56 protein-coding genes are annotated in these 55,631 nt (G+C 40.6%); 13 read left to right on the top strand and 43 right to left on the bottom strand.

Translation table 11 applies throughout. The annotated features are described in order from the left end of the window. Positions 1–137: 137 nt before the first annotated feature. Both D9603_RS00495 and D9603_RS00490 read right to left on the bottom strand, forming a co-directional pair. Complete coding sequence (locus tag D9603_RS00495) at positions 138–1,577, bottom strand: sigma-54-dependent Fis family transcriptional regulator (RefSeq protein ID WP_128729647.1); 1,440 nt, start codon at positions 1,575–1,577, stop codon at positions 138–140. A gap of 145 nt (positions 1,578–1,722) precedes the next feature. Beyond that, positions 1,723–2,508 carry a flagellin gene (locus D9603_RS00490; RefSeq protein WP_128729646.1) on the bottom strand — a complete coding sequence of 262 codons (786 nt, stop codon included), beginning with the start codon at positions 2,506–2,508 and terminating at the stop codon, positions 1,723–1,725. 222 nt (positions 2,509–2,730) lie between these two features. Here D9603_RS00490 and pseB point away from each other — a divergent pair, with 222 nt between their 5' ends. Then, entirely contained in the window at positions 2,731–3,732 is a 1,002-nt protein-coding gene (gene pseB, locus D9603_RS00485; RefSeq protein WP_125252025.1) for a UDP-N-acetylglucosamine 4,6-dehydratase (inverting), read from the top strand. Continuing rightward, positions 3,729–4,895 (top strand): UDP-4-amino-4,6-dideoxy-N-acetyl-beta-L-altrosamine transaminase, encoded by a 1,167-nt coding sequence (pseC, locus tag D9603_RS00480; protein WP_128729645.1) that lies wholly within the window; start codon positions 3,729–3,731, stop codon positions 4,893–4,895. The genes pseB and pseC overlap by 4 nt, the downstream gene beginning before the upstream one ends. A 1-nt stretch (position 4,896) precedes the next feature. Here the strand turns inward: pseC and D9603_RS00475 are convergent, their stop codons facing one another. From D9603_RS00475 to D9603_RS00435, 9 genes are read right to left on the bottom strand one after another with little or no spacing between them, the layout of a single operon-like run. After that, entirely contained in the window at positions 4,897–6,018 is a 1,122-nt protein-coding gene (locus D9603_RS00475; RefSeq protein WP_161972713.1) for an acyl-CoA reductase, read from the bottom strand. Beyond that, entirely contained in the window at positions 6,002–7,039 is a 1,038-nt protein-coding gene (locus tag D9603_RS00470) for an acyl-protein synthetase (protein ID WP_128729643.1), read from the bottom strand. Before D9603_RS00470 ends, D9603_RS00475 begins: the two co-directional genes overlap by 17 nt. After that, positions 7,026–8,339, bottom strand: a complete 1,314-nt coding sequence (locus tag D9603_RS00465) for an AMP-binding protein (RefSeq protein ID WP_128729642.1) — start codon at positions 8,337–8,339, stop codon at positions 7,026–7,028. Before D9603_RS00465 ends, D9603_RS00470 begins: the two co-directional genes overlap by 14 nt. Next, positions 8,336–9,091 carry an SDR family oxidoreductase gene (locus D9603_RS00460; protein WP_161972712.1) on the bottom strand — a complete coding sequence of 252 codons (756 nt, stop codon included), beginning with the start codon at positions 9,089–9,091 and terminating at the stop codon, positions 8,336–8,338. Before D9603_RS00460 ends, D9603_RS00465 begins: the two co-directional genes overlap by 4 nt. Further along, the gene (locus D9603_RS00455) at positions 9,091–9,321 is read right to left on the bottom strand and encodes a phosphopantetheine-binding protein (RefSeq protein ID WP_125252031.1); all 231 of its coding nucleotides are present in this window, start codon (positions 9,319–9,321) and stop codon (positions 9,091–9,093) included. Before D9603_RS00455 ends, D9603_RS00460 begins: the two co-directional genes overlap by 1 nt. Beyond that, positions 9,321–9,866 (bottom strand): GNAT family N-acetyltransferase, encoded by a 546-nt coding sequence (locus D9603_RS00450; RefSeq protein WP_128729640.1) that lies wholly within the window; start codon positions 9,864–9,866, stop codon positions 9,321–9,323. The genes D9603_RS00455 and D9603_RS00450 overlap by 1 nt, the downstream gene beginning before the upstream one ends. A gap of 2 nt (positions 9,867–9,868) precedes the next feature. Further along, complete coding sequence (locus D9603_RS00445) at positions 9,869–10,609, bottom strand: glycosyltransferase family protein (protein WP_128729639.1); 741 nt, start codon at positions 10,607–10,609, stop codon at positions 9,869–9,871. After that, positions 10,606–11,682, bottom strand: coding sequence for a pseudaminic acid synthase (gene pseI / locus D9603_RS00440; protein WP_194086943.1), 1,077 nt, complete (start codon positions 11,680–11,682; stop codon positions 10,606–10,608). Before pseI ends, D9603_RS00445 begins: the two co-directional genes overlap by 4 nt. Before the next feature lie 8 nt (positions 11,683–11,690). Then, positions 11,691–12,623: a hypothetical protein gene (locus D9603_RS00435; RefSeq protein WP_128729638.1), complete on the bottom strand. Its 933-nt coding sequence runs from the start codon at positions 12,621–12,623 to the stop codon at positions 11,691–11,693. A gap of 236 nt (positions 12,624–12,859) precedes the next feature. Between D9603_RS00435 and D9603_RS00430 the strand changes: the two genes are divergently transcribed. From D9603_RS00430 to D9603_RS00400, 7 genes are all read left to right on the top strand, one after another. Beyond that, the gene (locus D9603_RS00430; RefSeq protein WP_128729637.1) at positions 12,860–13,750 is read left to right on the top strand and encodes a LicD family protein; all 891 of its coding nucleotides are present in this window, start codon (positions 12,860–12,862) and stop codon (positions 13,748–13,750) included. 139 nt (positions 13,751–13,889) lie between these two features. Further along, entirely contained in the window at positions 13,890–14,381 is a 492-nt protein-coding gene (locus D9603_RS00425; protein ID WP_128729636.1) for a hypothetical protein, read from the top strand. Then, positions 14,371–15,120, top strand: coding sequence for a hypothetical protein (locus D9603_RS00420; protein ID WP_128729635.1), 750 nt, complete (start codon positions 14,371–14,373; stop codon positions 15,118–15,120). Before D9603_RS00425 ends, D9603_RS00420 begins: the two co-directional genes overlap by 11 nt. After that, positions 15,110–15,637: an adenylyl-sulfate kinase gene (locus tag D9603_RS00415; protein ID WP_161972711.1), complete on the top strand. Its 528-nt coding sequence runs from the start codon at positions 15,110–15,112 to the stop codon at positions 15,635–15,637. Before D9603_RS00420 ends, D9603_RS00415 begins: the two co-directional genes overlap by 11 nt. Next, positions 15,627–17,945 (top strand): PEP-utilizing enzyme, encoded by a 2,319-nt coding sequence (locus D9603_RS00410; RefSeq protein WP_128729633.1) that lies wholly within the window; start codon positions 15,627–15,629, stop codon positions 17,943–17,945. Before D9603_RS00415 ends, D9603_RS00410 begins: the two co-directional genes overlap by 11 nt. Continuing rightward, positions 17,942–18,544 carry a gamma-glutamyl-gamma-aminobutyrate hydrolase family protein gene (locus D9603_RS00405; RefSeq protein ID WP_128729632.1) on the top strand — a complete coding sequence of 201 codons (603 nt, stop codon included), beginning with the start codon at positions 17,942–17,944 and terminating at the stop codon, positions 18,542–18,544. Before D9603_RS00410 ends, D9603_RS00405 begins: the two co-directional genes overlap by 4 nt. Next, entirely contained in the window at positions 18,541–19,287 is a 747-nt protein-coding gene (locus D9603_RS00400; protein WP_128729631.1) for a phosphocholine cytidylyltransferase family protein, read from the top strand. Before D9603_RS00405 ends, D9603_RS00400 begins: the two co-directional genes overlap by 4 nt. Positions 19,288–19,403: 116 nt before the next feature. Here D9603_RS00400 and D9603_RS00395 read toward each other — a convergent pair whose 3' ends face one another. The 11 genes from D9603_RS00395 to D9603_RS00345 all read right to left on the bottom strand — a co-directional run bounded on the left by D9603_RS00395 (position 19,404) and on the right by D9603_RS00345 (position 29,895). Beyond that, positions 19,404–19,994: a hypothetical protein gene (locus tag D9603_RS00395; RefSeq protein ID WP_161972710.1), complete on the bottom strand. Its 591-nt coding sequence runs from the start codon at positions 19,992–19,994 to the stop codon at positions 19,404–19,406. Between the two features lie 77 nt (positions 19,995–20,071). Continuing rightward, complete coding sequence (locus D9603_RS00390; protein ID WP_128729629.1) at positions 20,072–20,854, bottom strand: cephalosporin hydroxylase family protein; 783 nt, start codon at positions 20,852–20,854, stop codon at positions 20,072–20,074. Next, a complete protein-coding gene (locus tag D9603_RS00385; RefSeq protein WP_128729628.1) occupies positions 20,847–21,578 on the bottom strand; it encodes a WbqC family protein in 732 nt (243 codons plus the stop codon). Before D9603_RS00385 ends, D9603_RS00390 begins: the two co-directional genes overlap by 8 nt. Further along, entirely contained in the window at positions 21,571–22,179 is a 609-nt protein-coding gene (locus D9603_RS00380; RefSeq protein WP_161972709.1) for a formyltransferase family protein, read from the bottom strand. The genes D9603_RS00385 and D9603_RS00380 overlap by 8 nt, the downstream gene beginning before the upstream one ends. Then, entirely contained in the window at positions 22,176–23,294 is a 1,119-nt protein-coding gene (locus D9603_RS00375; RefSeq protein WP_128729626.1) for a DegT/DnrJ/EryC1/StrS aminotransferase family protein, read from the bottom strand. Before D9603_RS00375 ends, D9603_RS00380 begins: the two co-directional genes overlap by 4 nt. Continuing rightward, positions 23,287–24,516 carry a class I SAM-dependent methyltransferase gene (locus D9603_RS00370; RefSeq protein ID WP_128729625.1) on the bottom strand — a complete coding sequence of 410 codons (1,230 nt, stop codon included), beginning with the start codon at positions 24,514–24,516 and terminating at the stop codon, positions 23,287–23,289. Before D9603_RS00370 ends, D9603_RS00375 begins: the two co-directional genes overlap by 8 nt. Continuing rightward, positions 24,513–25,067 (bottom strand): dTDP-4-dehydrorhamnose 3,5-epimerase family protein, encoded by a 555-nt coding sequence (locus D9603_RS00365; protein WP_125252048.1) that lies wholly within the window; start codon positions 25,065–25,067, stop codon positions 24,513–24,515. Before D9603_RS00365 ends, D9603_RS00370 begins: the two co-directional genes overlap by 4 nt. Continuing rightward, entirely contained in the window at positions 25,052–26,119 is a 1,068-nt protein-coding gene (gene rfbG / locus D9603_RS00360) for a CDP-glucose 4,6-dehydratase (protein WP_128729624.1), read from the bottom strand. The genes D9603_RS00365 and rfbG overlap by 16 nt, the downstream gene beginning before the upstream one ends. Before the next feature lie 3 nt (positions 26,120–26,122). Continuing rightward, positions 26,123–26,893: a glucose-1-phosphate cytidylyltransferase gene (gene rfbF, locus D9603_RS00355; RefSeq protein ID WP_128729623.1), complete on the bottom strand. Its 771-nt coding sequence runs from the start codon at positions 26,891–26,893 to the stop codon at positions 26,123–26,125. 22 nt (positions 26,894–26,915) lie between these two features. Further along, entirely contained in the window at positions 26,916–28,625 is a 1,710-nt protein-coding gene (locus D9603_RS00350) for a hypothetical protein (RefSeq protein ID WP_128729622.1), read from the bottom strand. Continuing rightward, positions 28,615–29,895: a glycosyltransferase gene (locus D9603_RS00345; RefSeq protein ID WP_128729621.1), complete on the bottom strand. Its 1,281-nt coding sequence runs from the start codon at positions 29,893–29,895 to the stop codon at positions 28,615–28,617. Before D9603_RS00345 ends, D9603_RS00350 begins: the two co-directional genes overlap by 11 nt. Positions 29,896–29,995: 100 nt before the next feature. On the opposite strand from D9603_RS00345, the gene D9603_RS00340 reads away from it, so the two are divergent. Beyond that, positions 29,996–31,336: a glycosyltransferase family A protein gene (locus tag D9603_RS00340; RefSeq protein ID WP_128729620.1), complete on the top strand. Its 1,341-nt coding sequence runs from the start codon at positions 29,996–29,998 to the stop codon at positions 31,334–31,336. 59 nt (positions 31,337–31,395) lie between these two features. On the opposite strand, the gene D9603_RS00335 is transcribed toward D9603_RS00340, so the two are convergent. The 21 genes from D9603_RS00335 to D9603_RS00235 form a co-directional block, all read right to left on the bottom strand. After that, positions 31,396–33,489 carry a 6-hydroxymethylpterin diphosphokinase MptE-like protein gene (locus D9603_RS00335; RefSeq protein WP_128729619.1) on the bottom strand — a complete coding sequence of 698 codons (2,094 nt, stop codon included), beginning with the start codon at positions 33,487–33,489 and terminating at the stop codon, positions 31,396–31,398. Position 33,490: 1 nt separating this feature from the next. Further along, on the bottom strand, positions 33,491–33,790 hold the full coding sequence (locus D9603_RS00330) for a hypothetical protein (protein WP_128729618.1): 300 nt from the start codon (positions 33,788–33,790) through the stop codon (positions 33,491–33,493). Next, on the bottom strand, positions 33,780–34,208 hold the full coding sequence (gene fliS / locus D9603_RS00325; protein ID WP_125252056.1) for a flagellar export chaperone FliS: 429 nt from the start codon (positions 34,206–34,208) through the stop codon (positions 33,780–33,782). The genes D9603_RS00330 and fliS overlap by 11 nt, the downstream gene beginning before the upstream one ends. A gap of 17 nt (positions 34,209–34,225) precedes the next feature. Beyond that, entirely contained in the window at positions 34,226–35,641 is a 1,416-nt protein-coding gene (fliD, locus tag D9603_RS00320) for a flagellar filament capping protein FliD (RefSeq protein WP_128729617.1), read from the bottom strand. A gap of 19 nt (positions 35,642–35,660) precedes the next feature. Further along, a complete protein-coding gene (locus D9603_RS00315) occupies positions 35,661–36,071 on the bottom strand; it encodes a flagellar protein FlaG (RefSeq protein ID WP_128729616.1) in 411 nt (136 codons plus the stop codon). A gap of 81 nt (positions 36,072–36,152) precedes the next feature. Beyond that, complete coding sequence (locus D9603_RS00310; RefSeq protein WP_128729615.1) at positions 36,153–37,115, bottom strand: flagellin; 963 nt, start codon at positions 37,113–37,115, stop codon at positions 36,153–36,155. A 157-nt stretch (positions 37,116–37,272) separates the two neighbouring features. Continuing rightward, positions 37,273–38,238, bottom strand: coding sequence for a flagellin (locus tag D9603_RS00305; RefSeq protein WP_128729614.1), 966 nt, complete (start codon positions 38,236–38,238; stop codon positions 37,273–37,275). A 906-nt stretch (positions 38,239–39,144) separates the two neighbouring features. Next, positions 39,145–40,107 carry a flagellin gene (locus D9603_RS00300; protein WP_125252061.1) on the bottom strand — a complete coding sequence of 321 codons (963 nt, stop codon included), beginning with the start codon at positions 40,105–40,107 and terminating at the stop codon, positions 39,145–39,147. A 315-nt stretch (positions 40,108–40,422) separates the two neighbouring features. Continuing rightward, positions 40,423–41,658 (bottom strand): flagellar hook-associated protein FlgL, encoded by a 1,236-nt coding sequence (gene flgL, locus D9603_RS00295; protein ID WP_125252062.1) that lies wholly within the window; start codon positions 41,656–41,658, stop codon positions 40,423–40,425. 2 nt (positions 41,659–41,660) lie between these two features. Beyond that, complete coding sequence (locus tag D9603_RS00290; protein ID WP_128729613.1) at positions 41,661–43,673, bottom strand: flagellar basal body rod C-terminal domain-containing protein; 2,013 nt, start codon at positions 43,671–43,673, stop codon at positions 41,661–41,663. Between the two features lies 1 nt (position 43,674). Then, positions 43,675–44,628: a flagellar assembly peptidoglycan hydrolase FlgJ gene (gene flgJ / locus D9603_RS00285; RefSeq protein ID WP_128729612.1), complete on the bottom strand. Its 954-nt coding sequence runs from the start codon at positions 44,626–44,628 to the stop codon at positions 43,675–43,677. Between the two features lie 104 nt (positions 44,629–44,732). Continuing rightward, on the bottom strand, positions 44,733–45,842 hold the full coding sequence (locus D9603_RS00280) for a flagellar basal body P-ring protein FlgI (protein WP_125252065.1): 1,110 nt from the start codon (positions 45,840–45,842) through the stop codon (positions 44,733–44,735). Between the two features lie 11 nt (positions 45,843–45,853). Beyond that, positions 45,854–46,537, bottom strand: a complete 684-nt coding sequence (gene flgH / locus D9603_RS00275; RefSeq protein WP_125252066.1) for a flagellar basal body L-ring protein FlgH — start codon at positions 46,535–46,537, stop codon at positions 45,854–45,856. A 16-nt stretch (positions 46,538–46,553) separates the two neighbouring features. Further along, the gene (flgG, locus tag D9603_RS00270; RefSeq protein ID WP_099640599.1) at positions 46,554–47,342 is read right to left on the bottom strand and encodes a flagellar basal-body rod protein FlgG; all 789 of its coding nucleotides are present in this window, start codon (positions 47,340–47,342) and stop codon (positions 46,554–46,556) included. 16 nt (positions 47,343–47,358) lie between these two features. Then, positions 47,359–48,123, bottom strand: coding sequence for a flagellar basal body rod protein FlgF (locus tag D9603_RS00265; protein WP_128729611.1), 765 nt, complete (start codon positions 48,121–48,123; stop codon positions 47,359–47,361). Between the two features lie 123 nt (positions 48,124–48,246). Further along, complete coding sequence (flgE, locus tag D9603_RS00260) at positions 48,247–49,647, bottom strand: flagellar hook protein FlgE (protein ID WP_128729610.1); 1,401 nt, start codon at positions 49,645–49,647, stop codon at positions 48,247–48,249. Positions 49,648–49,688: 41 nt separating this feature from the next. Further along, positions 49,689–50,369, bottom strand: a complete 681-nt coding sequence (locus D9603_RS00255; RefSeq protein ID WP_128729609.1) for a flagellar hook assembly protein FlgD — start codon at positions 50,367–50,369, stop codon at positions 49,689–49,691. A 16-nt stretch (positions 50,370–50,385) separates the two neighbouring features. Further along, entirely contained in the window at positions 50,386–50,817 is a 432-nt protein-coding gene (flgC, locus tag D9603_RS00250; protein ID WP_125252070.1) for a flagellar basal body rod protein FlgC, read from the bottom strand. 2 nt (positions 50,818–50,819) lie between these two features. After that, a complete protein-coding gene (flgB, locus tag D9603_RS00245) occupies positions 50,820–51,230 on the bottom strand; it encodes a flagellar basal body rod protein FlgB (RefSeq protein WP_128729608.1) in 411 nt (136 codons plus the stop codon). Positions 51,231–51,904: 674 nt separating this feature from the next. Beyond that, entirely contained in the window at positions 51,905–52,738 is an 834-nt protein-coding gene (locus D9603_RS00240) for a protein-glutamate O-methyltransferase CheR (RefSeq protein ID WP_128729607.1), read from the bottom strand. Between the two features lie 15 nt (positions 52,739–52,753). After that, entirely contained in the window at positions 52,754–53,686 is a 933-nt protein-coding gene (locus D9603_RS00235; RefSeq protein WP_125252073.1) for a chemotaxis protein CheV, read from the bottom strand. Positions 53,687–53,826: 140 nt separating this feature from the next. Here D9603_RS00235 and flgA point away from each other — a divergent pair, with 140 nt between their 5' ends. From flgA to D9603_RS00220, 3 genes are all read left to right on the top strand, one after another. After that, the gene (flgA, locus tag D9603_RS00230; RefSeq protein ID WP_128729606.1) at positions 53,827–54,534 is read left to right on the top strand and encodes a flagellar basal body P-ring formation chaperone FlgA; all 708 of its coding nucleotides are present in this window, start codon (positions 53,827–53,829) and stop codon (positions 54,532–54,534) included. A gap of 72 nt (positions 54,535–54,606) precedes the next feature. Then, the gene (flgM, locus tag D9603_RS00225; RefSeq protein WP_125252075.1) at positions 54,607–54,930 is read left to right on the top strand and encodes a flagellar biosynthesis anti-sigma factor FlgM; all 324 of its coding nucleotides are present in this window, start codon (positions 54,607–54,609) and stop codon (positions 54,928–54,930) included. Beyond that, positions 54,923–55,351, top strand: a complete 429-nt coding sequence (locus D9603_RS00220; RefSeq protein WP_128729605.1) for a flagellar protein FlgN — start codon at positions 54,923–54,925, stop codon at positions 55,349–55,351. Before flgM ends, D9603_RS00220 begins: the two co-directional genes overlap by 8 nt. Positions 55,352–55,631 lie beyond the last annotated feature (280 nt).

Here is a 55,631-nt window from a genome sequence, read left to right as displayed (position 1 = left end):
AGGCAAAAATTTTGATATTTAGTTGTTCTAAATGAGAATTTTTAACGCTGTTAGCGTCAGATTTACTCCTTCAAATTGAGCTAGTATTAAGTCAAATTGGTATTAACCATGGCAACAGTTAACTTCGGTGTAATAAGTTAATCGCGATTAAGATTGTACTTTTTCATTTTTTCTACCAATGTGGTGCGGCGAACACCTAAAATTTCCGCTGCACGCGCAACAACATAGTCATAACGTTCAAGCGCTTGCGTGATCAAATCTATCTCTAGTTCAGCTAGGTATTCTTTGAGCTCGATCCCTTCGTCCGGCAACAAGCCTACGTCTGCCGATTGCGAAGTAAATTCTTGCGCTAACGTATCCTCTTCATCGTCACTAAAGCCTTCACTAAATAACTCATTAAAAGCATCTTTTTCTAACAACTCTTCTGGATATTCAGGTTCAAACGCCTCGACTTCAATGTAGCGGTACTTTTGTGGTAAATCGGTGACATCTACGACTTTATCTGGGAACATAATCACCATACGTTCCACAAGATTCGCAAGCTCCCGAATATTTCCAGGCCAAGCATGTGCTTTTAAACTTTCTACGGCTCTATCTGTAAATTTGACGGAATTACCTGATTGTTCATTCACACGGCGTGTAAGCTCTTTCAACAGTAGTGTAATGTCTTCTGCCCGTTCATTAAGTGATGGATTTTCGATTGGAAAAACATTGAGACGGTAAAATAAATCTTCTCGAAACTTACCTTCTTCTATCATGGTTTCCAAGTTGCGGTGAGTCGCCGCAATAACACGAACATCAGCTTGAATTGGCTTTGTGCCCCCCACCCGCTCATAAGTTCGCTCTTGAAGGACACGTAGCAGTTTAACCTGCATTTGTAGTGGCATATCACCTATTTCATCAAGAAAAAGTGTGCCGCCTTGCGCCAATTCAAAACGCCCTTTTCGTGCGGATATCGCTCCGGTAAACGCCCCTTTTTCATGACCAAATAGTTCGCTTTCCAACAACTCCCCTGGAATCGCACCACAGTTTACTGGCACAAATGGGCCATGAGCACGCTTAGATAAAAGGTGTACATTACGCGCAACCACTTCCTTACCCGTTCCTGACTCGCCTAAAATCAGTACGTTAGCATCTGTTTTTGCCACTTGAGAGATTAAAAAGCGTACATTTTTGACCGCTTCCGTCTCTCCAACTAGACCGTCGAAGCTCTTATTTTGCAGCTTGTTTTCTTTATTTGGCAGCATCCGTAAGTATTGTTGACAGTCATGAAGTAACTGCATTGTGACTTCTTGGCTGAACGGTTCCGTAATGAGGCCAATAACATTGGGTAGTGAAAGCAATGGCCTAAGCGTTTCACCTATCAATAAAAAAGGCACTGCTGGGTGCGATTTGATCAAGGCTTCATGAGAAGCGTGTTGTAATGCACCTAACACAAAAATCGGCTCTTGGTTTTTATCAATGATGCTTGGCGCGTATTGCTCTTCAGCTAGCACGTCATTTGCCTGACCGACAAAGCTAAGCGCTGCGCCTAATCCGATCGCTCTTTTATTGTTGTTATCTAAGATCAAGACCATTGCTTGAGAACCAATCTACTAAAATTTTCAATAGTTAGATTGTAAGAGAGATTAAAGGGGATGCAATACCTAAGTGGCAATTTTTTGACATAAACGCCAAAAAATCGCCACCTGTACTGTTCTATATCAATACTTTGGTATTAATTTACAGTAAACCCAAGACTGATGATGCGGACTGATTTGCTTGGCCTCTCAATGCAATGGAAGCCTGCGATAGAATATCGTTAGCCACCTGATCGCTAACCGCTTGGGCGTAATCCGTGTCTTGGATACGACTTTGGCTTGCAGCTATATTCTCTCGTTGATTGCTTGCCGAGCGAATGGTACTAGAAACCGAATTTTCAAACGCCCCCAACTGCGCGCGCTGGCTGTTTAACTCTTTAGAGACTGTATCAGCAGCATCAATTGCAGATTGCGCCCCAGCCTGTGTGGAAATATTTACACTGAGAATCGCACTAGCAAAGCCACCGTCGGTCTGCTCTAGACTCTGCGTCGTGTTAGCGTCGGGACCTACCTGGAAACTACGTGATTCACCGTCAAATATTTGTGCTCCACCAAACGTCGTGTTTTCAAACGTTTCTGTTATTTGCGTTTGAAGCTGAGACACTTCCTCTTGCAGTGCTTGGCGGTCGCTGTCTGTCAGCGCCCCATTTCCTGCTTGAATAGACAACTCTCGGATCCTAGAAACTGCGTCATTCACTCCTGACAGAGCAGAATCAGCGGTCTGCGAGTATGAGATACCATCATAAGCATTACGAATAGATTGACTGTACCCATCTTGCTGAGAAGTGAGCCTGTCAATAATTTGTAATGCGGCAGCGTCGTCGGCAGCTGAATTAACCCGCTTGCCCGAAGATAGCTGCTCGTTTAATTTGTTAGCCGTCTGCTCTGTACGATTAAAAAAAGCAGCACTTTGTGATTGGATTTTCATATCTACCCCCATTCACTATCATTAGTTTTAATCTACGCTATTTTGAGTAAAAAGTCATCATAATCGTTAAATTTCCTGTGATGACTGGCATAAATACTGCAAAATGATTAGAAGTGATATAAAGTATTGAGTAGTAGCTAGTTTATCGTATCAATACAGCGCTTGTAGCAGTTCCAGTATTTGATACTGTAAAGTTTTGATTGCACCTTTAGGTGGACCCCAATGTTTGATAATAAAACCATTTTAATTACCGGCGGCACAGGCTCTTTCGGCAAAAAATACGTAAAAACTCTGCTAGAACGATATAAGCCAAAAAAAATAATCATTTTTTCTCGAGATGAGCTTAAGCAGTTTGAAATGCAACAAGAGTTTAATCATCGGTGTATGCGATATTTCATCGGGGATGTCAGAGACAAAGATCGATTGCGAAGAGCAATGCAAGGCGTAGATTATGTCATTCATGCCGCAGCCCTAAAGCAAGTCCCTGCGGCGGAATACAACCCAATGGAGTGTATTAAAACCAATATTAATGGGGCTGAAAACGTAATTGAAGCAGCACTGGATAACGAAGTAGAAAAAGTGATAGCCCTTTCTACAGACAAAGCAGCCAATCCTATTAACCTGTATGGTGCAACAAAGCTTGCATCTGATAAGCTATTTGTTGCAGCAAATAACATGGCAGGTGGACACCGAACTAGGTTTTCAGTCGTACGTTATGGTAATGTCGTTTGTTCTAGAGGCTCTGTAGTGCCTGTATTCCAGCGTTTTATCGACGAAAATAAAGGACATATTCCGATCACTCATAAAGATATGACACGTTTTTGGATTAGCCTGCAACAAGGCGTTGATTTTGTTCTCAAAAACTTTGAACGTATGCTTGGCGGTGAAATTTTTGTACCGAAAATCCCTTCAATTCGTATCGTTGATTTAGCGACTGCAATGGCACCAAACCTACCACAAAAAGTAGTCGGTATTCGCCCTGGAGAAAAGCTCCATGAAGTAATGTGTCCCGAAGATTTAAGCTTTGACACATTTGAGTTTGACGACCATTTCGTTATTGCTCCTGGAATAAAATTCAGTAGCAGAAGTAACGATTTTGACATGAACGCGTTAGGTGAGAAAGGGAAAGCTGTAACGCCTGGATTTGAGTATAACTCATTGACTAATCCGGATTATATGAGCATTGAAGAGATTAAAGCATTTAACGTACAAGCACTGTTATGATCCCATATGGAAAGCAATCAATAGACCAGCTAGATATTGATGCAGTTATCGACGTGCTGCAATCTGACTGGTTGACTCAAGGCCCCAAAGTTCCAGAGTTTGAGCAAAAACTTTGCAGCTATACCGGGGCAGATCGTGCCGTCGCGGTAAACAGTGCAACATCCGCACTTCATATTGCCTGCCTTGCGCTTGGAGTTGGCAACGGTGATATTGTTTGGACCTCACCAAATTCATTTGTAGCCTCATCTAATTGCGCACTCTACTGCGGAGCGAGTGTAGATTTTGTCGATATTGATATTGATACCGGTAACATGAGTATTGAAGCACTCACTAGCAAGTTAGTACACGCCGAGCGACAAAACCAACTCCCCAGGGTGCTTATACCGGTTCATTTTGCTGGCCAGTCATGCGACATGCAGGCTATCAACGAACTATCTCAGCAATATGGTTTTAAAGTGATCGAGGATGCCTCTCATGCTATCGGCGGCTCCTTTGACGGAAAAAAGATAGGTTCCTGTGAATATTCTGACATCTGTGTATTTAGTTTTCACCCTGTCAAAATAATGACCTCTGCAGAAGGTGGGGCGGCTCTCACGAACAACCCTCAGCTCGCTGATACTATGGCTAAGCTACGCAGTCATGGTATCACTAATAAACCAGAAGAGTTTAGCGAACCAAGTCATGGCGCTTGGTATTATCAACAAAATGTTCTGGGCTTTAACTATCGCATGACTGATTTACATGCCGCACTAGGATGTCAGCAATTAACGAAGGTCGATAGGTTTGTTCAACAGCGTAACAAGATTGCGGCACACTATGACAGCTTGTTTCAAAATAGTGTGATCCAACCGTTACTCGTTACGAACACATCACGCAGCGCTTACCACCTCTACGTCGTTAAAGTTCCGCTCCATTCACCAGAAGAGCACAAAAAACTCATCCAAAACTTAAGAAATGCCGGTATCTTTGCACATGTGCACTACATTCCTATTTACTTACAGCCTTTCTACAAGCAGCTTGGATTTAGTGCCGGTTACTGCCCTTCAGCAGAACTATACTACCACCAGGCCGTCACTTTACCGCTGTTTCCTGATCTATCAGAAGAGCAAGTGCAGCACATTGCGGATACTTTAAAAAGCCTTGTTGCAAAGTTAAGCGTTTAGCCTAGTTTAAACGCTTAACTAAATCGACCCCATCCCAAATATGATTAAATTGTAGAGCACTACCAAGTGGTGTTCTACGAAGCGCATGAATGTCCTCAACCATATCTTTAGAAATACCAAAGTAGCCTACAGTTTGAAGTTTTTCATGCTCTGGTAACTGAGCAATGCTGTCAATATTAGTACTCAAGATAAGTCCATTGCCCTTGTGTGCATCAAGTATCGTAAGGCTGTTAAGTCGCTCAAACTCAAACATTAGATAACTTGGATGTGATATTGAACGAATTGGCTTTAATGATAAATCCGTCATAAGAAGCATCTGTGTATTTATATGCCTATTTAACTGATGATTTAACTCAAACTGCGGATGATCATCTGCGCACTTCGCCAAGGCGTCCCAAAAACAGTCTTGAATCGATGGTTTTGTACATAGCCAATAAATTGCCTTCGGTGAGGAACAGGCCTGCTGATTGAAGCTCTGATAGTCAGTAAAAAATTGTTTGGCTGCAAGTTTTGCATCTTGTTCTGAACTCAGCCTTAGAACAGATATAGAAAACCTGTCAGGGAATGCCAGTTCATTGGCAACTGGCGCTACTTGATTTATCTGTAATATTGCATCATCTCCCCCCCAGATCACCCGCTTGTCACACCATTTTGATAAAGTAGCGGTTACCTGAAACTGCGAAGCCGGATAGGCAATAAATAAACAGCGGCTCCCCAGCAAGGCCCCCTTGTCAGTATCTACAAAGCGCTGTATCAAACCGACTAGCTCATCAGAGATTGCTCCTCTTCGGCTACTTAATCTCACAATGTTTATGTTTCCGACAAGAAAACTTAAGAGCACCGTATAGAGAAAGACTGTATCGACATTAGCTGGGGTAATGTGAAAAACTTTGTTCTGCCGTAACCTTAGCTGCTCACCGTAGTGGATTGCGAGATTTTTGATATTACTGCGCCTACACCAAAATGCCAGAGCGACAATTTCAGCACTGGGGCGGTGCTTAAGTATAAAGTCAGAAAACTCTGCAACAGTGTCAATAAGTGACTGCTCGAAGGCAAATAAATTTGATGGCTCTTGTTCAAGTTCACCGACGAGTGTCTGTACTTGTTCATTTAAAAGTATCACTACACCCCCTAACTTCAGATTGGGCTACTCGGCCTTGAATAGTGAAATACTTTCCTTTACGTCCACATGCGCAATCATCAATACCATGAATAATTGCTAAATCTTCAGTAAGTAGATTGTGCCCTGGGTAACTTCTAGCAATAACGGATTGCAGTTGCACCACGCCTGTGGTACGCGCTGGCAAAGGCCGCAGTGTCACAGGGTCTACTACATTGATATCTGACCAAACGGGAGCATGTAACATGCCATGCTCACACTCAACATAAATGGTTCCTGTTTGCTCTACCATTCCGTAATAATCATGGACTGTGACATTGCCAAAGCAAGCGCTCAACTCCTGTTTAAACGTTTTTTTATCAACTGCTTGCTCAGATATTTTTTTCCACCCACCACCATGCAATAGAAATGCGTCGGAAAACGCCACCTGCTTTCCTAATTGCCTTAGTTGTTGCACTATTCTTTGCCATATTATGAACGTAAAACCATACATAAAAACCGGTTGGCCTGCGTATTTATCCGCAAAGCTCATCACTACCGCGAGATCCAGATCCATATTTTCATCAAGTGCAAAGTGATGATCTCTCCCAAAAAAAGACATACCCTGTATACCCGCAGCTCTGGCAGACATACCAGAGTGAACATCAAGTGCCTTTCTGGAATCAAGAATTAATAGCGGTAATCTTTTTGGCCCAAGCCAATGCTGCATTATTTTTGAGAGTACCTTTGACTGTAAACGGGCAGTATCGCTATCCAACACTATTTGGGATTGCGTACCTGTCGTTCCCGATGATTTGAGTATGCGGTGAACCTTATCAGCGTCAATGCTACTTAGTAGCTGGTTTTTGAACGCGCGAACAGCAAGAGGTGTCTCTCCTAGTTGCTGAGTTGCGCTGTATTTTTCACAGTACACCTTATGAAAATGGTGCAGCTCATCGAGCAATGGCGTTAGCAGCTCCCATTTCTCATTTTGACAGAGGTCGTATACTGGTAACTCAAGCAATTCTTCGTCAGATAAGTGCATTGTAATTCACTTTGCCATTACTTAGTCTAGGGATGGTCTCAATATTAAAAACTTTTACATTTCGATGGTGACATTGTGCTATTTGGGCAATTTGTTTTTCAACGCCAAGTTCAGAGCCACAGATGAAAACTCGCAGTTGTTTATCATCACTGGTTATAACGCAGCTCAAGTTAAACTGCTGATTGAGCTGACGTTCTAAATCATCAAGGTTTATTCTTCTACCTTCAAGCTTCGCTATTCTTTTTATTCGGCCAATGATTTGCAACATACCGTTATCTAGCTGGTGTGCCACATCACCCGTTTTTAATATCGCGCTGACTTCACACTCTCGTAAATCCTCTAAAGATGAGGCATAACCGGCGAATATATTTGTCCCTTCAAAACATAGCTCACCTTCTTTTTCACCATTGGCGATGTAAAGTTTGCAGTAAGGTAAAGCCTTACCAATTGCGCCTGCTGGCGCCGCTAAAAAATCGTCAGGCTGCATGATAGCCATCCTTGCGGTGGCCTCTGTTTGGCCATACATGGCGTAGAAAGGCAGCTTCTGGGAACCACAAAACTCTTTTAAAACTTCCCATAACTCTCCACTCAAGCGTCCACCAGCTTGAGCCATATATTTCAATTGATGCAGTGGTTGCCTTTGCAACCCCAATCGAAAAAGCATCTCAAAGCTAAATGGCACCCCGTAAAAGCTGTTAACATTATGCTGGGTAAACTGCTGCCAAAATGACTTTGACATCAAACTTTCTTGGCCAAGAATGATTCCTGCCCCTACAAGCAAATGACTATGTAAAATTGAGAGCCCAAAGCTGTACGAGAATGGCAAAGAAGCCATAGCACAGTCAGTTTTGGAAATAGGCAAAACCTGCGTTATTGCAGCGCAGTTTGAGGTAAGGTTTTCAAAGGTTAGCTTAACTACTTTTTCTCGACCGGTGGTGCCGCTAGTACCCAGTAAGAGTGCAATTTCAGGTGCGAGAGTAACCGTATCAGGATTAAGGTGAGATACTAAATCACCATCAATTAAATAGTTCGCATGAAACTGCGTGAGCATTAACTGATGCTGCTCCTTTCCCTTACTTTTGTCTAGCAGAAGCACCGTATGCCCACCTCGAAGTGCAGCCAAGTAGTGTATGACAAAGGGTAAGGAGTTGTGCGCAACGATGGCAATTAACTGTTTCTTTTTTGGCAAGTTGCTGAGCGCAGATTGTACTTCAGTATCTAACTGTGAATAGTTCAACGTGCACTCGCCATCAACAATCAAGCTATTACTCGCTTTTCCAAGCTCCCAAAACCTACTCATAAGCCTAGCTTTAACCCCCCATCAACATGGATGACTTGCCCAGTAATGAAGCGACTTTCTTCTGCAACTAAAAAGTTAATCACATCAGCAACCTCTTCTGGCTGACCAATACGCCCCAATGCTGTATTTTTTATTAACTGCTGCTTTTTCTCATCAGAAATATGCGCAACCAGTGCGGTGTCAATTACACCAGGAGCGACGGCGTTTACACGAATGTTCATAGCACCAAGCTCTGCGGCCAAGCTCGCAGTTAAGCCATGTAATGCAGATTTCATCGCCGCGTAAACGCTTTGACCACGGCTGCCTTGCTGCGCAACGACTGAGCTAATGAAAACGATACTGCCGGACTTATTTCGAGCCATTATCTTGCTTATGCCTTGAGCAAGCATAATCGCACTCTTCACATGTTGATGGTACTGCTCATCAACCAAATGATCGCGAGTCATCAGCAACGGGGATTCGTACATGGTGCCTGCACAGTGCACAAACCCATGAACAGGTAGCTTTATTTTTTGGATAAATTTAAAAAGTTGGGTAACCTGTTCATTTATGGTTATATCTGCGGTGAAGTGTTCAACATTCAAATACCCTGCTGCAACGAGTTGTCTCTTTGCTGTAAGCAACTTTTCTTCATTTTTAGCTACCATGATGACAACACATTGTTCATTCAAAGCCGCTTTTTTGGCTACAGCGAGCCCAATTCCAGAAGAAGCTCCGGTAATGACAACGATATGATTAACCGAGTTCGTCACTATTCGCTCTCGTATTTAGCAACAATTTCTTGCGCTTTTGCAAATGAACTCATATCAATAATATCGTCAGTGTCGATCATTATATCAAAATTTGATTCTATATCCGCAATCAACATCATATGACTCATAGAGTCCCATTTATCATGCTGTCCATAAGCAAGCTCGTCGGTAACTTCTTCTAATGGAATATCCAAAACACTAGCAAAAATATTTCGTAATTTTTCGTTCATTAACTTCTACTCAAAAATGTTTTAATCTGCTTGGTTGCTGTGATGTATGCGTCAGGCGTTAATCTTATCTTAATTAAACCTTGGCTGTCAGTTGGTGCCAAGGTGTAGCCAAGCACCTCATTATACCTTAGCGCCTCTCGATTTTCTGCTTTAACTACGGATCCTAATGCGTTAATTCCAAGCTCTTCAAAGGCATAATCTATTAAAAGTAAAGACGGAGAGAAAGCGACCAAGTTTCCCTTATAATCATTGTCTGCGATGTAAATTCCAATTTCTGCTTCACTGGCATCACTCAGCGCGGTATTTGCACGTATATTAACGACCCCGATCTCTTTTGCCTTTACGATGATTTTATAATGTGCTTGCCTATCACTGTTAAGCATCGCTGAAAACCAAGCTTGATGTTGTGCAATGGCGATAGGCTTGTCATCTAGCATATTTGCTCGGACGCTTGGCTGATTACGCCAACTGAAAACTTTCTCCATATCATCATGGGTGAGCTGATGTAGCTCAATAGCGTAGCCGTGAAGCTTAGTTGCTATCATACTTATTCCCCTAACTTTTTTTGCCCCACACAAGCATTAATACTTGCAACAGCGGGAGTCATATTCAAAAAGTCAATAATCTCATTTGCAGATACAAAATCTATATCGTTACCAAAATGCGTTATCACCCTTTCAACGAGTTGGAAATCTTCCAACTCATCAACGCAAAGGCGCAAATGGGCAGAGCGCGGTGGTGAAAAAGAAAGGCTAGCACATTGAAATAATGTCGGATGTTGATAAAAATAAGGTGTAACATGCTCCTGTTGATACGCCTCTTTAGCGTCGTTAAATACCTGGAGAAGCCCTTTAAAGTTAAAGATTTCAGCATCAAAACCTCTGGGAATGGTATTTACATCAATATTTGAATAATCAGTCCCTGACTCTAAATGAAATTGAATAAGCGCATCAATCAAGGCTGGATCAACAAGTGGGCAGTCACCTGTTAACCTAACGATATAATCACTTTCAGTTAATGCAAGTGCTTGAGCAGCTTGAACAAAGCGCTCTAAAACATTGTGCTTGCTGCCTCGTCGAACGATGACGTCTTTATCGGACAAGTGTGTGACAATACAGTCATCATTTTTTTCAATGCTGGTGACAATAACATGCTGATGAGCTTGTTTTACCTGAGCTACTCGTTCAATATGATAATCGAGCAAGCTGCGGCCATTTATTGCTTTTAATACTTTCCCCGGAAGACGCGTGGAATCAAATCGAGCTTGGGAAAATATATACACACTCATTGCACTACATGCTCCCAAGCTAAAGGTGTGCCAAATTCAACGTCTTGCGCAGCCACTTGCCCAATTACTTCATTTAAGTGTCTTGGATGCAACCCTTTACCTGGGCGCACCGAACGTACGTGTTCAGCGGTGAAAATCTCGCCTCGTTTGATCGTTTTAGCAACGTACAAAGAGCGTCTAAATGGTGCGTTATCCTGCTCACTGTCAGTTAGACGGTAATTGACCTCACCTAAACTCGCGTGAGTATCTTTCACCCTTGTAACGAGTCGACTGAATTGATCTTCATCCAAAGAGAAAGCCGAATCGACACTGGAATCATCTCCTTTGAGCTTAAAGTGCTTCTCAATCACACATGCTCCTAAAGCCGTAGCGGCTATTGCAGCAGTATCATCAAGACTGTGATCACTGAGTCCAACAGGCACACCAAGCTTTCGTTGCAGATCAGTAAGTGTGGTTAAATTACAATCAGCAATTGGAGTTGGATAACCACTAATGCAATGTAAAACGACAAGCTCTGTACCTCCGGCATCAGCAACTGCTGCAACGGCTTCTTGGATTTCATCAAAGGTCGCCATACCAGTGGACATGATAATTGGTTTTTTTGTGCTCGCGGCGTACTTTATTAAGCCAATATCGGTGAGTTCAAAAGACGCAATTTTATATGCTGGACAATTAAGATCTTCCAGTAAATCGACTGCTGTATTATCAAAAGGTGAAGAAAACAAAGTTATATTGTTTTTTTTCGCTTGCTTAAATAAAGCCGCGTGCCACTCCCATGGTGTATGGGCTTCCTCATACAAATCATATAACGTCCTTCCCTGCCAAAGCTTTTCTTTTACTACAAACTCAGGGCCATTATGATTCAAAGTAATCGTATCAGGTTTATATGTTTGAATTTTAAGTGCACTTACACCCGTTCGCGCTGCTACATCAATCAGCTTGAGAGCATGGTCAAGGCTGCCACCATGGTTTCCAGAAAGCTCTGCGATGATGTATGGCCCACTGTTTGAACCAAGCTCAATACCATCAATCATCATTGATTGTTTAAAGTTACTTTGACTATATTTATTCATCGTTTTCTTCAATGTCTTATAAGGTGCAAGATTGCATCGCAAATCCGCGAAGCAGCCAAGCCATCCACTACTTTTGCACTCTGCTGAGTGTACACGTTCTTTTTATCGGCTGAATCCAATAACAATAAAGCGGTATCTACGATATTTATGATGTCAATTTCTTCTCTGCCATCAATTGCGCTATACGCATTATTATTCAATGGCGAATATAAAGCTTGAGACTGATTATTTGCAACTACTAACGCTATTGATGGTACGCCTAAAAACATTAACTCATACAAACTACCACCAGCTCCAGTAATCGCTATATCCGCATCTGACATGAGCATAGGGAGTTTATTACTGTCTATATGCAGTTCAAACTTTGTCGAACTTTTGAGCCCCTCAAGAGCATAGAGTGTTCTGTGATCACACGTGCTGGAAACAGCCAAAACAATTTTAGTGACCTGTTGAGAGGTAAGTAGCATCTTGCAGATTGCAACAGACAGTGCCTGAGCATCGCTTCCGCCCAAACACACAAAAATGTAGCCTGGCTTAAACCGTGGACGAGATCTATAAGGTATAAACTCACTTCTAACCAACCTAAAGTCAGAGCCTTGCAAAGTTTTGTTTGCTAGCAAGTCAGTCTTGTTGAAGTCGCTAGGGTTAATAATCAAATCTAAAAAAGGTAAATTGAGATATGTATTGTCGTCAAAAAGAACCAGTCTTTTAGCTTTTTTCCGTAATTGTTCAAAATCTGCATCAGAAACATTATAGTCATCTACAATTAATGTATTCATTTCCGGTAGTTTTTGTACCCAGTCGGCTTCTGCTTCTAGTTGACATACTTTTACCCCAGTTGCCTCTAACTTTAGCACTAACTCTTGAGTAATTTCATGGCATAAAAGAAATACTTGCTGATTTTGGTCAATTAACGCCTCTATCAATGCTATTTGCCTCATTATATGACCAAAACCAAGTTTCCTACTCGCGTTTGCATATATAAAAACCATAGCAATTACTCTTAACAGCTTAATTCAGAAATATCATAACAAAAATATGTCAATGATATAATGCAAATCAAACCTTTTAGTTATCAGTAGAACCGTGCTTTTCCAAAATAAAACAAATACATATTATCTCAACTGGTCTATAATTTGCATTAAGATCCAGACATATTCTGAAATTTCGACACATTATGAAACCTAAAATTATCATTTTTGGTGCTGGAGAGGCAGGCAAAGCAGCCTATGCCCATTTGAAAGCAGATCATGAAATCATTGGCTATACAGATAATGATAAAAATAAGCAAGGCACGTATTTGAATGGCTACCCTATCAAAGACGCAAATTGGATACTTAGTCAGAATTTTGACTTTATTTATATCGCTAGCGAGTTTTTTGAACAAATCAAGCATCAGCTTGAGCATACTTTCCATGTGAAAAGCCAGCAAATTCATATCTTACCTGCTCATGCGATTAAACAGACTAAATTAGGACAGCCGACAGCTAAAAAAAATGCACTGAAGCTCTTGGAATTGGTCACTGCTACACTTAACACAAGTGTGCTAAATTATTATGTAGATGCAGGAACATTATTGGGTATTGTTCGTGATAATGCACTTATCCCTTGGGATGACGATTTAGATATTGCAATAAACAGTCAAGATACTGAGCAGTGTTTCGCTGCTTTGAATGAGTTACTCCCTGTACTTGACAAACAGTTTGGAACACCATGGGAAATATTCATTAACAAGGCTAATTCTACTTTTCATTGTATCGACAAAGGTAGCATTTCATCTTATAAATTAAGGCCATGCTCTGCTCATAGCGATTTGCCACAACTAGATGTATTTATTAAATATGTCGATGCTGGTTCAATGTATTATGTTATTTCGTCAAGAGGGTTTAGCATGCCAAGTAAGCACCTACTCTTAACGGAGGACATAACATTCAATAATTGTATTATGAATATCCCAAGTGAGGCGACCCAATATCTTGAGGCTCATTATGGCTCAGACTGGCATACTCCAAAAAAAGATTGGAATTTGAGTATGATAAGCAGTGCAACTGTGTTTAAAGGTGAATAGGACTAATTTACAACGCCAGATTCGTAGTAGACTCTAATCGAGAAACCCTCTTGGTGTGCGTTGAGCATATATCTTATTATCCGATTTAGTGTTTGTAACAAAGGCAATGTCAATTAGCAGCTAAACCTAAAGGTGAAAAATGACAACTAACCCTTCCTTGAAATCAAGTCAGCGTCACGAACATGACTTCCCGGTCGTAGATGATGAAAACGCAATAGCTCATTTTCATCATCTACGAGCACAATTCATTGCATATCTTAAAAAGTCGTTGGCTACATGCAACTCAGCTAACCAGAAATATATCGAACTCGATCTACCTACGCTAATGATATTGGAGAACCGCTTTTCCACTCACAATGACTTTTGTTCTGTTCGACTAAAGGGATATTCTTCGTTCACAGAAAGAGAGCAAATACATGTCGCGATTAATTGCGCTAATGCTCTTGCTATTCATAGCCATGAACTTAAAGATTTAAACTCTCTGAATAGCACGATAAAAATGCTTGATTGGCTAGAGCCTAAAATCACTACTAGTCCTACTACGATGTTAGATAAGGAACAAACAAAAATATTACTTAACACGCTAGAGCTTGAGCACAAATTACTATTGGAGCATGGTTTTGCTATCTAATCAAAAGTTTGGATTATTATATTTCCCAGGCCCTAGAGCATTGGCTTATGTTAACGTACTTGCGAACCAAAAAGTTTTACCCTCTATAATAATCACACTAGCCAACAAAAGAGGTGAAAATGGTATTCGTAAATCACGTGACTTACCGTTTGGCGAAAAGTTGTTCCCTAAATACCTAACAATTGAAGATTTCTCAAAGGGTGAAAATATTCCTATCGTGGAGTTAGATGTTGAATCAATCAATCACCCTGATGTAATCTCTGCGCTTTCAAACAGCGGACAGAGAGAGTGGTTATTTACAGGAGGAGGGATACTAAAACAACCACTGTTTGAAGTTGGTATAAAATATATTCATATCCATCCTGGTAAACTGCCTGAAGTAAAGGGAAGTACATGTTTTTACTACTCCTTGCTATTTAATAACACGCTACATGCTAGCGTATTTTATATGACACCCAAGCTAGATTCAGGAAAGGCGCTGTTAGTCAAACCTTTCAACATTAATATCAAGCCTAGTGATCTTAGTTCTGAGTTTATTGACTATGTTCTAGATCCTTGGATCAGGGCAAGCGCGTTAGCAAGTTTTATCAAGCAAGAAAGCTATGATATAACTCCCTTGGATACCCCTTCCAATAGGCCGTGTTACATTATGCACCCAGTGCTAAGAGCGCTAACAATTAAAAAACTTCATTCTCGCTTCGATGTCAACAAACCTGAAGGTATTTTTGATGGTGAATAAAAAAGGCTCAACGATTTGGATAACAGGGTTATCCGGAGCTGGAAAAACAACGATAACAAATTTACTGATCCCACAGTTTCAAGGCATGGGAATTAACCCCATCATACTAGACGGGGATGAAATACGAGCAGCTATAAGAGATCCACACTGGCAATTTGATACAAATAGTCGACTTCTTGGCTCCTATCGTTATTCAAGACTAGCTCGCCTTTTTACTCATCAAAAGCAAGTAGTTATCGTACCTACTATTAGTATGTTTCACGAAGTGCAACGCTGGAATCGTGAATATATACCAAATTATTTTGAAGTATTTTTAGATGTTGATATCAAAGCGAGAATATCTAGGGACCCCAAGGGCTTATACCAAAATGAGCCCTCACATATGGTAGAGGATAGCACTGCTGAACTGCCGCAGTTTCCCGATATGCGCATATTGAATAATGGTGAAATAGATGACGCAACCGTAAAGGCGGAGGAAATCTTTACTGAATGGAAAAAGGTTATCTATGATGCGTAGCAGAGATCAAAAATTACCAAGCAAAGTACAGCGCTTAATTGAGCTAAGTGGCTCTTTGTCTAACGCTTCTGTTCTTCCTGTATATACCCTTAATTTTGAACGTTGGAGAACAAACCGTACTGATTGTTTGAATCAAATTCAAAAAGAGTTTGATTCGCCTGTTATTGTACGCTCTTGTACAGTACAAGAAGACAGCACTACAACGAGTAACGCTGGTAAGTTTACCACTGAGCTTAATGTGAATTTGGATGAATTGAGCCTCACTAGTGCCATTAATAGCGTATTCTCCTCCTATGATGAATTAGATCATGAAAACATCTTATTTATTCAGCCAATGCTATTATGTCCAGATTATGTTGGCGTTGCTTTTAGTCATATTCAAGATACTGGGGCTGAATACTATGTCATTAGTGCAGATGAAAATAGGAATACTGAAGCAGTTACTTCTGGTGCCACTGAGGTAAGGACTTGGTTCGTTAGCCACCAATATGATGCGAGTGCTTACACATGGCAAAATCAAGTAATCAATTTGATAAAAGAGCTAAAAGAATTAAACATCTCAAAGTTCTTAGATATTGAGTTTGCAATAGAAAATAATAAAACTTACCTATTGCAGGTAAGGCCATTAATAGTACAAGAAAAAGTAGTCAAGAAATCTGAACAGTTGTTACTTGAACAGCAATGTATAGCCAAAAAGTTGAAGAGGCTATCGTCTAGACACCCATATTTGGTTGGCAAGCAAACTATATATGGCGTAATGCCTGACTGGAATCCGGCTGAAATCATAGGTATAAAGCCAAGACCTTTGGCTTTGTCACTGTACAAGTTTTTAATAACAGATGGGGTGTGGGCTCGACATCGAGCTATTTATAAATACAGAGATGTTGGTGAGCAGCACTTGATGACCATCCTTGGCGGTACTCCATATATCGATGTGAGAGCGAGTTTCAATTCATTTATTCCAGCCTCAATTCCTGAAGAACTTGCAGAAAAGTTAGCAAATCATTACTTGGATCAGCTCATAGAAAACCCTGCTTCTCATGATAAAGTAGAGTTTGACATAGTCTTTTCTTCCTTTGATTTCCAGTCACCTGACCAACTCTGTAAATTGGAAAAGCATGGATTCACCAAATCAGAAATCAGTTTAATCGAAAATAGTCTTAAGTCTTTAACAGAGCAAATTATCATTGATGAATTCAGTCCTGTGAACAGTGACCTGTGTAAAATTACCCAACTGATTGAAAGGCATGAAAAGGTATTAAATTCTGATTTAAATAAGATTGATAAAATCTTTTGGTTACTTCAAGATTGCAAATCCTTTGGCACTCTACCATTTGCAGGCTTGGCTAGAGCTGGATTTGTTGCCATCCGTTTTTTAAAGTCAATGGTTTACTCAAAGTTGATCTCGCAAAACGATTATGAATGTTTCCTTTCATCTATTGAGACCGTAAATAGCTTATTTCTCAAAGATAGAATAGAACTATCGTCTCAAGCATTGATTAAAAAGTATGGCCATTTGCGTCCTGGTACATATGAGATAACCTCACCAAGATACGATGAAAACCCTGAGAAGTTCATCCTAAATGAAAAGTTAGATGCACATAAAGTAACGGCTGAGTTTAATATCTCGCTTAAAAAACTAAATGCTATTGATGAAACGCTAAAAACACATCAACTCAACATTAATTCCATACAGTTGTTCAATTTTATAAAAAAAGCTATTGAGGCAAGAGAATATAGTAAGTTTATTTTTACTCGTAGCTTGAGTGATTCTTTGGTTTTAATTGAAAACTTAGGCAGACAAATAGACTTATCAAGAGAAGAGTTGAGCTATGCAAATATTGAAGATATTCTAAACCTCCATTCTACAAGTCATAGTGCTAAAGAAAAAGTACAGGCTTCCATCTCCGTTGGAAGAGAGTATTATCAACTATCGCAGTTAATAAAACTACCTGACTTAATCACTAAAGCCAGCGATCAGTTTATATTCTCACCACAAGCTACCCACCCTAACTTTATTACGCAACAAAGTATATCAGCAGATGTCGAAGTTAATTTAACTAACGGCTTGAAAGGTAAGATAGTCTGTATTGAATCAGCAGACCCTGGCTACGATTGGCTTTTTGCGGAAGATATCGCTGCGCTAATTACAAAGTATGGTGGGTGTAATTCGCATATGGCAATACGTGCTCAGGAATTACAACTACCCGCCATCATAGGTGCAGGCGAGGCCAATTTTGAGCGATGGAGCAATGCTACTTCGCTTATTATTGACTGTGAAAAAGAGAAGGTTGACTTAGTACTATGAAATTCATCGCGATAACTATGCGAGTTGACCACTGCGGGGTTACGTATCAAGAGAAAAGAGATGCTGTAGACCAAAAGTTACTTGAGTTGGTCGGAGATTGCGGCTTTTACCCTATACTACTTCCAAATAATCTTAAGGTTGCCAAGCAAGTATTGACAATTGTTAAACTGTCAGGTTTGATTTTCAGTGGCGGCAACGATCTCGTTAGCTATGGTGGAAGCACACCCGAGCGTGATGAGCTCGAAGTGTACCTTTTGGAGCATGCTATGAAGACGCAAACTCCTCTTTTAACTATTTGCCGCGGCACGCAACTCTTGATGGACTATTTTGGACAACCCCTTGTGAAAATTGACGGTCACGTAGGCTCGACACATACCATTATGTATAGAGAAGAAAGTAGAGTAGTTAATAGCTATCATAATTTAGGCTTCTACCATGTACCACAAGAATTCGCTGTTGAAGCAAAAGCCACAGACGGTGTTATCAAAGCCATCAAGCACAATACGTATCCTATTGTTGGTATAATGTGGCATCCTGAACGCGAGAGTGAATTTTCTCAATACGACGTCTCGCTTATTAAAGAGGTATTTAATTCGTGAATATAATCATCTTGGCCGCAGGAATGGGAACTCGTTTAAGACCCTACACAAATGATAAACCTAAAGCCCTTGTGAACGTACATGGGCGACCCATATTAGATTATCAACTAGATGTATTTAATACATTTGAGCAAGCTAATATCTCACTAGTTACAGGATATAAAAGAGAGTGTTTTGATAATTATAAACTAAGACAGTTTCATAACTCCGAGTATGACCAAACAAACATGGTTTTCTCCTTGTTTAAAGCTATTGATGTTTTGCAACAAGAGCAACCTACTCTAATTTGCTATGGAGATATTATTTTCAACGCTCGTATTGTCAAAAAATTACTTGTAACACCAGGAGACATATGTATTTCTGCAGATCTTTCGTGGCTGCAACTATGGCAAGACAGAATGGAGGATCCTCTGAAAGATGCAGAGTCCTTTAAAATGAACAAAGATACTGATCAGATCTTAGAGCTAGGCAAACCTTTAAAATGTGTTGAAGATGCTGAAGCCCAATACATGGGGTTAATTAAACTTTCAGAACACGGCTTGAAGAGTTTTATAAATCTATACAACTCAATCCCTTACAGTGAAGCCAAATCAATGTATATGACTGATTTTATACAACAGCTCATTAATCGTGGTAACGAGGTAACAGCCTCAACCCATAATGAACACTGGTATGAAATAGACAGTACGCAAGATTTAGAAGCTTTGAGCTCACAAAAGCTACAAGATATTATAAAAAGCTAATGTGTTAAGTGCTTGTTAAGAGCAACTTGTACTTTCATTCATTATGCTTTGCCTAGTATTATTAGTAAGCAAAGCATAATTTCTTTATTTCTTTATTTCTTTATTTCTTTATTTCTTTATTTCTTTATATGAAAAATAGAATAAGTTGAATTTGCATGCCATCCTTTTTTTTGATAAATCACCTCAAAGCCTTTTGAAAATAAACACTGAAAATTTTCAGGGTTGTTATATATAATATAAATATCACTATAGGAATGAATGACACTATCTAAAAATTTGGAGAGTATCTTCTCTGAAAAAGGGTTATATAAATAAAGGCAAAGATTACTTGCCTTTGTATTAAGAGTAACATTTGTCACGTCTTCAAGAAGAACATTAACTTCAGCACCAGATGTGTTATTGATATTATCTAAGCAAATTTTATGCAGTTCTTCACTGTACTCAATCCCTAAAATGTAGGGTGTATAGTTTTTCAATAGCTTTCGCCATACTAAGAGAACTTTCCCTTTTCCACAGCCTGCGTCTATATAATCAAAGTCACTAGGAGAGTGTGAGCTCAAGGTGAAAACTCTTTTTGTCGATTCTTTTATAATAGAAGTCCAACTACTTTCATACTGTACGCCTTCACCAAGATTTTTTAACTTGTCTTTGTACTCCTCTTTTGGGAGCCACATGTGTGTATTAGTACCATAAAGCAAGTCAAACATGTGATTTTCAATAAAATAATTATATGGAAGACGAGGTCCTCGCTTTTGAAACATACGCCAATAGTTTGACCACATAACTATTTTTTAACTCTTCTTAGAAAGCCCATCGGCGCGACTGTTATCTGAAGTTTTGCGTGAATTTCTGAATCCACTTCAAAATCGTCAGTGGACTTCAAAAACTCTCTAACAGCACTGTAGGGGTTATTACCTTTACCCCACGGTCTATTTGGAAACATATCCTCGGGCATAGCCTCAATAATAGTGTCGTATACGATACAATAACAAGTTTCAGAAACCAGTGGAGAATATGCTTGAAGCTCTTGAATCACGTGATCATGTGTATGATTAGAATCCAAGATAACCATAACTCGGTTATAGTCTTTAGCCTTTTCACACACCAATTGTACGACATCGCTAGAAACACTTGAGCCCTGAATTAATTCAATTTTATGAGCAAGTGGATGAGACTCGATTGCATCACGATTGTGTTGTCTAATATCTATATCAATCCCTATTACTTTTCTACCAGGGCTTAACGGATCTAATTGCTTTTTCTGAGCTACAGCGTCAGTATAATCCAATAGCGCTAATAATGACGCACTAGCGATAACAGAGCCTCCATGTGCGACACCTGTTTCAATGATTAAATCTGGCTTGGTTGACCAAATTATTTCTTGCAGTGCCCAAACATCATTTGGAAATTGAATTGCGGGACGACCAAGCCAACTAAAATTATATGACCAATTATACGGCGCACTCTGACGGATCCACTCGACGGATAACGCTTCTAATTCATCAGCATTCTTTAGCTTACGTACATTCTCAGCCACTTCTTTTTGAAATTCTTCGGATTTATTCATTTATAAAATCTAACCAATTTGTTGTTTTTGAATGAAGGTGTGTTCCAACTGAACTTCCTAAATTTGCTATCGTATCAAGTGAAGTTACGTATGGAGTAAACAAGCCAAAATTTTGGCTATAAGGGGTGGTATTATAGTTCATGTACTCCACAGTAATTCCTTTATCATCAAACTTTTCATGTTCGAGATAGTTTTTAGCACCATGACCTGTGATATAGGTAGAAGCACCAACTCCCTTACAAATATTTAAAATTTTCTCACTTCCGCTTCCTTTTGAGCAAGCTAAATCAGATGCTTTATAATACTCAACATTATTATCCATGCCCCAATAGCGTGCAACGGCTCTCATAGATGCAATAGTCAGTTCAGCTAAACTCTGATGATTTGCTTTCGCGACTTCCCGAAATACCTCAATTGCATCACTGTAATAAGGGCTTTGCTTAAGATTGTGAGCAAGGAGTTGTTCGTGATTTTCTTTCCAGTTTTTCGTGTAGTCAATTTCAGAGGACATGATAAGCTGAGAGCGGGATAGCCTCTTAACTGGTACTGACAGCCACTTGCTACCGCTATCAGTTTTAATTTGCACTCTATTATAAAAACCACGTGCGAGTTGAACATCATCTAAAAACACAAAAGCATCAGCCAAATGTAACTGCTGAAACATCCCTATCCATGGAAAATACATGGGTTGTGAAATAACGACTTTTAAATTATTACTAGTCATACCCTATCTCTTTTACAAATCGCTCAAATAGCACATTAATATCCAGCTCTAACTCCGAGGGGAAGTCGCCTCCCTTTTCAGCATAAGCTAGCCAAAGTAAAGTTAAATATACTTTTTGGATAAATGATACTCGCTCCCACATGCTGTAATTGAACTGTAAATTCGCTTCATGCGTAATTTGCGCTTTAATATCACCGCCATCAACATCATGGTTAACTCTGTGGATTGTAGCGGCTATAACGCTACAATTATCATCGTATGCCCTTTTAAGAGCATTGAGTCCTTTGTAGCTCGGCAGTTTGGATGGGTGTATGTTGTATACTTTAAAACTGTCATAAAGTGCTTCGGAAATAATTTTTTCTGTAAATAATATAACACTAGTTATTTCGTTTTCTTGAAACCATACTTTGCATTTATTGTTGAAGTCTCCATCAGCACTACTATGGAACTTACACTCGAAGCCGAGTTCATCGAGTTCAGGTCCTATTTCGGCGTTATTTATCCCGAAAAAGAACACAGACACACTTTTTACTTGCCTGTATAGGCTAACAGCAGCTTTTACTGCTGATGCCTTCGAATCGCAAAAAACACCTACTCTCACGTTACCTTCTTTGATGTTAAATAGCCGCAGATACAATCCACAACATAAGCCTGCTGCTCAAAAGTCATATCCACAAAACTTGGAAGGTTAAGGCCTCTACGAGAAAGATAAAGCGCATTTTTACCACTTTGCATATTGTCTACTATTGGTTGCTCACTCAAAGGCCAAAAGAAACGACGTGCATCAATTTGATTATTTTGCAAATGTGTAATCAGCTCGTCTATGTTGAATGAGTCCTTAGTATTAAAAATCAGCGTGGGCATCCAGTATGAATTGACTTCATTTAGGTTTTCTGGGTTGAGTACCACATCAGGAATATTCATACAGAGCTTTTTATAGTGCTCAAAGATTTCCCTTTTTCTTTGCACTATTTCGTTTACTCTTTTCAATTGAGAAACACCTAATGCAGCTTGAAGATTAGACATTCTATATTTATAGCCGAGTTCTGAAGCCCAAAACTGACGCTGTTCATTTTTCGCTCTGCCGTGATTGTTAAGCTGCCTACATTTCTCTACAAGCTTCTCATCAGAGGAAACTAACATTCCACCTTCCCCTGTGGTAATGGCCTTTGTTCCATGAAAAGAAAACACACTGAAGATCCCAAAGGAGCCTGCTTTCTTGTTGTTATATTCCGAGCCGATGGCCTCAGCAGCATCCTCGATTAAATATATCCCATAGCGTTTTGCAATGTCTTCAAGTTCATCTAGTTCACAGAGGTTTCCATAAAGGTGAGTCGCAATAATCGCTCTTGTTTTTGAAGTTATCGCTTTTTCAACCTCATTGGGATCGATACACCAAGAACGCCTGTTCACGTCTACTAACACTGGTGTTGCATCGAGATAAAGAATAGGCGCGATCGTTGCGACCCAATTTGTGTCAGCTAAAATCACCTCATCACCCTTGCCTACCCCAAGAGCCGACAAACCAAGGTGTAGAGCACCAGTGCAGCTAGAAGTGGCCATCGCATAAGGTACACCGATATACTCTGAAAACTCTTTTTCAAATTTATCAACGTATTCATAGCAGCGCTCTCCCCAGCCATCCGCTGCAGCTTCGGTCACGAGTCGTACGTCTTCCTGCGTAATACTTGGTCTTGTATATGCTAATTTATCCATCAAAGATCTCTAAGTTTGGAATGGCAATGCAATATTTCCAGTTAACTCTACTATTAGTCGCTAAGTATTGGCATATCTCATCTTTAATATTCCAAGGGAATATCACGACATAGTCAGGCTTATATGACTCAATAGCGTCAGGTGGCAAAATTGGAATATGGGATCCTGGTAAATATTGATTTTGTTTTGAAGGTGCAGAGTCAAACACAGCTGATATTAAATTATTTTTAACGCCTGCCGTATTTAACAATGTATTTCCCTTAGCTGCTGCGCCGTACCCAACAACGGTTTTCCCAGCCAACTTTGCATCGACGAGAAATGCTTTGAACTCTTCACAAATCTGAGTGACTTTTTCGGAAAATGCTAAGTACGTTGACGGTTCGAATAATTTAGCATCAATTTCTTTTTGTTTAACCTCATTCACTGACGGAGCAACATGATGAGAAGATTCTTGATGAGATGCCCATACTCGCAAACTTCCACCGTGAGTAGATAGTTCTTCAACATCATAAACTTTCAAACCTGCTTTAGATAGAATTTCCTCTACCACACATAAATTCAAGTAGGAGTAATGTTCATGATAAATAGTATCAAATTGGTTTTGTGTAACAATGTTAAGAAGCGATGGGAATTCTAATGTTACCGTGCCAGCCTCAGAAAGTAATTCCTTAAACCCTTGCACGAAACTATTTATATCAGGAACATGAGCTAATACATTGTTAGCAATGATTAGATCTGCTTTTCCGTAGTCCATAGCAATAACATTAGCTAGCCTTGTATCAAAAAACTCTTCAATTACATTTATTCCTCGAGCTTTAGCTGCTCTAGCGACCGCAGCGGTAGGCTCCACCCCTAAGTTAGGTATTCCATTTTTAACAAAGTTTTGTAGGAGGTATCCATCGTTAGATGCTACTTCCACAACTAAACTGTCTTTATTTAGTCCTAGCTTTTGGGTTACAACTTCTGTGTAAGATTTTGCATGCTTCAACCAACTAGCTGAAACCGAAGAAAAATAAGCATATTCATCAGTGAATAACACTTCCGCTTCAACTTGATCATCTGTTTGAACAAGCCAACATTGTTCGCATACAAGCACTCGTAGGGAGTAAGTTATTTCATTTTTAAAAGCATCTTTATCACGCAGGTAAGCATTGGAAGCTGGCGAACATCCTAAATTTACCATCTCTAGTGCCAGTTCATTTCCACAGTGTCGGCAATTCATATTGTTACCCCATCAAAATCACATGGAAGCGTTTGGAATTGAGCATCTTTATCAGAATAAACCGTGACTGGGATCGGCAGCTCAAAACTCAATAATTTATCATCATACCGCACACCAAACTCGTGTTCTGGCTCGTACGGTGCGGTGTGGAAATAGAGCATCTCGCAATCTTCCTCCAAAGTTAAAAAGCCATGAGCACAGCCTGGGGGAATAATGAGCATTTTATCTGGCGTATCCAACTCTATTTGAATACACTCTAGAAAACTTACTGAGTGTTGACGAAGGTCTACGATGAGGTCTAATACTCTACCATTAATGCATCTAACCATTTTGTATTCAGGCAATGAACCAAGCTGACAATGCATTCCACGCAAAGTACCTGCTTGTGCTGAATATGAACTATTCACTTGGCAAATTGAAGAATGGCCTATCACCGGTTGTAGCGCTTGTTCATCAAACCACTTAGCAAAACTTCCTCTTGCATCAGAAAATGCGGTCCTTTCGGACAAAAATACGTCTTGTATACTGAGTGATCTTAGGGTTGACACCATTTTGCTCCAATTTTTCTCGAATCATTTATAAATGCGTTAAGTTGACTGGTGCTGATAATATTGTTGTTAATATAATACTCTCTATACCATTGTGCTGTATGTTCAATAACTTGCTCAATAGGCCAAATAGATTTCCACTTCAACAACTCGTACGTTTCACTACTATCTAGGGCTAAGTGCTCAGCCTCATAAAGTGAACTAGGAGTGGGTTTCCAGTCGAGGTTTGGAATAAAACGACTCATTAATGACAGAACATCTGACACGGAGGCTAAATGCTCAACCGCGGGACCAAAGTTCCATGCTCGTGCAAACACTTTATCACCAATTAAAAGCCGCTCCCCTAGCTGAAGGTAGCCTGCTATTGACTCCAAGACATGTTGCCAAGGCCGCACAGCATTAGGGTAACGAATAGAGAGGCTGTCGCCACAATATGCCTTTCTTATAATGTCTGGTACTAAGCGATCATCTGACCAATCACCTCCACCAATTACATTACCTGCTCGAGCTGTTGCTACTAAAGTATTTGAGTGTTTATAGTAACTCTCACGATAACTATGGACTAACACTTCACATGCAGCTTTTGACGCACTATACGGGTCACTTCCCATGAGTCTATCTTCCACTCTAAAGCTCTTTTGTTCGCCATTGTTCTCGTATACTTTATCCGTGGTTACTACAACTATTGCTTTTACTTTCGTGCAGTGTCGTGCACACTCCAGTAGGTTCAGCGTACCCGTTAGATTTGACTGCCAAGTTTCTTCAGGCTTATTGTAGCTTTTTCGCACAAGTGGCTGAGCTGCTAAGTGAAAAATAATATCAGGTTCAAAATCATTTATCAGCTTATCTATCACCCCTCGCTCTGCAATATCCCCAAAATAGTTACATACAGCCAAACCAAGTTTGTTATAGTGAGTACTATTTTTATCTTCAGGCAGAGATAGCCCAGCAACTTCAGCCCCAAGAAGCTCAAGCCATAAACATAACCAACTACCTTTAAAACCACTGTGCCCTGTTACCAGTACCTTCTTTCCGGCATACATTTCATTGAACATTGATCACCAAACCTTCCAGGGTGCTTTATTTGATTGCCACAGCGCTTCTAGCTGATTCTTATCCCTCAATGTGTCCATTGCATGCCAGAAACCTTTATGCTTATAGGCGTTTAACTGTTCATCTGCTACCAGCTTTCTCAGAGGAGCATCTTCAAAACTGTCGTTTATACCATCTAAATACTCAAACACTTCTGGTTCTAACACGAAAAAGCCTCCATTGATCCAAGCTCCATCTCCAGCTGGCTTTTCTTGAAACGAGACAACCTTACTACCATCAACATCCAATGCCCCATAACGTCCTGGGGGTTGAATTGCAGTAACTGTAGCAACCTTTCCTGCATTTCTGTGAGACGAGATAGTGTCTTGAATCGGCAGATCAGTAACGCCATCTCCATATGTGAAGCAAAATGTATCGTCCCCAACATAATCTTTTACTCTTCGTAATCTCTCACCAGTCATACTTGTGTCTCCAGTATCGACTAGAGTGACTTTCCAAGGCTCCGCATGCTTTTGGTGAACTGTCATCTCATTTTTAGACATGTCAAATGTTACATCTGACATATGTAGAAAATAGTTCGCGAAATATTCTTTAATTATATATCCCTTATACCCTAAACATATTATAAAATCATTGATTCCATTGGCTGAATAGATTTTCATTATATGCCATAGTATGGGTTTACTTCCTATCATAATCATTGGCTTCGGACGAAGATGTGACTCCTCGCAAATCCTAGTACCAAGGCCTCCAGCTAAAATAACAGCTTTAGTCACAATATTCTCCAATCAAAGGCAGTTAGTTAAAATAGAAAAACTCTAGTTCTTCGTTTATGTTATTAGAAACAGAGTATAAAATTTCTTCATAGGATGAGAGTGAAGTAATCAAAACTGGCCCATCTTTATTATTTAATGAAGAAGCATCCTCAATTAATACACCCTCTACTCGAGTTCCGCATTTGTTAGGATCAGAATCAACCACTCGTGCTACCTTTTTTGGATGTGGCGCTTTTTTTATCACCTCAGCTGCTAATTCTGATGAGCCATATATTTGTATAGAGTCTACTTCTTCAAAAAAATCTTCCAGACTAACAACTGCTACATTATTACCCCTTAAATATAGGCTTTTTTCTTTTTTCTTTTTATTTAAGCTTTGAAAAGTATTCACACTAAGCCATGAATCTGGCTCATTGCCTAATGTGTTTAAAAGCTCCACACTATAGCTATTTTCTATCGCGCTTAATATTTCAAAAAGTTCACATTCATACTTCTTATTTTTATCCACGAAAAACCAAGACTTTACTATTTCAAAGCTGCTTGACCAAAAAAAACTTTGTAAGCCTGAGCCATTATAGTCACTTGTCTTGGAAAACGAATCTAGAATTAATTTAACGGATAGTACATTGCCAAAGATGAGAAAATGCTTAACGGCTAGCCAGTGATATGGCTTACTTCCGAGGAGATATGCTTCGTAAATTCTTTCGTCTGTCGTAGTATTGCTGACCTCACCAAATGTAGGAAAGCCACTCAGAGTTGATCCGCTATTTTCCCTTAGCTGACGGTAAAAGTCCACAAAGCTATCAACAGATGCTCCTTGGTTAAAATAAGGCCGTTTTGATAATTGAGGCTTAGCTTTTTTTGTTGCAACACTCAAATAGTTTGGGTCTTTTATGTACTCCTCTAGCTCTAAAACTACAATTGGGCAGTTCGATGCTTCAAAGAATACATGCTCACTATATTGACGGTGACAAATAAAAGTACCAGCATTTTTATAATCATAAATATAGCTTTTTGAGTCACTGAAAAAGAAATTTTTCTGTTCCTTAAATCGTTCTCGTACGCTTTTTATCAACGGATGCTCTAAGTCTTGTGGAAATGGCCTAAAGACTAACTTTTTATTTGGAAAAATTTTAAGTAAAGAATCTATAATAGAGGGTAAGTACTGAAGCTTCTCTTGACACTCAATATCAAGGTTTGAGAGATGATATATAATATCTGATCCTCCCTCATATGAGCTTTTAAGATAATCTAATTTTGGCGAACCAAACGGAACGATTCTTGTCCCTCTAAAATTACGATAATCTAATTCAACTGGAATAGAATCTCGCCATAATGAATCATCAAATGGGATCCATTCTCTAATCGCAAGAATGAAGTCAAAATCAAATATACCACCATATTCTTTTAAAGACTTCTTAATAGGTATATCAGGACCATGGGGCAATAAGACTCTGAAACCTTTGTAGTAGGTTAAAATTTCAAAGGGAAAATTCGATTCTGGAAATACAATCAAATAGCACCTTTCAATTTTATACTTTTCATTTGCGCCACAAAAAAATACGTTACTTCTTCGCTCAATTTCATCAGAGAAATCAGAATCTTTTATTACCAATATTTTAAAGCTTTTATTTTTACTCAATTCATTGATAAATAATTCAAATAAGTCAAGCCCCGGTGAGTCAAAGACCACAAAACCAATATCAAAGCTTTCAGCTTCTTTAAAAAGCATGTTTTAGCCCTAACATCTTCACTGAAGTACAGACATAGTCTTGTTGATACTTGATAGCATCGTAAATAGATAATCCATTCTCAAAAACACTCTTTCTCGGTGCTGCTATACCTTTCTCCCAATGTAAACTAGCGAGTTCTGAAGCTGCAACATTACTCACAGGAACGTTAGATTTAATCAACCCGCTATGATAAATTTCATATTCACATGCCTCTACATCATCTTCTAAGCGTGGAGACCCCCTGAACTTGCTAAGCTGATTATTTATTTCTAAAAGCAATAATTCTTTTTCACAGGAGTCTGGTTCATCAATATTCTGTGCTTCTTTTAGTGCCCAACCCAAGAAGTTAACTTTATTGATCTCTGCTTGCTTTAGCAATCCATATTGTGACAGCTGTGACACCCTTAAATAGTCGGCTGATATATTGGCGCTATGCCCAAACCACACACCTTTAAATAGCATTGACTCTCTGAATTTCTCCTTGCTACTGAAGTAGTAGGTGGAGCTTTCAATACATTTTTCGATCGATTTTTTAGTTTGCTCTCCATAGGAATATTCTGGAACATTTAAGACCAACATTAAACTGATCCCTATATCTAGACACTTAGGGTTTTCATTTAATATCCCTAGCATAGAAGTAAAATCAGGTGAACAAGGCGGGAAAATTAAACCAAAATTTTCTTTTACTTTTTTTATAACAGAACTTCGAACAAAACCGCTATATATCTTCCCATAATTGTTTCTGTTACGGTATTTTCGATAAAAAAGCGGCTGAGAAAACTCAAATCTCCGCTCTAATTCTTCCGATGCTGAATACTCAATGCTGTTATAAGGCTTCATTAAAGGGTGATACTCACCATTTAAACGCTCATTGTTTACTTCTTTGCACTCGAAATGTTCAAACTGCCAAGTTACGACGTCATAACTATGTAGGTTTTCCAGCTTCGAGATCGATTTCAAAAAGTGCTTTGTAAACATGAACTTATCAGATATTATTGTTACCCATTCACCTTTAGCAAATTGTATAGCATATTCCCAGTTTTCACACATATTGAGTCGATTAATTGGGCGTACATATTTGACTTTTACGTTTGAAAGTAGCTCACAAAGCGCTTTGGTTTCGGTCAGAGGAATGGTGCCGTTATCAGATATGATAATTTCATAATTTTGAAAATCTTGCTCCAGCAAAAGTTTCAAACAGTGGAGGACGAGCTCCGGCCTATCTTTTGTAGGTAACACAATCGAGAATTGAGGATACTGTTGTGACATAAATATTGTTGGTAATACTATATAATTTTATTATCGGCTCAAATGAAAAATACTTAAATCTAAATATTCGAACCTTTGACTTATGAAATAGTGAGTATACATGAAACAACTAAAGCATTCTCCAAATCAATTAAAGAAACAACCTCTTGTTTCCATTATAATACCATGCTTCAATGATCCTACAAATGTTCACTATGCAATTCAAAGCTGTATTGAGCAGACATACACCAATATAGAAGTGATCATTATCGATGACGGCTCTGTGCCTAAACTCAATATTGATTTTCAATTGTATCCTCCTAATGTAAAACTCGTTCATCAGAAAAACCGGGGCGTTGCAAAAGCAAGAAATTATGGCGTTAAGCTTTGTGAAGGGGAATATCTCAAGTTCTTAGATTCAGATGATGAGTTGCTACCAACATGCGTAGAGACCCAAGTTAAACAACTACTAAATAGCAGTGACACTATTTCATTTATTGGTTATCGAACTGTTTTTGGGAAGAAGAGTATTGAAGGCACTCCAAAGTTTGATAACTTTTTAGACGCAATTTTTCAAGGTAATATTGCACCACTCCATTGTGGTTTATATCCAAAATCAGCTATTGAGAATATAGGAGGTTTTGGTCATGAAGGACCTATAGGTGAATCATTTGAAGATTACGATTTTCACGTAAAACTCGCGTTCTCAAATATACATACCATCGTTAGTCATGATGTCGGTGTAATATACAAAAAAAGGCCTCAAAGCCGCTCTTCAGACCAAAAAAAAGCTTTCAGTGCAAACATATTTATCTTAAAACAGGCAATAGCCCACATTGAAAAACCAAATGAAGAACTATCAAATAGCATCATTAATGGATTATGTGACCTTGCAATACAATCAGGTCAATACTCAACATTATTCACGGAATTCCAGCTTATACTTAAAAAGCTACGGTTCTCTGATAAATCTGAAAAGACTTTTCGCTACAAAATTATAGCTTCAAACCGTCTAAAGTGTGGCTCCGAGTCGGCTAAGAAATGGTGGCGCCTTATTTTTGACGCGTTACCAGCAACTACTCCCCCCACATCAGACCTTATTCCACCAACTTATTCCGTCAGAGCTTCAAGCCTTGAACTACACACACATAAGTTTGATGGTCCTTTACTAGCCGAAGCACTTATGCGATGCCTTAAAGCTAGAGACATTTATTTATGGGGTGTGAGCCCCACAAGTGAACAATGGATACAAATACTTCACTTTTTTGGTAAAGCCCCTACTGCTCTTGTGGATTCGAACCCTCAAGCTGCTAGCTTTAATGGACACAACTGCATAAAACCAGAATCTCTGACGCTAGGTAAAGAGGATGTCATTATCATTTGTTCTAAATCAGCATATTTCGCTATTTATGAATCCTGTATTGGCTACGGCTGGGAAGAAAATATTATACATTATGTATGAACGACGCTCTAGGTAATGCCGGTCTCAGAGAGAGCCGCATTACCTAAAGTCTATCCTTGTTAATTTCTATGGTATAGCTCCCAGTCACACTTTTCTAGCAGCTGGGCAGAACAGTGCTCTTTCATCTCTTCTAGATAGGCTATCCATAACTGATTTAAGTCTTTATATATCCCCAAAGAATTTTCGCTGTCATCATACTTAAATAAGTGAGTGATCATAGGACAATGATAGTAAAGCAAAGATCCTTTAATTATATGAAAAATGTGACTATAGCGAGTATTTCTAAAGGCAAATAAATATCGCTCTTGCCGTTGCAAGTTATTAGAAGCATCGTTAACGGTGCTAACACTCTCCTTAGCAATTGAAATTAGGTGGTCGAATACTTCAAGCGTCAGCTCTCTGTCTAAAGACTGATTACCTAACCCTTGTAATCCTAGATCCTCGAATTCTGCTTTAATTTTCCCAATGATATTTTGCTTATCAAAGTGATAATCCAAATCCATCAAATCATTTGCGGTTGTCGGCAAAGTGCCTTTGATTAAAGCACCATCACCGATATTAAATATTGTCGCAGGTTTGATAGAAATTAGGTCTTCCAGCTGGCGGTTAGACATTCTATAGGTCTGATTAGTTTCAACGATACCGCCTAAATTGCCAGGTAACGCGCTGCCATCTAGCTTCATCGGCCAGTACTTAAATTGAGTTTCCTTATTCTCATCGCTGTAGACACTTAGTTTCGAGTGTGAAGCGCCATCTACCGAACGGCCGTTATCAACACCGCAAAGATATATATTCTTGAACCCTAAGTGTAAGGCATATGATAAACCAGTATTTGACACCAATGGGTTTGAGTATGCGGTTGTTGATAAGCCTCGATGCCCTTTTTTAGCTAACTGAACATTAATAAAATCTGTTCCAGCTTCATTTCCTTTTAAGGAAAAGCCTACCCACTTGTAGAGGTCAACTGTATCAGGATAAATAGTGTTAACGCCGAGCAAGTTGAGTTCTGAATATACCTCTTTTGGAGCCATATCCAGAACCGCTTGATAGTTCCTATAAGGACGTTCAACTAAAATATGAAAGTCAGGCATCACTCCCATTTTTAACAATGAAGTCAACGCTGTACCACAAGCAAATATAATCGCTTTGTCTTGATTGTTGATGATAAAATCTTGACACACATCCAATGATGGGCCATTGCCAACGATTATGATAGGGACATCTTTAAACTCTGAAACAGGAGCTCGCTTTGCGTCATAAAATGGTACACCCTTGGCAACATTAAAATATGAGTGTGAGAGCCCAGTTACTGCGTCGTTATAAAATCCATGACCAAATTGAAACTGAAAATAATCTTTGAAAAAGTTAGCAATACTTTCATTTATGTCAGGTAACGGATAGTGTTGATAACAGAAACTTCTAACTATTGAAAATGCGCCAATGTTTTCAACTGTTTTTTTCAGCTCACCCACCAACTCATCAGGTTTACAACCTAAATAAAAGAATAAACAGCCACCGCTAGAATCTATATCTTTAATTATTTTTGACCAATCTATACAGAATAGGCTTGCAAAAAACAGCTTAAAATCCGGTTCAATTATAAAGGTATAAGAGAATGATGTATGATCGAGTAACTTAGGAATATGGTAACCCAATCCAACACCAAATATCATTGCGGTTGGAAAGTGCTCGGGTAGCTTTGTTAGTTTTCGAGGTTCACCGGCGTCTGAAAGCGATTGTAGGTACGTTGATAGCTCTCTCATATATCGGACATGCACCCGCATGTCTCTATAGTCAGAATTATTTTTCGTGTACTCGGTGAGTGTAAAAACGGGAGCCGCTATCGCTTTTTCGACTTGCTGCTCAATTTGCTTTGAGGGTTCACTGGAATAAAATCTCGCATTATTTTTCAGAACGTCTATATTAGCGAAACCATCCGACTCTACATGTAAGCAAAAATTTTCATCAACGTTATACTCTTCAATAGCCTGTGCAATGCTGGGATAATATTGAGAGAAGCTATTTAAATTATCTGCAAACCTGCGATTTGCCTCTGTTGCAAATTCCGCTTCTCTTCTTGACTGCTCAATTGAAGTGACAGCGATATCTGATAATTCTTGAATCTGATTTTCTAGGGATTTGTCATCGGTCATATTAACGAAACTGCTTATAGATAAGAACTTTTTTATTATTTTGCTTGCGTTCAAGTAACTCTTTTCGCGTAGAGTGCTGTAGCTCAGCAACCTCACTGATTATTTTTCCGTATTCCTCAGCGATAATTCTAAGCTCATCAACTTCAGCTTGACTTCTCGTCCTTTTTTCGGAGATGTACTCCTTCAAGTCTTCAGCTAATGAAGACTCTAAGCTTGAAGCACTATCCAGCTCCCCATTTTGAATGTCTTTTCGGATCAATTCAAGCCGAGCAAATAACTGCTTTAGTACGTTACCCGACATTATAACTGTCTTGGTTCTCGGCGATTGTTTTGTGTCTGATCTCCGACGGAATCGCATCCCAAGCAGACTTTATTTCTTTAAGAAGGCTACTAACTTCATCAACTAACGCCGGATCGTTATTAATTGACGCGTCGAGCAATCTGTCAAGCATGTAAGAGTAAAGAGCGAAGAGGTTGTCAGTCACCTCACCACCAACTTTAAAATCTAAGCTGCTTCTAAGCGCTTCAATTATTGCCGACGCTTTTGACAGATGCTCTGCTTTTGCTTCTAGCTGCTTTTTCTCTATTGATACTTTCGCAAGTACGAGCTTTTCAACAGCGCCAGCCATCAACATCTGTATTATCTCATATCGATCAGCCCCTGCAACTCTCGTTTTTAACGCTTCTCTTTGGTAATTTTTTACTCGAGCATTATACATAACCATTGCCCCTAAATTTATTTAGACTTTGTAAAACCAGGTAAATTCGCTAGCTGTGCTCCCAGATAAGATTGAGTTTGTTGCATCTGTGCAATTAAAACATCCAAACCAGCATATTTCTTTCTGAGACTTTCTTCCAACGATTCCATTCTGTATTCGTGGTTGCTAACATCATCTTTTAAATCTTCAAGCTGGCTATTTAAGCTATTTTGCCTCTGCTTCAAGATACCACTGGAATCAGCATAGTTGCCAAGCAACTCTTCAAGTTTCTTAGCAACACCGTTTTCACCAGCAAATGCCGTGCCAATATCATCAAAATTTTCATCCATTGCTTCATTTAAGCTTCGGACTAGGGATGATTTTTCAAGGTAACCGTCATCTTTCACACCGATACCTATATCAAAAATTGATTCAAACGGCCCAGCATCAACTAGTTCTGATGACAGCGTAGTAATTAACTGGTCGCTTAACGACCTCATAGAAGAGTCACCATTCAGGGGCTTTGATGCTCTAGTTTGCAGTCCTATCATACCTATAAGGTTATTGTAGTTTGCGATAAACTCATCAACCAACTTTGTCACTGATTCGCGGTCGTAGTCGATATTCAATTTTGCGGTTTCATAACCGTCAATATCATTGCCTTCACTCACTTCCAATGCCTTAATTGTCATATCTTGTACGGCATTCTTAAAAGTATTTGTTGAGCTAGTTACCTCTAACCCGTCTACAGTGATTACAGCATTTTGCGCGTCCTGAACCGAGGTCATACCAGCTGTACCACCTGCAAATGGAGATGTGCTGACAGCGTCTAGTTCAGCTGTATCAGACGTGATGGTCAAGTTATTTCCATCGCCTGTAACGTTTGACGTTAGCACTAACTTAGAACCGACACTTGTGTTTCCTGTATTAACAATATTAGCAGTCACACCGAAATTTGAGTCTGAGGAATTTATTGCATCTCGTAATTCTGCAAGCGTCATACCAGCCGCCACATCAAGAGTAAAAGCCTTGTCTGCACCCGCACCGAAGGTCAATGTTCCTCCCGATGCACTTACCACAGCGTCTGTAGAATCAAAAGAAGCGTCGGCAGACACAACTCGGCTGCCTTCAGCAAGTTGCTTGACTGCGACTTTAAAGTTACCTGTAGAAATATCAGAGGTAGGCGTTACGCTTATAATATCTCCCGCAGTTGGCTGTCTTATATTAGCGACTCGTTTACCAAAGTTTTTTGAGTCTGCTAACTTTTCCATCGTATCTTGGAGCTTTGAAACCGCACCTTTCACTTCACCAATAGAGGAAAGTTCTACAGTCAACGACTCCTTTTTCTTGGTAAACGCCTGCATTTTAGGAACATTTTCGGCATCTATCGATGCTTTGATAATGCTTTCAAGGTTAAGCCCTGAACCTACACCAGCTGAAGTAATTAATGGCATAACTCCCCCTTAAGATAATTCATGCTGTTTCATCGAACAGCAAACCTCTACTAGATACTTTATCGGCAAACTCTTCCAATGCTTTAGCCACTTCCCTAAACTCCTCTGATGGTATCTCGCGGATCACTTTATTGCTCTCTGAATCTATTACCTTGACAATCGGCGGATCGCCCTCTTCATCAAACTCAAATTGTAAATTCGTCGATGTGACGGGAATAAACTGATTTACTTTTTCAAGATTTTGCTTTACTTCAGCAACCAGGTTACCTTTGCTTTGCTCGTCTTCACGAGCTTTGTGCGTGTCTCGCCCTGTTTCTAGTTGCTCTACTGCTCTTGTCGTCTCAGCTCCACGTTCATCTTTTGACAATTCGTCAGGCTTTTGCTGCAAAACATTTGGCCCCGAATGTGTTGAAACTTGTATTTCTTTCACAACACACCTCCGAAATAAACCTAGTTTACAGTATACGTCAAGTTCGTGAATTATTCACAAACTTGACGCTACTGTTGTTCATTAACCTAACAACGATAACGCCACTTGTGGACGCTGGTTCGCCTGGCTAAGAATTGAACTACTTGCTTGCTGGAGAATCTGCATTTTTGTTAAATTTGCAGTTTCCTGTGCAAAGTCAGTATCTTGAATACGAGATCGCGCAGCCGTCAAATTCTCGGCAACGTTTGATTGATTTCGTATCGTAGACTGGAAACGGTTTTGCACCGCACCTAGCTCAGCACGCTTCTTGTCAACTACTGCGATTAACGCATCCATACCAGCCATAACTGCTTGCGCATTTGCTTGTGTAGATACCGAAATACCACTGGCAGTAAATACACCAGAAAAGCTAGTTGCATCTGCTGAAGCACCTACTGAGGTACTAATGCTTCCCGCTGTCGCACTTAAAGAAGCACCGGTTACGCCACTAGCAATACCAGCTATACCCGACAAAGTAAACCCGCCATTAGCAACCAAGCTATTTGTAGTAGCACCCACATTTTGCATACTAAAACTGATCGTTTGCACGGCATCAGCACCAACTTGGAAGTTTGCATCATAGCTACCGTCAAGCAAGTTTTGACCACCAAATGTGGTATCTGCAGCAACCCTATTCACTTCTTTAGATAGCGACTGGATCTCTTCTTGTATTGCTAAGCGGTCTTCATCAGTATTAGAGCCGTTAGAAGCCTGCTGTGCCAATGTGCGAATACGCTGAAACATTTGTGTTGTTTCATCTAGCGCACCTTCGGCTGTTTGTGCTAATGATATACCATCATTTGCATTTCGAATGCCCTGATTCAGACCATTGATTTGACCTGTGAGACGATTAGATATCTGCATACCAGCAGCATCATCTTTCGCACTATTTATACGAAAACCTGAAGATAGTCTTTTAAAGGACGTATCAAGTGAATTCGCAGAGTTCATTAACTGACGCTGCGCATTTAATGAGCTAACGTTAGTATTTACATATAAAGCCATAATAGCCTCCGCTTTATCAATTTTAATCAAAGCGTCGGGATACCCCTACCCTTCAGCTTCGACGAGTTAGAGTCCTAAAGTTATAGTTCTCTAACTCTGCTATCGACTGACAAAGAAAAAGCTTTAGCTTTTTTTTAAATAATTTGATTATTCAGTTTTAACCTTGAAGTAAGCTCAATGCTGCTTGCGGTCTTTGGTTAGCCTGGCCGAGTATGGTCTGACTTGCCTGTTGTAGGATCTGGTTCTTTGTCAGCTTGGCCGTTTCTAAAGCAAAATCGGCATCTTTAATTCGAGATTTTGCAGCTGATAAGTTCTCAGATATATTCGCTTGGTTTCGAATTGTAGATTGGAAGCGGTTTTGAACTGCACCTAATTCGGCACGTTTTTTATCCACTACTGCAATTAACGCATCCATACCAGCCATTACCGCTTGAGCATTGGCTTGAGTTGATACAGATATACCAGATGCTGTATAAACTGCAGCGAAGCTTGTCGCATCAGCCGAGACTCCAACAGATGTACTAATGGAGCCTGCAACAGCGCTAAGAGAGGCGCCACTTACACCACTTGCGATACCAGCAATACCTGACAAAGTAAAGCCGCCATTTGACACCATACTATTAGACGTTGCCCCAACAAACTGCATACTAAAGCCTATTGTCTGAACGGCATCAGCGCCAACTTGGAAGTTAGCCGCGTATGTGCCATCAAGCAAGTTTTGACCACCAAACGTGGTGTCGGAGGCAACACGGTTGACTTCTTTGGCTAGCTGCTGGATTTCTTCTTGGATCGCTAACCTGTCTTCATCAGTGTTAGAGCCGTTAGCTGCTTGCTGTGAAAGCGTTCTGATCCGCTGAAACATCGACGTAATTTCATCCATCGCCCCTTCTGCAGTCTGTGCCAAAGAAATACCATCATTAGCATTTCGGTTTCCTTGATTCAGACCCATAATTTGTGATTGAAGACGGTCGGAAATTTGTAGACCAGCCGCATCATCTGCCGCACTATTGATGCGCATACCTGATGATAAACGTTTAAAAGAAGTATCTAGTTCATTGCCAGAATTAGTTAGTTGTCTTTGTGCGTTAATAGCACTGACATTAGTATTTACATATAAAGCCATAACTCACTCTCTTTTTGTCAAATCAATTATCTAATTGATAGATAGTTAAATGACAAAGCGGCACTTATGCATCGGGTGTTCAACCAACTAAGGCAACCAATTGCCACTTTGACGCCAAAATTAACTCTGACAAGATATAAGCAATATGCAGGCCAACAATAAAATACGTATTCTAAATAGTGAAGTCGATAGGAATTATCTAACCTGAGGTTTAGATAAGGAGTCTTCCAACTCATTGCTGCTAAAGCATAACTTAGTTTTTCCTTGTCTAGCCAGAGAGTTTTATGGAAAACACCGCTTCCGCGTCCTGCTCTCGTTAAGGTGTTTGCATCCTACGCATTAATAGCTGGCCATTAGAAGTGAATTTAACGCAGCCAGCGCGAAAATCAGCAATAAAAATCACTATTTATCAAAAAGTTAGACTCCCTAGTTGAGCAATAGCATAAGTTGAGAGAGTGAGCGAGTTGAAGTAGGAAAGTAGTTGTAGCAACTTCTATTGCGTTGCTGTACTGCCAAACAACCTAGATCAATACAGGAGTTTCAACTGCGAAATATCAGAAGATTAGCAGTAATAATATTTTTCTTTAATTCTGCTATGACCAATCGCAAAGAGTAATTTACAACAGTAGCATAAGAAGGCGTTACTAGTGATGACTCAGTTCTCAGGGGCTCCCCAACTTGCGTCAATAAACTATCTATATAAAAAAGAGGCCCAAGAGCCTCTTTTGTTTTAATTTTGAGAGTGAGTGTCATTTTTCCAGCACAAAGTTGGCATACTATGTGCTTTACTTAACGTGTTCATTGTTTAAATGAACGCAGTTGGATTTTAAGCTCCTCCGCTTTATCATCCAATTCGGTGTCTAGGCAAATACCCCATTCGGCCTAGGCACCTTTACCTTCCTATGCTTATCCTAGTAGACTCAAAGCAGCCTGAGGACGCTGGTTAGCCTGACTCAAGATTGTTTGGCTAGCCTGTTGAAGGATCTGCATTTTCGTTAAGTTTGCCGTTTCTTGCGCAAAGTCTGTATCTTTGATACGTGATTTAGCAGCAGATAAGTTTTCAGCAATATTCGACTGGTTACGAATTGTTGACTGGAATCGGTTCTGTACCGCACCAAGCTCAGCACGTTTCTTATCAACTACTGCAATCAAAGCATCCATACCGGCCATTACTGCTTGCGCATTAGCTTGTGTCGATACTGAAATACCTGATGCAGTGAAAACACCAGAGAAACTTGTTGCATCCGCTGAAACCCCAACAGAAGTACTGATCGTTCCGGCAGTTGCACTCAACGAAGCTCCGGTTACACCACTTGCAATACCTGCGATACCTGAAAGCGTAAAGCCGCCATTTGCCACTAAGCTGTTCGTAGTCGCGCCTACAGTTTGCATACTGAAGCTGATTGTTTGAACAGCATCGGCACCTACTTGGAAGTTAGCAGCATATGAGCCGTCAAGTAGGTTTTGACCACCAAACGTTGTATCTGCTGCAACACGGTTTACTTCTTTTGATAGAGATTGGATCTCTTCTTGAATCGCCAATCTATCTTCGTCAGTATTAGAGCCGTTTGCTGCTTGTTGTGCTAGCGTACGGATACGCTGGAACATTGAGGTAACTTCGTCCATTGCACCTTCTGCAGTTTGTGCTAGAGAGATGCCGTCGTTTGCGTTACGATTACCTTGGTTTAGACCGTTAATTTGTGATGTTAAACGGTCTGAAATTTGTAGACCTGCCGCATCGTCAGCTGCGCTGTTAATACGAAAGCCTGAAGATAGACGCTTGAATGATGTATCTAGTGAGTTACCAGAATTCATTAATTGTCTTTGTGCGTTCAATGAACTTACGTTAGTATTTACATAAAGTGCCATGATGGTTCTCCCACTTTAAATCGAGTCTTTCACTCTCAAACTTAGATTCTTTTCCAACCTTTGAATGTTTTTCACTCTCCGGCTTGGTTAATTAAGTTATCGGTCGGCAAAATATTTCCTTTAGTGTTTTTTTTAAAAAAATTTATCATCATGATTAGTATAGATTTTTATCTTGAAACCAAACTATTTGACAAAGTTTTGACGGCAAGACATTACCAGCCTTAAATAATTACTAACTATATATAATTCAAACTGTTGGGTGAGAAAGGTAAAGTTTTAGTAGTTGTAGGGGAAGCAGCCTGTAAAGGCTGCGTTTTAACGAATGTAGTCCAGTAAAGAAAGGTTAGTTAAACGACCAAATGTAGCTTGAGAGGCCTGCAAGGCGGTTTCATGCTTAGTAAGCTCAGAAATCGCAGAGTAAAAGTCAACTTCCATCAGCGCTGCTTTATTAGCTTTGTTATCCACATCAAGATCGGAGTTAGCTTGTTTGACTAGTTTTGCAGCATTAAGTCTACCACCAAGTCCTGCTTGAGCCTGTGATACCTTTATCTTTGCGTTATCCAAACCCGTAATGCCATCTGCAAGTACTTGTTTGTAATCTTCACCCGTAATGCTTGGATCTCGTAAAGAGGTGATCATAGATTCCAACGTGTTAAGAATATTTTCTTTCTGGGGCTTTTCTAAATCAAAGCTGATTTGCCCAGGCGCTGCACCATCATATTTAAATTCCATCCCTGCTACTTTTACCGCATTACCTTCAAAGGTACCAGTCGAGATAACCGTACCGCCTTGCTCCAACTGATAGGTGTTTGGTGTGCCTGCAGCTATGACTAAATCAAAAGTATTCGCTCCTGCAGGAGCGGCAGGGTCTGCGTTGTAGTTTGCTTTGTGAAATTTATCAAATACTGCTTGCTCATCAACATAGACAGATGCCGAGGTCACCCCGCCAGATACAACCCCTGTATTTGAGGTGATATTGAGGCGTTTGTCTGCACTCTCAAAAACGTCAAAGCCGTTGTCACTTGAACGAACTTCAACACTTTCTGCTATTTTTATTTTATGTTGACCTTGGTCGCCGTTGTAAACATACTCTCCGCTCGCTGAATCGAAGCTATAAGTTTGCGTATTGTCTTGATAGCCAGAAAATATAAATTTTCCATCTTCACTTTTGGAGTTCATCAAATCCAAAATCGTGTCTTGGATTGATTCTAACTCGTCAGCAATTGATGCACGGTCAACATCCGACAGGCCACCATTACCCGCCTGAATGGATTTTGCATACGCACTATCTATCGCTGTTTTAATATTTTCCAAAACCGACTCTTGGGTATCCAACCGCGATGACAACATCGTTAAATTTTTTGTGTACTGATCGTTTGCTTGAATTCTATCGTCAAACAACATTGCTCTGGCGGTCGCGGAAGCGTCATCTGACGCACTCAATACCCGCTTTTGAGTATTAAGCTGTTGTGTGGCTTTATTAACATCTTGCTGATTACGCAAAATAGAATTGAGATTTGAATTAAAAATTTGATTTTGAGATAAACGCATAATTACCTCGCGGCACTTAATAAGGTATCAAATACAGTTCTAGCTGCAGATATCACCTGCGCTGATGCTGAATATGATTGTTGAAAACGTAATAGGTTTGCAGCTTCTTCATCCAAGTTTACGCCAGATAAAGATTCAAACCAGGCACTGGATTGGCTAGCAAGCGCCTCAAATGCTGCACTATTTGTTTTTGCCTGGTTGGTGATAACACCAACACCCGTCACAATATCGGCATACGCCTCGTTAAACGTTTTATGACTTTCGGTGCTGCCGGTAGACTCCACATTCTGTCTCACTAAATCTGACGACTTCAGGCCATCTAACGCAGCACCATTACGGTTATCATCAAAACCACCTGTATTAAAACTAATCTTGAAGCTGTCACCTGTATTCGGCGTTCCTTCAATGTCGAATGTGAATCCAAGATTATTAAACGGTGCAGGAGCTGCGCCAACTGTCGATAGGATATCTTTACCATTAGCAGGCGCGGTAAAGGTGTGATTCACCCCCGACGCACTAGTCAATGTGTACTCATCAGCATTTGCCGTTTTAGTTAACGTATACGGGCCATCATTTAATGTTGGCGGCGTAGTGGCCGTAAATGCACTTGTTGTTGGGTCGGTATCCGTTACCGTACCCGCTGAAATTGTCGCCGTTCCGTTATTATCAGCAGATTTTTCAGTACGAATAGGCGATGCCAGTGCCAGCGCTTCAGGCCTTTGTGTCGCTAGTTCTAGACTTGTAGCCGCTTGTTGATTTAGTTTTACTAGAAATTTATCTCCGGTTGCCCCAGCACCGGTGACATTCATTTGCAAACCAAAATAATCCCCAGTACCCGTTATAACACCAGCGGCAATGGTGCCAGTTGTAGGGCTACCAATAGGATTGCCTTTAGCATCTACTGCGGTAATTTCCACCGTTGTCGGGCTGGTGTAAGTGACTTGAAAGTCAGTCGCAGGCAACTCATTGCCGCGACCAGGTTCGAGCGTTGCCGTTAATGCAGCAGTGCCGGTATTATCGCTATAAGCAAAACCACCTACAGTAGGGATTTTAAACAAGTCTCCACCTATATTACCGTCTAAGTCCATCCCTAACTTATTTTGTTGATTAAAGGCATCCGCTAGTGCAAGTCCTATCTGACCCAGTTGATTTTGTGCTGGAATTAATACTTCGTCCCTAAAAGCAAGTAATCCACCTATTTTTCCCTTCAAACTGCCACTATCTAACTCTAACTGCACAACATTTTTATCTTTGATATCCAGAACAAGTGATTTGTGGTTGGGATCAGGATCTCCTTTATTTGAAAATAAGTTAAACGCACCTCCTTGCATAACGAGGGCATCACCCGTGCCAAGAAAAACAAGCTTTTCGCCATTTTCACCATCGAGTGTCTCAATATCTACCAGTTCAGCTAGATCTTTAATTGCTTGGTCTCGCTCGTTGAGCACACTGTGATCAACACTATTAAGGTTAAGCGCTGACTGGCTCGCAACTTGTTTGTTTAACTCACTAATTTTTTGTACTAAGTTGTTTGCCTCTTGCGAAAAAATATCGAGCTGGTCATTCACAATACTACTTTGATCAACCACAATACCTGACAGCCTGTCCATTTGATCAATTAATCCCTGTGCACCTGTCATAAACAAAGAGCGATTTGTGGTAGATGATGGTAAGTTGACTGCGCTCTGAAGATTATTAAACATTGCGTTAATGCTTTTACTCAGGCTGTTAGACTCCTGAGCAAATAACGTATCAACACGACTAGATTCAGTCACAAACTGCTCGTAATAGGATTGGTTTGAAATATCTCGGTTCAACTGTTGCTGTGCGAACTGATTAAGTAGGCGCACAGTTTCACCACGACCAACCATACCACCAATCATCGTACCGTGTTCCGTTCTCTCACGGATATAACCTTTAGTATTTAGGTTTGCGATGTTTTTACTGGTAGTTTGCAGTAATTCTGAGTTTGCTCTAACTCCTGCAGCTCCAATGTTTAATAGATCAAATGACATTTCATCTGACTCCCTTTGTTAACGCACCAGATACCAAATCGGATATATCTATACGTTCTAAAACAGACTTAATTTTGTTGGCATAATTTGGGTCAGTTGCATAACCCGCATTTTGTAATTCATCAAGATAAGCATGACTGTCATCGGCTTTGGTAAGTGCTTGTTTATATCTAGGGTTTTCTTGGAGAAAACTGACATAATCATCAAAGCTTTGCTCTAATGAATGATAAGCACGAAAATGTGCTTGCTTCTTCACAGGCAACCCGCCTTCAAACTCAAGCGTCGATTTTTTGGCACTCTCTCCATCCCAACGGCTATCAGCCTTAATATTAAAGAGATTAAAACTGCTGCTACCATCATGTTTGCTAATAATGTGTTTGCCCCACCCTGTTTCTAATGCTGCTTGTGCAACCATTACCGCAGGATTTAACCCCAGCTTTTTCGCAGCTGACTGCGCATAGTTCCAGACACTTTCGACAAATTCTTTAGGCGAACCAAACCCTGTTTGTTCATCACTATTTTGTGTGCTCAAAGCATCTGACCGCTTTATTGTTGTTGGAGCTGGTTGGTTGGTCGCAATGTCAGCGTCAGCACGTAGGACAGAAGCTGGCTTATACTTCTCAGAATTAGGCGATAGTTGTTGCACGATAAGGTCTGCAAGTCCTAAGCTACCTTTTTCAGATAAGTGCATAGAAAGTTGCTGGTCGTGCATTTCTTCAAAGAATTTCACGCCACTAGAGTTGAAAGGGCTATCTTTATCTTCCAGCGCTTCATTCGCTTTTCTCATACTTTGCAATAACATCTGTGTGAAAATCGATTCAAACTGCTGTGCAGCTTTTTTCAGCGCTTGATCTGACGCTCCCTGATCACCAGCTCCCTTGAGTGCCTCTTTACGGATCGAGTCAAGGTTCCCTAAATCGAAAAAGCTTTGATTTTTTAACTGATCGGTATTCATAACACTACGCACTATTTACAATTCTATAGTTCAAACAATGCAATATACGAGCCAAAAAAAAGCCTCACTATTGTGAGGCTAACTAATTGATTAATAATAAAACACTATATGACGACTAATTGACCATTTATAGCACCAGCCTCTTTTAATGCTTCTAAAATCGCCATTAAATCCCCCGGAGCGGCTCCGACTTGATTAATCGCTCTTACTAAATCGTCAAGGCTAACGCCTGGGTCAAATACAAATGCACGAGAGTCATCCTGATCCACATCAATGATACTTTGCTGTGTAACCACGGTTTCACCATTTGCGAGCTCATTCGGTTGTGAAACATTTTGCTGTTCAGCAATCGTAACTGTCAGTCCACCATGAGTAATAGCCGCTGGTTGAAGTTTGACATTTTTTCCTATCACAATAGTCCCAGTTCTTGAGTTGACAATAATCTTAGCGGCAGTGTCCGCAGGTTTAAACTCAAGGTTTTCCAATGTCGAAAGGTAGGCGACACGCTGTGATGGGTCGCGCGGTGCAATTACTCTAACAGAGGCAGCGTCCATCGGCTTTGCACTATTTGGTCCCACCAAATCGTTAATGGTATCAGCCAGACGCTTTGCAGTTGTGAAGTCAGGTCTATTAAGGTTGAAGGTAATATAATCACCTTGTGTAAATGGACTTGGGACTGCTCGCTCAACAGTTGCTCCATTAGCCACTCGTCCAACTGTAGGCGTATTAATAACGACCCGGCTGCCATCAGCACCGTCTGCACCTAACCCGCCAACAATCAAACTTCCTTGGGCAATAGCGTATACGTTACCGTCAACCCCCTTTAGGAAGGTTTGCAATAAAGTACCGCCGCGCAAGCTACCAGCACTACCAATCGATGAAACCGTCACGTCAATGGTTTGACCAGGCTTCACAAAAGGAGGTAAATCAGCATGTACTGCTACCGCAGCCACATTCTTGATTTTCGGCTTAAGCGATGCGGGCATAGTGATCCCAAAGCTATTAAGCATTGCTTTGAAGCTTTGCTCTGTGAATCTGGTTTGCTCCCCAGTTCCAGGAAGACCAACCACTAGTCCATACCCCACTAGTTGGTTCGAACGAACACCTTCAACCATACTGACGTCTTTTACCCGCTCTGCAGCAGCGAAGGATGGATAAAGTATTAGTGATGCAGTAACGCAACTAAAGAGAAAATACTTAAGAAATTGAATCATTTTCTGCATCCTTAAAATGGCATGATGGCACTCATGAAGAAACTAGTTAACCAACCCGCACTTTGTACTTCTTGTTGATCGCCTTTACCGGAGTATTGGATCCTCGCATTCGCAACTCGATTAGATTCGACCGTGTTATCGGCAGTCACATCTTGCGGTCTAACCAGCCCTTCCAGTCGAATAAACTCTTCTCCGGTATTAAGTGTTAACCACTTCTCCCCACGGATCACCAAATTTCCATTAGGTAGAACACGTGTCACATTCACAGAAATATTGCCAAACAGACTATTTGACTGATTCGACTTCGAATCGCCTGAAAATGACGAGCTAGATTTCGCACCAAACTGAATTGCTTCATTACCTATGTTTATTGCGTTGGCACCCAAACCAATAATGGGATCTAGGCTTGAGTCACTTGACTTATCTAACTCTGAATTAGCTGCTTTTGTTGCCTGAGTCGTCTCGCGCAGCACGATCGTAATAATGTCCCCGACCCTCAACGCTTTTTTATCTGCATACAAATCATTTGAAAATTGTGTATTAAACAGTGATCCTGTCGCTACTATCTGTACTTGGTTATCTTCAGGATAAATCGGTGCATAATACGGGTCATCACGCACCACACTTTTGTTTTGGGTCGTACTACATCCAGACAATGCAGCTACCGTTACTATGGCCAAATATAATGCACGCATATTACCCCCTACCCAGTTACAACTGCTGGTTAATGTAGCTCAACATCTGGTCAACAGATGAGATAACTTTAGAGTTCATTTCATAGACACGCTGCGTTTCAATCAAGTTAACTAACTCTTCAGTAACGTTTACGTTCGATGTCTCAAGTGCTCCTTGAACGATTTTACCAAGCCCTTCTACACTCGGGTTACCTTGCACTGGAGCACCGCTTACCGCTGTCTCTGTATATAAGTTCTGCCCTATCGGCTCTAGACCTGAAGGGTTAATGAAGTCACTAATAGTCAACTGGCCAATAACAACATTTTCAGCTTGACCAGCAACACGGACTGATACTTCACCATCCTGAGAAATAGTGATTGATTGAGCATCATCAGGCACGTTCATCTCTGGCAGTACCGGGAAGCCTGCACCTGATGTGACGACGCGACCCTCTTCATCAGTGGTAAATTGTCCGTTGCGAGAATAGGCCGTCGTTCCATCCGGCATTTGTATCTCAAAAAAGCCTGGGCCTTGGATCATCCAGTCTAAAGAATTTTCTGTACTTAACATGTTGCCTTGTGAGAAGTTCTTTTGGTTCGCTACCACTTTAGCACCAGCACCAAGCATCAGACCTGAAGGCAACTCTGTATCCTGAGAACTTCTTCCTCCTGGCTGGTTAATATTTTGGTATAACAGATCTTCAAAAATCGCACGACTCTTTTTATATCCAACAGTACTGGCGTTAGCCAAGTTGTTAGAGATAACTGAAATATCGGTTTGTTGTGCATCCAAACCGGTTTTACTTATCCACAATGCAGGATTCATAATTTCTACCTCACTCTTAAACTATGCGTAGGAGCGAAGTGTGTCGCTCATCTATTTCTTCAGCTGTTTTCATCAGCTTAATTTGCATTTCAAACTGTCTTTGATGATTGATCATATCAACCATCTCGTGAACTGGATTTACGTTGGACATTTCTAGGAAGCCGCTCATCACTTTGGCGGTAGGGGATACTTCACAAAAACCGCAAAACCCATCTTCCAAAGTACCTTCTTTTGGTCTGAATAGACCATCATTTCCTTTTTCTAGTTTGCTACCATCGGCCTCTATAATCTTTAGCCTATCAACAACCTCTAGAAAATTAGCAGGCGCTCCTTGAGGACGAACTTGAATAGACCCATCATCGCTAAACACCACTTTATCTACAGGTATGGGTAGAACAATCGGCCCACCTTCGCCAATAAGTTGACGCCCATGAGCAGTAACTAACGCACCATCATTACGAATATTTAACGTACCAACTTTGGTATATGCTTCTTCGCCTGATGCGTCAACAACACTGATCCAAGACTTATCATCAACAGCTATATCTAGCTCCCGACCTGTTTCGACTATAGCCCCACCAATCATATTGGTTCCAGGGCGCTCTTGCATCGCAAACACACGCGTAGGTAACCCTTCACCAAATGCCTGCATTGAACGAGCCTGCGCAAAATCCGCTTTGAAGCCAGTCGTGTTGGCATTTGCAAGGTTATTCGCTTTTAGCGCCACACCGCGTAAGCTTTGCTTAGCGCCTGACATTGCGATATACACCATTTTATCCATGACGATGACCTATAAAATTCTAACTTAATACAAGCAATGCAAGCTCAATGCCAAAATGGCGAGGAGTTTTTGACGGGAATAAAAAAGGCTGCTTGAAAAGCAGCCTTTGGAGGGCATAATATATTATCGTATCTGTAATATATTCTGTTGTAATGTTGAATTAACTTCGAGTGCTCGCGAGTTAGCCTGGAAATTACGCTGTGCGCTTATCAAGTCAACCAGCTCATTAGTTAAGTTTACGTTTGACTGCTCTAAGGCTGAAGAGCTAATACTACCTAAAGTACCAGTGTTAGGTTCCCCTGCCAGTGGTTCACCAGAGGATAGACTCTTCTTCCATTCAGTATTGCCTATCGCTTGTAGGCCTTGTGAATTTGGAAAACGTACTAATGCAACTTGACCTAAATAAGTGGAGTCGCCATTAGTGTAAGATGCAACTACCTTACCATCAGAGCCAATATCAATTCCCGCCAAACGGCCAACTGTGGCACCATCTTGCTCCAATGCTTTTACTTCAAATCGACCTGACGAGTATTGAGTCGGCAGCTTTTGCGCCGTGTTTGCTTCATCACGCCAGTTTACAACAATATCATTGGGGAAAGTCGCACCATTATCAAGCAAATTCGACATACCAATTGTCGGATCCGTTGCGTCTTGTGGGCCTGCCAGACTGAGCGGGTTAAAAGTCGAACCGGTATTATTATTAAAAACTAGCGGCGTTGCTGATGGGTCAGCAGCAGTCTGTGATGGAATACCACTGGCATCAAAGCGAAATACACTGACAGGCGTATACGGAATTGGTGGCGTTGCCGTCGGATCAATCTGTCTGGCATTATGGTTAAACGGTTTGTCATCTAACGTTGCATAGGTAGACCATTCATTGTCAGCTGTTTTTCTGAAAAATAGCTGTAGCGTATGAGACTCACCAAGCGAATCATACACGGTAATAGCCGTTCTGGAGTTATATGACGCGCGTTGCTCTGGGTCAAACGCAATCGTCGGTGGCTGAACCGTTGCATCAAGGTTGAACGACGTATAAATCTGAGATGTGGCACGAGGCGAGCCTGACGCGTCTGGGATTTGTACTGGCGACGTGGTACTCAAACTCAATGATGTGGTATCACCTGTTGAGGGGTCAACTGGGAACCCCTGTAAATAGTCACCTTTGGCGTTTACAATAAAGTTGTCTTTATTGAGTTTAAACGCGCCAGCTCTAGAATACGTGAAGTCCTGTGACTGTAATGAGTTTGACATGGCAAAATAGCCCTCACCTTCAATCGCCAAATCAAGTGAATTCTGTGTAAACTTGAGTGAACCTTGGTGAAATTGCTGCGCAACCATAGTGGTTTGCACACCATCACCATTTTTCGTTTTACCTGAACTAAAAACAGACGAAGCGTATACATCAGCAAATTCTGCTCGAGACTCTTTAAAGCCAGTGGTGTTTACGTTAGCGATGTTATTTGCTGTTACATCCAAGTCTTTTTGCGCGGCCGCAATACCTGTCAATGCTATGTTAAAACTCATACTCTCACCTCTAATTTCTTAAGGTTAATTCTCTAAAACTATTATGCTATTTCAGCAATGTCAGTTAAGCGCACCGCGCCTTCTTTCGTGTTAATAACGATGCCATTTGCACCATTAACATTCACACTATCTATATTTCTGAATGTCGCTGATGGAAGTGTCTGGTACTCACCTTCAACCATCCCTTCAGCTTTGATGGTGTACTCACCCGGAGGCATTGTTTCACCGTCTTTATTTTTACCGTCCCACGTAAACCTCACAGCACCGGCGCTTTGCTCACCGAACTCTAATGTATTCACCAGCGCACCAGCTTCGTCATAAATTCCTACGGATAAATTCTGTACCGGCTCTTGAACAATAACAGAGCCTTTAGATAAGGAATCTCCACCATGCTCTAGTGTCGTAGACTCCAGCAACGCCTTTTTACCAATTAATGTTGACGCTTGTAATGCCGAGTTTGAAGTCATGGATGCTGCTAACGAGTCAAAGTTCTCATTAAGCTTCGAAATCCCCTCAGCCATTGTAAAACTCGTCATTTGCGCAATCATCTGGTCGTTATCAGCAGGTTTACTCGGATCCTGAAAGGACAGCTGTTGAGTAAGTAGCGAGAAAAAGTCTTCTTGCGACAACTCATCTCTGGGCTTTTGCTCCTCGGCCTGCTTTTGCCTGTCCCAGTAGAGTGAATCTACACCCGTTGATGTGGCATTTACGTTATTACTCATCAGCTGTTACTCCCAATTAGCGCTGGCCTAGTTGCAGCGTTTTTGTCAGCATCTGTTTTGCTGCATCTGCAACTTGTACATTGGTTTGATATGAACGGGACGCTGAAATCATATTTGCCATCTCTTCCACCACATTCACATTCGGTTTATAAATGTAGCCATTTGCATCTGCACTGGGGTGATTGGGGTTATACTCCACTTGAAGTGGCTTATCACTCTCAACTACACCCAGCACTTTAACTCCTACAGATGAACCGGCAGCATTGCTTTGAGACGCTGCGGCCTTGGTAAGTTCAGCGGCAAAAACGGGATGTCTAGCTCGATATACTTTATCTTGGCTAGAGCTAACGGAGTTTGCATTAGATATATTACTCGCGGTCGTATTCAGGCGCACATTTTGTGCACTCATGCCAGAACCTGCTATATCAAAAACGTTATATAAACTCATCGTTATGCCCCTTGACTACCTAGAGCTTTTTTAAGCCCTTTGAACTTACCAGATAGGAACTGCATACTGGCTTGGTACTCTAATGCGTTTTGTACATACAAGTTTCGTTCCACCTGTATATCAACTGAGTTACCATCACCTGTATCTGCTTGATTTGGCGAACGATATAGCTCAGATGAATTACTCATTTTAGTACCACCACTTAGGTGCTTGGCATCTGTTCTGACCATATCATTGCCGCTTCTTTGCGATGACTTTGCCGCTTTCAAGGCACTCGCAAAATCGATATCTTTCGCTTTATATCCTGGAGTATCTGCATTTGCGATATTGCTTGCTAAAATTTCAGCACGTTGAGAACGAAGTAGCATTGTGTACTGATGTACACCCAACGCTTTATCGAAACTGATTGCCATTATCTCACTCCAAAAATTTGACTCATTAGGTAAAAGCAATATTCAGGCCAATTAGAAATTTATTTTAAACCCTTACAATTCAACAAGATAGAAGCATATCAATAGCAGTTAATATTCTTTGTATCAGTTTACACAGTACAATATAGGGAATTTGTATCGGCATTAAAGGGATGACTTTCACGATTGTGACAATCTCAAGAGTATGCCTATGTGAATAAAATAACGGCAGAGCGTTTAAAGTAACTTGGCGGAGTGGTACTGGTTTGTATAATGCCGACTCAATTTGAAGGAGTAAATCTGATGCGAACTGCGTTAAAAGTGTCTTGTTTATTTAGAGCAACTCAATAGCGAAATTTTTGCCTGCCTACAGAGCGTAGGTACCTCAGCGTAAGCAGGGTTATTGACAAGATTTTCTCGCCTCAAAATAGACCACTTAATTAAGGTAATTGGTATTAGGGATCACAGCGGCTGGATAATAAGTTATTATTCCGAGCTCAAATTGGTTAAGTGGATTAATATTATCGGTAAGAATTTAGAGTCTAAAAATAGCTCACTAGATGACAGAGGCTGTTACAGTTAGTGAAGTTGTTGTCAAAGTTTAAGGCACCTGCTGGGTACAGCGTTTTTGTACCGCAATAAATCAACAGGCAAGCTTCCCTGCTGCCATTATTGTGTTAAGTTTTCTTCTGATAAATGATACCAGGATTACACCTGATCATGTTGAAGTCATCGCTTAACCCGGCCATTGACTCTGAGGCTCCCAAAAACAAATACCCATTTGGATTAAGTGATTGCGCAAACTGCGAAATTATTTTTGCCTTCACCTCAGGTGCAAAGTAAATCAGCACGTTGCGACAGAATATCACATCAAACTTTCCCATCAGCGCATAAGAATCAAGTAGGTTCAAATGCCTAAAGCTCACCATTTTGCGGATTGGCTCAACCACCTTTGCCATGCCATTACCACTATCAGTGAAAAATTTCTTTCTGCGCTCTGGGGATAAGCCTCTGGCTAGTGCAAGTGCATCATATTCCGCGTTCTTGCACATATCTAACATAGTGTTAGATATGTCAGTGCCTACAATTTGTACACCCATTTTCAGCGAGCCTGGGCTCTTGCTTGTATATTCATTCGCCGACATCGCTATCGAATACGGTTCCTGTCCTGACGAACTGGCAGCAGACCAAATCTTTACCGGTCGCCTTAAGTCTTTAAACTCTGGCAAAATTTTGGTTTTGATTAGCTCAAATGGGTAAGTGTCGCGGAACCAAAGCGTTTCATTTGTGGTCATTGCATCAACCACGGCGGCACGCAGTTGCCGCTCATGTGGACTAAGCGTTTTAGCCACTAAAGATGAAAGCGTTTCCACACCGAAACGAGCCATAAGAGGGGCTAACCTACTTTTAACCAAGTATAACTTATTGTCACCCAGCACAATACCGCACTGTTGTTCCAAAAAAGTTCTAAATTGATCGTACTCTTTTTGCTCTAAATGCTTATTTTCCAAGTGCTACCACCAGCTTTAATCACAGTGAACCCATTTTTTAACCGCTGCTGCCAACTCATCAGGGTTAAACTTTGCAATAAAATCATCTGCGCCGACTTTTTCTATCATCGCTTGATTAAATACACCACTCAATGAAGTATGAAGTATTACATGCAATGGCGCTAATTTCGGATCCGCTTTTATTTCTGCTGTTAATGTATAGCCGTCCATTTCAGGCATTTCAACATCAGAAATTAATAATCCAACGCGCTCAGTGACATTATTTTGACAGTCTACTTCTGCTATCTCTCGTAATCTGATTAACGCCTCCTTACCATTTTTAGCCAGCTCGGTTTGAACACCCAGAGGCTCAAGCGCACGTTTTACCTGATTACGAGCAACAGCTGAGTCGTCAGCAATGAATACTATACGTTCACCAAGATCTTTTTGCATCTCACCATCAGATACAATATCGGCACTCACTTCTGTATTGATTGGACAGATCTCATTGAGAATCTTTTCTACATCTAAAATTTCAACTAATTCATTTTCAATTTCAGTTACCGCTGTCAGGTACGAATAACGGCCTGCACCAGACGGTGGCGGCATTATTTTTTCCCAGTTCATGTTGACGATACGCTCAACAGCGCTAACTAAAAAGCCCTGAACGGAGCGGTTGTACTCAGCAATAACAATAAAACAATTGCGAATATCCTGAATAGGTGGCCCACCTACTGCAAGTGACATGTCTATCACAGAAATAGTTTGACCACGAATATGGGCTACCCCCCTGATTAGAGGGTTTGACTTTGGCATACTTGTGAGTGCTGGGCATTGCAGCACTTCCCGGACTTTAAACACATTGATGCCGAAGCGTTGTCGACCTTGAAGCCGAAAAAGTAATAGCTCGAGACGGTTTTGACCAACCAGTTGTGTTCGTTGGTTAACCGAGTCTAAAATACCTGCCATTTCAATCTCCTACTGTATAAACCGCTAATCGGAACGATCTTTGCTTCGACTCTGATATGGTTTACCACCCTTGATTAGGTGCAGTTATTAAAGCAGAATCTTTATACCTTGTTTCACCCCATAAGCATAGTCGAAACATCATGAGTTTGTTAAAAAAAACCCGTTACATTCAACTTTTTTGTTTGTTCGCTCATTTTATAAGCATAGGATATGGCCACTGTCAGCAATATGACAACAAAGCCTTGGAACAAACTGCTGTCGATTTTGTTGCTCCACAGGTAGAACTTGACCCTGATAGCCAACTATCAATATTTGCTATACCACTTGACTCAAGAATCCCCACTAGAGTGTGTCAAGCACCACTGGTACACAGCACAGCAGCGACACCACCATTTAATACCCAAGTTACTGTTCAAATAAAATGTGATGATTTACAAGGGTGGACACAGTATGTGCATGTGCGCATTGAACACTTGTTTCCAGTGTTAGTTAGCGCGACCATGCTAGAAAAAGGTAGAGTGATAACGGAAGATGACATTAAAGTCGAAATGCAGCCTAAACGGTTTCGTCGAGTTTCATATATAGAAGATCGAACCTTATTAATTGGTAGTCGTAGTAAAAGAAACATCCGTGAAGGGCAGGCATTTACACAGTCACATATCTGTATGGTTTGCAAAGGCGACAATGTTACTATTTTTGCCAAATCAGGGGGGCTTGTTATTAAAACTCAAGGTGAGGCAATGCAAGATGGTAACAGGGGTGAACTAATTACTGTGAAAAATACTCGCTCAGGCAAAACCTTACGTGCTAGAGTAATAGAAGTGGAAACAGTAGAGGTGAATTTATGAAAAATTTGCTAAAGTAATACTGTTTCGCGCCGATATTATGGCTGAGAGTATAATATTATTGGGTCTATAATCATGGTCAATCAAGTTAACGGTCAAAATCAGTCCTCCACCGTTGCAAACAACGTTAAACAGCAAAAAGCTGAATTGCAACGAAATGAGGCCAGTGCTACAGCGGCTAAAGCGCCCGCTACCCCAAAAGCTGCGGCAGATTCCGTCAGTCTAACACCACAAGCACAGCAGTTAAAAACTGTGAATGAAAAGGCACAGCAGTCTTCAGGCTTCGATGACAAGAAGGTCGAAGAGCTGAAAAAAGCGATCGCTGAAGGCAAATACCAAGTTGATGCCGAAAAACTGGCGAAGAACATAGCTGCATTTGAGTTTGAAATATATGGATGATTTGGTTCGGCTTTGCCACCACAAACTTTCTGAACAAATTGTAACGCTTGAAGCGATGACCCAGCTTCTGGCGCGCGAGCTTGACGAACTAGCCTCTCGCCGTGGCGACCACCTCAAAGAGGTTGCACGGGAAAAACTCTCTTATATTTCTAAACTTCAAAAGCTCGATAAGGAGCTAGCGCAGACAGACCCTAAAGTATTTCAGCACGCTGAGATAGTGCCCTTGGTGAGTAAAGTTCGCGCTTTACTTGCCGAATGTCAGACCAAAAATGAAGTTAACGCCAAAACAGCTCATCAAGCCAACGTCAGCACAAGAGAGCTAAAGAGTATTTTAATTGGTGCACCAACATCCGTCACTTATGGTCAAGATGGCAACGTCAAGAGCAGTGAGGGTGAACTGGTAAGGAACCTTAAAGCTTAATTGGTACTTTTTACCTAAACACGCCTTATGCTCTAATTTAACGTCGCCCCGCTCCTATAAACAGTTGCACGCCGTATTATTAGAACCTTGTCCATGTTCTAATAAAAACAGTAAAGCACTTGGCTATAGGTAGTTAACCCGAACTTCAAACAATTAATTCGTTTCTAGCGGCTAGTTTTAGTGCTAGCTGTACGCTGAGTTCACTTTCAATAGTCAGCGATTGGTGCGTAAATTTATACCAATTTTCTTAATTAACCCGAGATCGGTTTAAGCCATCAGT

It is taken from the genome of Pseudoalteromonas sp. PS5 (assembly GCF_004103255.1).
Taxonomy (GTDB): domain Bacteria; phylum Pseudomonadota; class Gammaproteobacteria; order Enterobacterales; family Alteromonadaceae; genus Pseudoalteromonas; species Pseudoalteromonas peptidolytica.
Note: the sequence above shows the minus strand (reverse complement) of the source record. Positions and strands in the feature narration are given on the sequence as shown.

Coding starts and splice junctions, on each gene's coding strand:
- D9603_RS00495 (WP_128729647.1), bottom strand. CDS start 1,577: ATGGTCTTGATCTTAGATAACAACAATAAAAGAGCGATCGGATTAGGC.
- D9603_RS00490 (WP_128729646.1), bottom strand. CDS start 2,508: ATGAAAATCCAATCACAAAGTGCTGCTTTTTTTAATCGTACAGAGCAG.
- pseB (WP_125252025.1), top strand. CDS start 2,731: ATGTTTGATAATAAAACCATTTTAATTACCGGCGGCACAGGCTCTTTC.
- pseC (WP_128729645.1), top strand. CDS start 3,729: ATGATCCCATATGGAAAGCAATCAATAGACCAGCTAGATATTGATGCA.
- D9603_RS00470 (WP_128729643.1), bottom strand. CDS start 7,039: ATGCACTTATCTGACGAAGAATTGCTTGAGTTACCAGTATACGACCTC.
- D9603_RS00465 (WP_128729642.1), bottom strand. CDS start 8,339: ATGAGTAGGTTTTGGGAGCTTGGAAAAGCGAGTAATAGCTTGATTGTT.
- D9603_RS00455 (WP_125252031.1), bottom strand. CDS start 9,321: ATGAACGAAAAATTACGAAATATTTTTGCTAGTGTTTTGGATATTCCA.
- D9603_RS00450 (WP_128729640.1), bottom strand. CDS start 9,866: ATGATAGCAACTAAGCTTCACGGCTACGCTATTGAGCTACATCAGCTC.
- D9603_RS00445 (WP_128729639.1), bottom strand. CDS start 10,609: ATGAGTGTGTATATATTTTCCCAAGCTCGATTTGATTCCACGCGTCTT.
- pseI (WP_194086943.1), bottom strand. CDS start 11,682: ATGAATAAATATAGTCAAAGTAACTTTAAACAATCAATGATGATTGAT.
- D9603_RS00435 (WP_128729638.1), bottom strand. CDS start 12,623: ATGAGGCAAATAGCATTGATAGAGGCGTTAATTGACCAAAATCAGCAA.
- D9603_RS00430 (WP_128729637.1), top strand. CDS start 12,860: ATGAAACCTAAAATTATCATTTTTGGTGCTGGAGAGGCAGGCAAAGCA.
- D9603_RS00425 (WP_128729636.1), top strand. CDS start 13,890: ATGACAACTAACCCTTCCTTGAAATCAAGTCAGCGTCACGAACATGAC.
- D9603_RS00415 (WP_161972711.1), top strand. CDS start 15,110: ATGGTGAATAAAAAAGGCTCAACGATTTGGATAACAGGGTTATCCGGA.
- D9603_RS00410 (WP_128729633.1), top strand. CDS start 15,627: ATGATGCGTAGCAGAGATCAAAAATTACCAAGCAAAGTACAGCGCTTA.
- D9603_RS00405 (WP_128729632.1), top strand. CDS start 17,942: ATGAAATTCATCGCGATAACTATGCGAGTTGACCACTGCGGGGTTACG.
- D9603_RS00395 (WP_161972710.1), bottom strand. CDS start 19,994: ATGTTTGACTTGCTTTATGGTACTAATACACACATGTGGCTCCCAAAA.
- D9603_RS00390 (WP_128729629.1), bottom strand. CDS start 20,854: ATGAATAAATCCGAAGAATTTCAAAAAGAAGTGGCTGAGAATGTACGT.
- D9603_RS00385 (WP_128729628.1), bottom strand. CDS start 21,578: ATGACTAGTAATAATTTAAAAGTCGTTATTTCACAACCCATGTATTTT.
- D9603_RS00375 (WP_128729626.1), bottom strand. CDS start 23,294: ATGGATAAATTAGCATATACAAGACCAAGTATTACGCAGGAAGACGTA.
- D9603_RS00370 (WP_128729625.1), bottom strand. CDS start 24,516: ATGAATTGCCGACACTGTGGAAATGAACTGGCACTAGAGATGGTAAAT.
- D9603_RS00365 (WP_125252048.1), bottom strand. CDS start 25,067: ATGGTGTCAACCCTAAGATCACTCAGTATACAAGACGTATTTTTGTCC.
- rfbG (WP_128729624.1), bottom strand. CDS start 26,119: ATGTTCAATGAAATGTATGCCGGAAAGAAGGTACTGGTAACAGGGCAC.
- D9603_RS00350 (WP_128729622.1), bottom strand. CDS start 28,625: ATGCTTTTTAAAGAAGCTGAAAGCTTTGATATTGGTTTTGTGGTCTTT.
- D9603_RS00345 (WP_128729621.1), bottom strand. CDS start 29,895: ATGTCACAACAGTATCCTCAATTCTCGATTGTGTTACCTACAAAAGAT.
- D9603_RS00340 (WP_128729620.1), top strand. CDS start 29,996: ATGAAACAACTAAAGCATTCTCCAAATCAATTAAAGAAACAACCTCTT.
- D9603_RS00335 (WP_128729619.1), bottom strand. CDS start 33,489: ATGACCGATGACAAATCCCTAGAAAATCAGATTCAAGAATTATCAGAT.
- D9603_RS00330 (WP_128729618.1), bottom strand. CDS start 33,790: ATGTCGGGTAACGTACTAAAGCAGTTATTTGCTCGGCTTGAATTGATC.
- fliS (WP_125252056.1), bottom strand. CDS start 34,208: ATGTATAATGCTCGAGTAAAAAATTACCAAAGAGAAGCGTTAAAAACG.
- fliD (WP_128729617.1), bottom strand. CDS start 35,641: ATGCCATTAATTACTTCAGCTGGTGTAGGTTCAGGGCTTAACCTTGAA.
- D9603_RS00310 (WP_128729615.1), bottom strand. CDS start 37,115: ATGGCTTTATATGTAAATACTAACGTTAGCTCATTAAATGCGCAGCGT.
- D9603_RS00305 (WP_128729614.1), bottom strand. CDS start 38,238: ATGGCTTTATATGTAAATACTAATGTCAGTGCTATTAACGCACAAAGA.
- D9603_RS00300 (WP_125252061.1), bottom strand. CDS start 40,107: ATGGCACTTTATGTAAATACTAACGTAAGTTCATTGAACGCACAAAGA.
- flgL (WP_125252062.1), bottom strand. CDS start 41,658: ATGCGTTTATCTCAAAATCAAATTTTTAATTCAAATCTCAATTCTATT.
- D9603_RS00290 (WP_128729613.1), bottom strand. CDS start 43,673: ATGTCATTTGATCTATTAAACATTGGAGCTGCAGGAGTTAGAGCAAAC.
- flgJ (WP_128729612.1), bottom strand. CDS start 44,628: ATGAATACCGATCAGTTAAAAAATCAAAGCTTTTTCGATTTAGGGAAC.
- D9603_RS00280 (WP_125252065.1), bottom strand. CDS start 45,842: ATGATTCAATTTCTTAAGTATTTTCTCTTTAGTTGCGTTACTGCATCA.
- flgH (WP_125252066.1), bottom strand. CDS start 46,537: ATGCGTGCATTATATTTGGCCATAGTAACGGTAGCTGCATTGTCTGGA.
- flgG (WP_099640599.1), bottom strand. CDS start 47,342: ATGAATCCTGCATTGTGGATAAGTAAAACCGGTTTGGATGCACAACAA.
- D9603_RS00265 (WP_128729611.1), bottom strand. CDS start 48,123: ATGGATAAAATGGTGTATATCGCAATGTCAGGCGCTAAGCAAAGCTTA.
- flgE (WP_128729610.1), bottom strand. CDS start 49,647: ATGAGTTTTAACATAGCATTGACAGGTATTGCGGCCGCGCAAAAAGAC.
- D9603_RS00255 (WP_128729609.1), bottom strand. CDS start 50,369: ATGAGTAATAACGTAAATGCCACATCAACGGGTGTAGATTCACTCTAC.
- flgC (WP_125252070.1), bottom strand. CDS start 50,817: ATGAGTTTATATAACGTTTTTGATATAGCAGGTTCTGGCATGAGTGCA.
- flgB (WP_128729608.1), bottom strand. CDS start 51,230: ATGGCAATCAGTTTCGATAAAGCGTTGGGTGTACATCAGTACACAATG.
- D9603_RS00235 (WP_125252073.1), bottom strand. CDS start 53,686: ATGGCAGGTATTTTAGACTCGGTTAACCAACGAACACAACTGGTTGGT.
- flgA (WP_128729606.1), top strand. CDS start 53,827: ATGAGTTTGTTAAAAAAAACCCGTTACATTCAACTTTTTTGTTTGTTC.
- flgM (WP_125252075.1), top strand. CDS start 54,607: ATGGTCAATCAAGTTAACGGTCAAAATCAGTCCTCCACCGTTGCAAAC.
- D9603_RS00220 (WP_128729605.1), top strand. CDS start 54,923: ATGGATGATTTGGTTCGGCTTTGCCACCACAAACTTTCTGAACAAATT.